Below are 57,671 nucleotides of genomic sequence, written 5' to 3' on the forward strand. Positions count from 1 at the left end.
CGCTCATGGGTGACGCTGTCTCCCATGCGGTGCTGCCCGGCGTCGTCCTCGCCTACGTCCTCGGTGCGCCGTTCGCCCTCGGGGCCGTGGTCTTCGGGTTCCTCGCCGTCGGCCTCATCGGTGCCGTGCGCGACACCAGTCGGATCAAGGAAGACGCAGCGATCGGCATCGTCTTCACGTCCCTGTTCGCGCTGGGTCTGGTCCTCATCTCCGTCACGCCTTCGCACACAGACCTCAATCACATCATCTTCGGCAACCTCCTCGGCGTCTCTTGGTCCGAGCTGCTCCAGGTGGCGATCCTCGGCGCCACCACTCTGACGGTGCTCGTGGCCAAGAACAGGGATTTCACGCTCTTCGCCTTCGATCCCACTCACGCTCATGCTCTGGGGCTCAATCCGAAGCTACTCGGTGCGACTCTGCTCGGCCTGCTCGCGCTCACCTCCGTCGTCGCGCTGCAGGCCGTCGGGGTGGTGCTCGTCGTCGCCATGCTCATCATCCCCGGCGCCACCGCATACCTTCTCACGGACCGCTTCCAGCGGATGCTGTTCATCGCGCCGGCGATCTCGATCGCCTGTGCGGTGGCCGGGCTCTATTCGAGCTACTACCTCGACACCGCCTCGGGCGGGATGGTCGTGCTCTCCCAAGGTGCGATCTTCGCGCTGGTCTACCTCTTCAGCCCCCGCCACGGGCTCATCGGACGCCGATTGTCTGCGCGGAGGAGACGTCGAGACCTCATCGGTGCAGACGCGGGCGCATGATGCGAGGGTGTCTTCGGCGCCACAAGGGCCCCCGATGTTCCGATCAGTCGACACCGAATGCCAGGAGCACGATGAGCACCACATTGAGGGCGATGATGAGCCCCGACGCGAAGACGGCGACGATCGTGATGATCCGTGAGTTCGCGTACTGGCCCATCACCGCCCGATTCATCGTGAGCCTGACCAGGGGAATCATCGCAAACGGGATGCCGAGGCTGAGGACGACTTGGCTGAGGACGAGCGACCAGGTCGGGTCTGCTCCGATTCCCAGGATGACGAGTGCCGGAATCATGGTCACCGCCCTCTGCCACACGATCGGGACGTTGATCCGCAGCAGTCCCTGCATGATCGAGGCCCCCGCATAGGACCCGACAGCGCTCGAGGCCAGGCCGGAGGCGAGCAGTCCGATGCCGAAGAACAGGCCCACAACCTCGCCGAGGTTGGCCGACACGACCGCGTGTGCACCCTCGATCGTGTCGGTCCCGTCCTGACCGCGCAGCGAGGCAGCGGCCAGCAGAAGCATGGCGATATTGACCGAGCCTGCGATGACGAGGGAGAGCACGACGTCCCACCGGCTGGCTCTGAGCAGCTGGGGAATCGATGCACGCGGTGCCGCGCCGTGCCGGTCGACGGACAGCGCCGAATGCAGGTAGATCGCGTGGGGCATCACGGTCGCACCCAACATGCTGGCGGCGAGGACCACCGAGTTCGTACCCTCAAGTCTGGGCACGATTCCACCTGCCGCTTGTCCCCAATTCACATCGCCGACGAACAGCCCTGCTAAAAAGCCAATGGCGATGATTGCGAGCAGGGTCATGATCACCGTTTCGAAGGGGCGCTGACCACGGGTGGACTGGATCGAGAGCAGAAACAGGGACACGACGCCGACGATGATTCCGCCCAGAAGCAGCGGCAGGTCGAAGAGGATCTTCAGGGCGATGGCACCACCGATCACCTCGGCGATGTCGGTGGCGATGGCCACGATCTCCGCCTGCCCCCAATATGCCAGTCGTGACCGGCGACTGAGCCTGTTCCCGAGGAGGCTGGGCAGCGACTGCCCGGAGACAAGACCAAGCTTCGACGACAGGTACTGCACGAGAACGGCGATGAGGTTGGCCGCTACGAGGACCCACACGAGCAGATATCCGTATTGGGCGCCCGCGCTGAGGTTCGCAGCGACGTTGCCGGGATCGACGTATGCGATCGCTGCGACGAAGGCCGGCCCCAAGAGGAAGAAGATGGAGACCTTCTTCGGTCGCGCCGCGGTGACTCCGGGGCTGCCGGTTATCGATGGATCGACGTTCATAAAGTTAAGGTACATTGACTTTCCCTCCCGGGCAACACCTCCGCATGGGACTGCGCTTCTGCACGGGACTGCGCTTCTGCATTCGACTGCCCCTGGTAACTGAACACAGAAAGGCCTACGATTCGACTATGCCAACTGAACATGTTCACTCACGTGCAGGTCGCCGGCTGAGGACCGAGGAGAAGATCATCTCTGCCGCCGCCGATCTGTTCCTCGAATTCGGCTACAAGACCACGACGGTCAGGGGCATCGCCAAACGCGCCGAGGTGTCCGTGGGCAGGGTGATGGCCGCCGGCGACAAGGACGTCCTCCTCGTTCGCTGCTACGACCGATGGATCGGCCAGCTCCAGTCCGGGACCTACACTCTCCCGGCTCGGGCACGTGCCCTCACGGAGGCGACGCAATCGGCGCGAACCGGCGCCAGGCCAGCGGCCACCTCGGCGGTGCAGAACCATCTGGTGGGGATCTTCCTGCCGTTCCTCGAATTCTTCGCCGCACACGAGGACCTGTCCCGGGACTACGCGGCCGCGCTGATGCGCGTGGTCGGCAAGCCTCAGGTGTTCGAGACCCTGGCTGCGGACCTGCAGGACAAACTGTCTTCAAGCCTGGTCTCAATCGGGATCAGCGAGGCATATGCCCAGGCCAGTGCCGTCGCCCTCTACGACTCCTACCTCGGCATCCTGTTCCGGTGGGCGGCCAGCGACATGAGTCTCAACGAAGCGACCGAGGCCCTCTCGGACAGCATCGCTTTCCACACCCAGCTGAGGCGGCCCATATGACGCCGCCTCCCAAAACACGGAGGTCAATATGACCTTGCTCCCCGACCCCTGGTGGCCGGTGGCGGTGATGGCCCTCATCGTCCTCGTCGACGGCTTCCTGACAATCTGGCCGCCGAAGGTCATCGCCGCCTGCCTTGACGGAGTCGGACTCCCGCGCGACTGGTGGTGGGTGCTTGCGGTGGTGAAGTTCCTCGCGGCAGCCGGGCTGGTCGCCGGCTTCTGGATTCCGGGCGTCGGCCTGGCTGCGGTCGCCGGCCTCATCGCCTACTTCCTCACCGCTGCCGCCGCCCATCTGCGTGCCGGCTACGTCTGCCGCGACTTCTGGGTCAACTGCCTGGGGCTGCTCGTACTCAACGTCCTCATCCTCGTCTTCTGCTTCCTCATCTGAGCCGCCGCTAGGACACCGCAGAATCGCCTCGGCGCCCGCGGCTGAGAACTTGTCTTCACCTGTGGAAGCGTGTGGCCCCTTGCGGTAGATTTCATTGTGGAGTTGCGTTCGATAACCGGCGATTTCTCGCACGCAACTCCACAATGACCGGCGCTTCGGCCCAACAATTGGCGCTTCGGCCGAACGACAGGCGCCGGAGCCGAGAGGTCGGCAGCGAGACGGAAGGATTGGCAGCGTGGCCGAATCTGCAGAGGATCGATACGCCCGGTGGTCGTGGATCCACGAGACCGCAGTGATGACCGGGTGGGATTTCGCCGCACTCGGCTCCCGCCTGACAGCCGACGAACCGCCCTGGGACTTTGAACTGACCTGTGCCAAGGCGATGGCGAGGTCAGCTGCCTGCCTCGACATGGGAACCGGGGGCGGCGAGCGCCTTCGTGATCTCGTCAGGCGCGTCAGTGCAGTCGGTGGCTTCCTCGGTCGCGAATCCGTTCTCCATGCCAGCGAGGGGTGGAAGCCGAATCTGGATGTGGCCACCTCGGCGCTGGCGGAATACGGCATCGAGGTCCGCGAGTACGACAGCGAGACCGGCGAGCCCATGCCGTGGCCCGATGATTGCTTCGATCTCGTGATGAACCGGCATGAGAGCTACGATCCAGCCGAGCTCGCTCGAGTCGTGAAGCCCGACGGAGGCTTCCTCACTCAGCAGGTCGACGGCACGGAAGCCTCCGAGTTCAGGCTCTGGTTCGGAGGCCGGCCGGAGACTCCCCAGAACCGGCTCGGACCGCGACTCAATGAGCTCGAGGAACATGGGTTCACCATCACCGATGCCGACGAGTGGACCGGCACGATGGAGTTCACCGACGTCGAGGCGGTCGTCGAATACCTCGCCTATTCCCCCTGGGATGTCCCGGGGTTCACCGTGGCCGACAACCTCGTCGCCCTCGACCGACTGGCGGCCCGCCGCTCTCCGATCGAGGTCACGCAGAGGCGCTTCCTCATCGTCGCCGAACGCTGACGCATCTGCCTCGGCAGATGGTCAGGTTTTCCCGACCTCGGTCACAGGTAAGCCGCATGGGCGGGCAGTGGTCGGCGTGGATAGTGTCGAAGACATGACCTCGCCGGACTTCATGTACCCTCAGCCCACCGATGACGAGTTGGCTGCTCAGCAGCCCTATACCGCGGCGCTGGGACTGGGAAGTCACGCGCACGACGCCGGTCACTCACCTGCTTCACCAGACTCCTCAGCTTCACTGAGATCACCGCGCGCACTGGGCACGGAGCTCGCCCACGACGAGGTCACGCCCACAGGAGCGAATCGCCCACGCCTCGGCAAGATCGCCCTTGTTCTCACCATCATCGCCGCTGGCCTGTCCCTGATCGCATCGATCATCCTCGGGGTCACCATCGGCCCGATGGAGAATGACAGCGGCTACTTCTTCGCCGACACTCCCAGCTGGTATCAGAACCTCGCGATCGCATTCTCCGGACTTCAGGTCCTGTGTGCCGCGCTCGGCGTCACCGGTCTCATCATGGGCATCGTCTCAGCCGTCACTGGCACCGCCAGGACTCAGGGAATCGTCGCCATTGCCATCGCCGTCCTGGCCCCGTTCATTTCATTCGGGATCTTCATGGTCCTCGCCTTCACCTTCGCCTGAGGCTATCGCGCGACGTCGTCGCGCAGCTTGTTCTCCATTCCGTCCGATATTCAGACTGACTCTTGACACGATCCGTGTCTCCAGGGACGATTAAACAAATCGATTTGGCCTCCAATGATGCTGGGCTTGATCATGATGCGTTTCCGAGGAGAGTCCCATGACCGCCGCACCCGAAGCAGCCGAAACCGTCCATCCCGTCGATCAGCTCCGACCGATGCACAGGCTCATCCCGTTCGCCATCCAGCACGTCCTGGTCATGGTGGCGACACCGATCTCCTCGGTCTTCCTCATCGCCGGCGCATTGGACCTCGACGAGGCTGCCACCTCGGCGATCTTAGCGGCAGTCTTCATCTTCTCCGGCCTCGGGTCGATACTCCAATCCGTCGGCGTGTGGAAGATCGGCGTCAAACTGCCCTTCGTCATGCTTCCCGGCGGCGCAGCCACGGTCCTGTTCATCACGATCGGTCAGGGCACCGACATCGAGACTGCCGTGGGTGCAGTCATCGGAGTCGCGATGGCCGCATTCGTCTCAGTTCTGCTCAACCTCCTCTTCCACCACACGGGCAAGCGCAACAGGCACCCGAAGTCTCGGACGGCAATCGACGATCCCAGCCATCTGGCTCAGCGCCCCGGTGACTACCGGATCTGATGTGGCGGTATGGCTCTGCTGATCTGATCAGGCTGGCCCGCTGAGACGATCAGGCGGGCCGGGAGGTCGATCAGGCAGGCCCGGAGGTCGATTCTCTGACAACGAGCGTCGGCGCGGACGCACTTGAGGCTTCCGACTCGGAACCACCATCGAGAATAGCTACGAGGCGTTCAACGGCCGCGCCCGAGATCTCGTCGAGTCCCAGGTCGACAGCGGTCAGCGGCGGTGTGCTCGTGCGGGCGCGCAGACCGTCGTACCTCGTGGCGATGAGCAGATCGTCTCCGACCGTCCGCCCCGCCTCGACTCCTGCTCGCACGGCGCCGGTGGCGAACGCGTCGATGGGAACGATCAGTCCGTCGACCTCCGGATGCTCAGCCAGCAGCCGGGTCGACGCGCGGTACCCGCCGTCCTCACCATCGCTTTCGTCCGCCTCGGCGATCAGAGGGGTGAAGCCGGTACGAGCGGCAGCAGTCTCATAGACCTCCCGTGCGGCAGCCTGCGATCTGCGCCGATCCGTACCCACGACGAGCGCCGGATGCTGCGCTCCGCGCTCGATGAGGTGCGTGACGAGGAGCTCGGCGGTCTCTTCATGGTGCAGGTCCACGGTGCGCCGACTCGCCGGCCCGTCGATTGCCACGAACGGAATCCCACGCCCGGTCAGTGCCGCGGCAATCGGGTCATCGGCGGCCGGCTCAAGGAGGATCGCACCGTCGATGTCGAGCCGGTCCACGGGATTGGCGTTGCCATCCGGCGGAGCCAGGACGAACACATAGCCTTCGAGCAGCGCTGTGCGTGCGCACCCCATCGCAAGCTCAGTGAAGAAGCCCAGCTGCGACGGCCCGGCAGACACGGCCGAGGGCATCGACGACAGCAGCGCAAGCGCTTGGGAGCGGCCGGACCGCAGACCTTGGGCACGGACGCTGGGCCGATAGTTCAGGCTGGCGGCGACCTCTTTGACCTTGTCCCGTGTCGCCGAGTTGACCTTGCCCAGACCGTTGAGTGCGTGGGACACGGTCGTACGCGAGACGCCGGCTTCGCGCGCCACATCGGCGATCGTGGCCCGGACCGGACGCGAAGAATCTCCCATGACCTCAGACTACTGGACGAGAGCTCATGACTGGATGATGACGATGGCGCCGGAGATGATCGCGAAGCCGAGGACGATGTAACGCAGCACCGGACCGTCGAGGCGGTGGTGGACGTATCTGCTGAGGAAGGATCCGATGGCTAAGAAGGGCAGCATGGCGGCGGTGAACAGCATCGTCGGCCCACTGACCTGACCGCTGACGGCCAGGACGATCAGGGAGATGACTTCCCCGACGAGGAAGCACACGGCCACCGTCGAGCGCAGTTCCGGGCCGGGACTGTGCTGGTAGGCCAGTGCGTAGGGGGGCCCGCCGATGCCAGTGGAGGTCTCGGTGACGCCGGTGATGAGTCCGACGATGGCCAGAACGGACTTGTTCGGAGTGAATTTCGGGGCGAGCAGTGCGATGACGGCGGCCACGAGCGTTGACCAGCCGATGAGCAGAGCGAGTTGGTGGAGGTTGACGATGACGAGGATCCACAGCCCGAAGAACGTGCCGGCGAAGCGGCCCACGCTGATCCATTTCACCCCGTGCCAGTGGATGTCGGATCGTTCCCTGGCCGCAACGTAGAAGTTCAGCGGGATCATCAGCACGAGCAGCATCACGGGGATGAGGCTCGGGTCGATGAAGCTGACGACGGGCGCCGTGATCATTGCGAAGCCCATGCCGGTCGAGCCCTGCACGAAGGCTGAGAGCAGCACGGTGATCGCGATGACGCTGAAGGCGAGGATCGAGAGGCCGAGGACCGTCACCGGCGGTGCTCGCTCATCCACGTGGCGCGATGTTCGCTCGCCGATGGATCGATGCGGGTGATCGGAGAATCGGCGACGACTCGATGGGAGACCTCGCGGGCACGCTCAAGGAAGGCACGTCCGTCCCAGTCGACGGGCCACCCCTTCTCGAGCCGGAGCCTGCCGTCGACGATCACGGCCTCGATCTGGTCGCGGTTGGCGATGCGCACGAGCTCCCAGGGCACATCCCAGGACGGTACGAATTCGGGAACCTCGAGGTCGATCACGAGTAGGTCCGCAAGTGCTCCGGGTGCGATCTCTCCGACCTGTCCGGTCAGGCCAACTGCGTCGGCTCCCCCGCGCAGCCCTTGTTCGAGCCAGGTCCAGCCGCCGCCGCTCGAGGAGTCTCCGACGGTGGTTCCGCCGGTCAGTCTCTGTGCTGTTTCGGCCGCATCGAGGAGACGGAAGGCGTCCGAGCGCGTACCGTCGGTGCCCAGTCCCACGCGCATCCCCAGTTCATGCATGAGCAGAGCGGGTGCGACCGCGTTGCCCTTCCAGGAACTCGCCACCGGATTGTAGGCCACGGCTCCTCCGCTCTCGGCCAGGAGTCGGATCTCGCGTGGAGTCAGGAGGGTGGCGTGCGCAGCCAGAAGTTCGGGACCCAGGGCGCCGAGGCGGGCCAGTCGTTCCAGCGGACGTTCCCCGTCGGCGATGAGGGATCGTTCGACTGCGGCGAGATGTTCGTTGAGGTGGGTCTGGAAGGGGACTCCTGCTTCGCGTGCCAGCTGCGTGACCGCGATCAGGGCTTCATCCGAGGCGACCTCGGGGATCGAGACCGCCAGCGAGGGGTGGACCAGAGGATCGGCGTCCCACCTGTTCAGGTGCCGTTCGGCGGCGGCGACCACCTCGGCGACCTCAGCGGTTCTCGTACCTCCGCCGAGGTCGTTGCAGATCACACCGAGTACGCAGCGCAGGCCGAGCTCGGCGGTGACATCGGAGATGGCAGAGACATCGACGCTTGCCCGGGTGCCGGCATCGGCGACCGTGGTGAAGCCGCCGCGCAGTGATTCCCACGCGGCCAGACGGGTGGCGACGTCGATGGCCTCGGCGTCCATGTTCGCCTCCATCGGCACCCAGACGCGCTGGAAGATCTCGGAGGGTTCACCGAAGACGAATGACTTTCCGAAGGACTGCGTGAGGTGATGATGCGCGTCGATGAAGCCCGGCATGAGCAGGCGCCCCGGCAGGTCGATGCGGGAGACATCGGCGGGGGCTTCAGCGGCTACCGATTCGAGAGATCCGACTGCGGCGATGCGACCGTGGGCAACGAGGACGCCATAGTTGGACTGCGGACCTTCGGGAAGGAGGACCTGTTCGGGAATGAGCAGCGTCGGGGCCTGATGCAGATTGCGCAGCTGGGTCATGTCATCCTTCGTCGTCACAGGGGCCTCTTCGACCCTGCACTTTCCTCTGGTCAACGATATCGCGCGGAGGTCTCCACCCGAGAAAGCCAAATCGATTTGGTCAGCTTCAGTCTACGGGTCGGCGCTGGGGTGCGTCAACGGCCCGAAAGTCTGTGGCCAGCGCGGCGTGCTGCCCTGGGGCGCGGCACTGGCCGAGACAGTAAAATAGGTTCATGCCCTCTTTGCCCCTCACCCCCACCTCGGCGGAAAACGGGCAATTGGACTGCCACTATTTCAACGACGGACTGTGCCGTTCCTGCACCTTCATCGAAACGCCCCACCGCGATCAGGCGGCGGACAAAGAGGCCTGGTGCCGCCAGGTGCTGGCCGCCCATTCCCCCGAAGTCTGGCTTCCGGCCGCTGTCGGCCCCGACCGCGATTTCCGCAATCGGGCGAAGCTCGCCGTGGGCGGTTCGGCCGGCGCAGTCACCTTGGGCATCCTGGATCAGGACTTCCACGGCGTCGACCTGCGCGAGTGCGGAATCCAAGCCCCGCAGATCCGCGCGATCATCCCGATCATCGGCCAGTTCCTCAACGATTCGCGCCTCGACCCCTATGACGTTCACGCTCGCCGAGGTGAGCTGAAGTTCGTCCACATCACCGCGGCCCCCTCTGGGGATCTGATGATCAGATTCGTCGTCCGCTCCCAGCACGGCCTCGACGTGCTGCGATCGCGGCGCGACCAGCTCATTGCGCTGATCCCGACGGCGACGGTCATCTCCGTCAACCTGCTGCCGGAGCACAAGGCCGTACTCGAAGGCAGTCAGGAAGTGATGCTGCTCGGTGGTTCTCTGCGCATGAACCTCGACCGGGTCGACCTGCACCTGCGTCCGCAGTCCTTCTTCCAGACCAACACTGACGTGGCGATCTGTCTCTACAACCAGGTAGCCGACTGGGTCGAGGAGATTGCGCCGACCTCACTGTGGGATCTGTACTGCGGCGTGGGTGGGTTCGCGTTGTACTGCGCGGGGGCGAGCGTTCAGCAGACTTCGCGCACGGTCACCGGTGTCGAACTGAGTGAGCAGGCCATCGAATCCGCGAAGATCAGCGCTGCCGAACTCGGCTTCGGCTCCCAGCCAGGTGCCACGGTCGAGTTCATCGCCGATGATGCCACTGAGTTCGCTGAGGCGAACCTGGCGACCGGCGAACGACCAGACTCCGTGATCGTCAACCCACCTCGGCGAGGGATCGGAGCCAGGCTGTCGGCCGCCTTGGAAACCTCCGGGGTCGAGCACATCGTCTACTCGAGCTGCAATCCGCTTACCCTTGCCAAGGATCTCGACCGGATGCCGAGCTACGCCGTCGTCCGGGCCCGGGTCTTCGACATGTTCCCGCATACGAAGCATCTCGAGGTCGCCGTGGTGCTGCGACGTCAGTGAACCGACGTCCGCGCACAGAGCACCTGCATTTGGCGTCAACGACTTCGCACAATCGGCCGGCGGCCAGCAACGGTTGGTAAGTTCTGGTCGATCCCGGTGCTTGGATCGACCAGGACTTACCAACCGTTACTCTGCGTCGAGGAGGAATTGCACACCGATGCAGCTGAGGAGGCGTGCGCGAATCGTCACGACAGCAGGCTCTGGCGGAATTGTTCGACGACGGTTGGGAGTGGACCGCGCTTGCGGTGGACGACAACTAAGGTGCGTTCGATGGCTGGGCTGATCGGCACGCTCTCGATGCCCTCGAACTTCACCAATGGAACGACCATCTCGGGCACGACGGAGACACCCAACCCGGCCGAAACCAGGCCGCCGACAGCCGGGATGCTGCGTGCTGTCTGCACGATGTCGACAGCCACATCGTGCTTGGCGAAGGCGTGGGTGACCAAGGGCCCGATGCTGGTCACGGCGTCGAAGCCGATGAACTTCTCGCGAGCGAAGTCAGTCCACACGAGTTCATCCCGCTGAGCGAGGCGGTGCCCAACGGGCATGATCGCCACCAACCGGTCTGAAGCAACTCCTTCGACCTCAAGCTCGGCCGGGATGCTTGAGTCGAGTGCCAGAATTCCCAGATCAACGGTTCCATTGAGGATCTTCTCGGCCACGTTCTCCTGCGGTTCGTCATGGATCTTCAGACCCACCTGCGGCAGGTCGCGGCGGAAGTCAGAGATCACGGAGGGAAGCAGCGTCGCCGTCACCGAGGGCAGGCATGCCACCCGCACCACCCCGTCATCACCATTCATGTGCCGTGAGATCCGGTCGAGCGCCTCATCGTAGGTGGCGACGGCCATCGAGGCATGAGCGGAGACCTCCTCGCCGAGGTGGGTCGGCACGACCGAGCGCGTACTGCGGTCGAAGAGTCTGCCGCCGATGCGCCGTTCGGCCTCGGCCAGCGCCCTGCTGACTGCGGGCTGAGAAATCTGCATGTCCTCGGCGGCAAGGGTGAAGCTCCGCAGTCGGTGCAGCGCCTCGATCGTGCGCAGGTGGTACATCGCCAGATTGATAACCATAGGTCATCAGTGTAGAGCGAATCGGTATTGGACGCGCCTCTCAATGACCCTGGATCATAGAAGATGATCTCTGAGAAAGGAATCAAAGGTGCTTTCACTCATTGGATACGTATCAATGCTGGTGATTCTCGCTCTGCTGCTCTGGCAGAAGGTCTCACCCATCGTTGCCCTTGCCGGAGTCCCGATCGTCGCGGCTCTCATCGCAGGCAACTCGCCGTCCCAGGTCAGCGAATTCGCGTTGGCCGGCATCACCAGCGTCGCCAGTGTCGTCGTGATGTTCGTATTCGCGATCGTCTTCTTCGGAATACTGCGCCACGTCGGCTTCTTCGATCCCGTCATCGATCGGATCATCCGCCTCGGCGGTTCTTCGCCGAAGACCGTGGCCGTGGCCACGACCCTCCTGGCCAGCGTGGCTCACCTCGACGGCGCCGGTGCGACGACGTTCCTCATCACCATTCCGGCCATGCTGCCGATCTACCAACGTCTGGGCATGAGCCGCCTGACACTGACAGCATGTGTGGGTCTCGGCGCCGGTGCCATGAACATGCTCCCCTGGGGTGGACCGACCGCGCGTGCCGCAGCCACCGTCGGCGTCGAGGCGAACGAGGTGTGGACACCGCTGATCCCCGCTCAGATCGTCGGAGTCATCGCCGCACTCGGAGTCGCCTGGTTCCTCGGCAGCCGCGAAGCCAAGCGCATCGCCAAGGGAAAGCCCTCCGAATTCGCCGAGGCTGTCCACGCCCATGATGCCAACCAGAACACACGTTCTTCCGGTGCTGACCACAATGGGGCAAGGACCACCTCGGTGATGGTGGACGCCGATGCCCACGGCACAGCCGTTGATGGCGCTGACAGCACTGCTGCCACCGATGACTCCCCCGAAAAGGACCACCGCAACATTCCGCTGTGGGTCAACGGTCTCATCCTGCTTGCGACCCTCGTCGTGCTGATGTCGGGCATCGTCTCGCCGGCCATCGCGTTCCTCGTGGCCACGATCCTCGCGCTCATCATCAACTTCCGCGGTCTGGAGAATCAGTCCCGGCAGTTCGACATCAGTGCGAAGTCGGCCATGCTTATGGCCAGCACACTCTTGGCCGCCGGCGTCCTCCTCGGCGTCCTCGATGAAAGCGGAATGATCGAGTCGATGGCCGATTCCGCGGTCCAGGTCCTGCCGGCCGGGATCATGCCGATCCTGCCCATCGTCGTCGCGGTGCTGGGCGTGCCCATGAGCCTGTTCTTCGGCCCCGACGCCTACTACTTCGGCGTCCTGCCCGTCCTGTCTGCGGTGGGATCGAACTACGGCATCGACCCGGTCGTCCTCGCCCAGGCTTCGGTCATCGGGCAGGAGACTCTCGGGTTCCCCATCAGCCCGCTGACCGGTGCGTTCTACCTGTTGGTCGGGTTGGCGAACGTACCGATCGGCAAGCACATCCTCGGCCTCATCGGCTGGGCCTGGCTGGTCAGTATCATCGTCCTCATCGCTGCAATCGTGATCGGAGTGATTCCCCTGTGGGTAGCTTGAACCTGTCGAGCCCGTCCGGTCTCTCGTCGCCGCCCAAACTTGCACATCATGTACGCGTGGGTGCCGGGGCGGGTTTCGCCGGTGACCGGCTCGATCCCGCGATCGCCTTGGCCGAGCATGGCAAGCTCGATTTCCTCGTCTTCGAACTCCTCGGAGAGAGGACGGTGGCCGCGGCCCAGCGGCGTGAGTGGGAGACTGCAGATACCGGTTTCGACCCCACCCTGGTCGAACGCATCCGGTCAGTCGCCGGTCACTGCGCCGCCAACGGCACCCGTATCGTGACCAATGGCGGTGCCGCGAATCCGCGGGCTGCTGCCCATGCCGTCGCCGAGGCGGTTCGAGAGTTGGACATCGACCTGCCCGTTGCCTACGTCACCGGGGACGACGTCCTGTCCATCGTCAACGACGAGGATCCGCTGACATGGGAGACCGGGCACCCGGCATCCACCGCCGACGGTGAACTGATTTCGGCCAATGCCTATCTGGGGGCCGAGCCTATTCGGCGAGCCCTGGACTCCGGTGCACGCATCGTCATCACCGGACGCGTCGCAGACCCCTCGCTCTACGTCGGTGCTCTGGCGCACTGCTTCGATTGGGACCACAGCGATGCTGATCTCATCGGCCGTGCCACGGTCATCGGGCATCTGCTCGAATGCGCTGGTCAGGTGACCGGCGGCTATTTCGCTGACCCAGTGACGAAGCCCGTTGCCGGCCTCGCCCGTCTCGGGTTCCCCTTCGCCGATGTCGACGCAGATGCGCGGGCCGTACTGAGTAAACTCGAGGGCTCGGGAGGCGAGGTCACAACACGTACCTGCACCGAACAGCTCCTCTACGAAGTCGCTGACCCCAGTGCCTACATCACGCCCGATGTCATCGCGGACTTCTCCCACGTGACCTTCGAGGAGACAGGCGTCGATCGTGTCCGTGTGAGCGGAGGGACGGGAACGCCCCGGCCCAGCAACCTCAAGGTCACTCTCGGCTACGACTCCGGGTGGCAGGGCGAAGGACAGCTCAGCTACTCCGGCCTCCGGTCGAAGGAACGTGCCGAACTGGCGGCGGCCATCGTTCTCGAACGCCTCGATGAGCTCTACGATGTCGATCCCGGGTCGGTGTTCGTCGAATACATCGGGATGGCCGCAGCTTTCCGCGGTCTGGCACAGGTCGATGATCCCGCCGAGGTACGTCTGCGCATCGTCGGAAGCGCAGCGACCCGGCAGGAGGCTTCGATCATCGGTGATGAGGTCGAGGCGCTCTACACCAATGGCCCGGCCGGCGGTGGGGGTGCCCGGAAGTCCGTACACAGCGTCGTCGCGGTGAAGTCATGCAGTGTGGATCGGAGCACCATCGAAGAAGCGGTCAGCGTCGAGTTCGTTGACGGCTCAGCGGATGAACCCGCGAACAACGACCCCGCAGATCAGAGCTCCGCCGCCAGGCGAAAAGGAGGCCTCACATGACCAAGATCGACGAACTCGCGTCGGTGCGCACCGGCGATAAGGGCGATACCCTCATCCTCGCAGTGATCGCCCACGACCAGGCGGCCTATGACCTGCTTGACCAGGAGCTCAGCGTCGAACGCGTGGCCGCCCACTTCGGCCTCAACACACAGGCCGTCACGCGCAGTGTGCTGCCGACTCTGCACTCCTTCAGCTTCGAACTCTCCGGACTGCTCGGCGGCGGAGTCACCGGTTCTCCCAACCTGGACGGACACGGAAAGACCATGAGCTACCACCTGCTCACGCTCGAAATCTGACTCCCTGGAGTCCTAGCGAGATACCTCACACTCTTCGCCAGGGTGCCGAAACGAGGCGGACATTCCACACTAAAGCGAATACACTCGTCACCTACAAGGCTCCACGAACATCCCAGTTCGCGGAGCCTGTTTCTTGCCATTGCGCACTACCCCCACCGCCCCCTGATGAAGACTCCTGCCCGCCGCCGAGGCTGGCTCGAGCTTGGAGACCACGATGACAATGCTGGACAACCACGTACCTGAACCGGAGCCTGACCCCGGGCCTGAAGCCGACTCGGAGCCTGACCCCGCGGCGAGCACCACTGCACCCGAAAAGATTGCCGCGGACGCGGCAGCCGCGCAGGCAGAATCACAGGATGGCGACTCCGCTCGGCGAAGCCCCATCGGCAGCGTCTTCTACTGGTCGGTGGCCTTCGTCATCGCCTTCGTGCTCTGGGCTGCGATCTCACCGGAGAGCCTGGGCGACATCATGACCACTGCGATGACCGCAGTCTCATCGGGCTTCGGCTGGATCTATCTCGTCGTACCGTTCGCCGCGATCGTCATGCTCGTGTGGTTTGCGGCCAGCAGATTCGGCCGTCTTCGTCTCGGGTCCGCGGATTCGAGGCCGGAATACAGCACCTTCGCCTGGCTGGCGATGGTCTTGGCAGCGGTCATGGGCATCGGCCTTGTCAGCTACGGTGTGGCCGAGCCGATGTCACACTTCATGGTCCCGCCACATGGCTTGGCAGAGCCGGAGACCATGGACGCCGCGGTCCGCGCCATGCAGTTCTCCTATCTCGACTGGGGCTTCCAGGCTTGGGCCATCTTCGGAGTCTTCGGCCTGGCCATCGGCTATTCCACACATCGGAAAGGTCGCCCGGCTCTCGTCTCGACGATGCTGCGCCCAGTGCTCGGACGGTTCGTCGACGGGTGGGTCGGCAAGTTCATCGACATCCTCACCATCATCGCCACTCTCTTCGGGACGACAACCTCGCTGGGCCTCGGCGCCTCTCAGATCGGTGAGGGCCTCAAAGTCGTGTTCGGCGTCGACGCCACCCTGACTCTGCAGGTCGTCGTCATCGGCGTGCTGACGCTGCTCTTCACCGGCTCGGCTCTCTCCGGCGTCGGCCGCGGCATCAAATACGTCTCCCAGATCACCCTGTCTATGGCGACCGTCCTCGGACTGTTCGTCTTCATCACCGGGCCCAGCGGCTTCGTCGCCAATCTGTTCGTGCGCTCGGTCGGTTCCTTCGCCGGCGACTTCCTGCAGTTGAGCTTCATGACGCCTTCGAGCGCTGCAGACAGCGAATGGATGCTGGGCTGGACCTACTTCATGATGGCCTGGTGGCTGTCGTGGAGCGCCTTCGTCGGAATCTTCCTGGCCAAGATCTCCAAGGGCCGCACGATCCGCCAGTTCGTCGCCGGCGTGCTGCTCGTTCCGAGCGCCGTGTTCTTCCTCTGGTTCACCATCATGGGCGGGTCTGCGATCAAGCTCGACATGGGCGGAGCGAAGATCGGCGAGGCGACTACGGCCAATCTCGACACCGCATTCTTCAGTCTGCTCGAAGAACTGCCGCTCACGCTTCTGGCCTCGATCTTCACCGTCATCATGGTGATCCTGTTCTTCGTCTCCTCTGCTGACTCGAACACCTTCGTGCTCAGTTCGCTGTCCTCGCGAGGCTCGTTCGAGCCGCACCGACCGGTCATCGCCACCTGGGGATTCCTCACCGGCGCGTGCGCGATCGTGCTGCTCCTCCTCGGCGGACTCCAGGCTCTGCAGCAGGCGGCGATGCTCTCTGCGGTGCCATTCACCGTCATCGTCATCGTTCTCGGCATCGCTCTGATCAAGGAGCTGCGCAGCGACCATCAGATCGTTGAGGAAGTCGCCCGCGAAAAGCGCGTCCTCGGGCTCTGAGACTCACTCTGACCCAGGCTTCACCGAGCGGACCACCAAGCTTCGACGGGAGACACTATAATCTGCTCCCTCGACGCCAAGTGGTCCGCTCGATTGTTCTGGCTGAGGACGGTCACCGACGTTCAGAGGTTATCTCGGCGGTCACCGGTCGGCCGCAGAACTCATAAAGCGCTGACGTCATTTTTATGAGAAACACTTCTAAGTCATAAGAATTAGAGCGGATCAGCATAAGCTCTGACTGGTTTGTCGCGCGCCTCCGCGCTGACCTCGTTCGCAATGACGTAAAGCCGGCTGAGGACCGATCTGTCCTAACCGCTCACCATTGAGCTCGGGTAGAGTCTGGGACATGTCGAGTCCCGAATCAGACAAGTCAGGGCTGTCGGTCACACCGTCAGCCCCTTGAACCACTAGTTTCGACACCCACAATCTGCGTGGGTGTATGTCTGGCGCAAGCGGGGCGCTGACCGCGGTGGCAAGAAGATCCATTTTTTGATCTCTCACCTCGGAGTACTCGATGCCTTTTGCTCTCTACATGCTTGCCCTGGCGGTCTTCGTCATGGGCACTTCAGAATTCATGCTCGCGGGACTCCTCCCCGCGATCGCAACCGAACTTGAAATATCGGTCGGCACGGCGGGGCTGCTGACCTCCGCATTCGCGGTCGGCATGGTCATAGGCGCGCCAGTGATGGCGGCATTCGGTCGCCGTTGGCCACCGCGGCACACATTGGTCGTCTGCCTAATCGTGTTCGCAGGAAGCCACGTCATCGGAGCGATGACATCCGCCTTCTCCCTCCTCCTCATCACCCGGATACTCAGCGCTCTTGCAAACGCCGGGTTCCTCGCCGTAGCTCTGAGCACGGCCACTATCCTCGTGCCGGAGAACCAGAAGGGGCGTGCATTGTCGATCCTGCTTGCCGGCACTACGATCGCAACCGTCGCAGGTGTCCCTGGTGGGGCGCTACTCGGCACAGCATTGGGCTGGCGAGCCACGTTCTGGGCGATCGCCTTGCTCTGTCTTCCCGCGATCTTCGGAATCATACGAGGCATCGCGAATACTGCAGCTCAGACTGCATCCACCGCATCCTCGCCAAGTCTCCTTACGGAACTCGGCCAGTTGGCGACGCCGCGGCTCGTCCTGACCATGGCACTTGGCGCGCTGATCAACGGAGGGACCTTTGCGGTATTCACCTTCCTCGCGCCGGTCGTGACTGAGACCGCGAGGCTGGACGAATTCTGGGTGCCACTCGCCCTGGTGATGTTCGGCAGCGGTTCGTTCTTCGGCGTCACGATCGCTGGACGACTATCAGATCAACGACCAGGCACAGTGCTCGCGGTCGGTGGACCACTGCTGCTGGCAGGCTGGATCTTACTGGCCGCGACAGCGTCGAACCCTGTTGCTCTCATCGTTCTCGTCTTAGTTCAGGGCTTCCTGTCGTTCGGCGTGGGCAGCACATTGATCACTCGTGTGCTGTATGCAGCGTCGGGTGCGCCGACCATGGGCGGTTCGTATGCAACCGCAGCATTGAACATCGGAGCTGCCGCTGGGCCGGTGCTTGGTGCATTCGGACTGTCCACCGGCCTGGGTCTGCTTGCGCCGGCATATGTCGCCTCGGCGCTTACTGCAGTATCTCTCATCATCATGCTCCTCTTACGGTGCACGCTCATGAAGACCGGTCCGGAGGCCAACCGGTGATTCATCCGAATGCGCTTGTCACACTTCGTCCCCGTCTCCGATCATCCCTGCCTGACTCCACGCTTCATCGAGCGGACCACTTAGCTTCGACGGGAGACGCTACAACCTGCTCCCTCGACGACAAGTGGTCCGCTTTGTTGTTCTGGCTGAGGACGCTCACCTCAGCTTAGAGGTCACCTCGGCGGCAGCGGCGAGGACCTTGTCCACGAGCGGCTCGGTGTCGGCGTCCTCGTCCAGCGCGTCACCGGAGGCTCCTGAGCCCAGCGCATCACCGCCAAGAGAGAGCCCAATGGCTGCGATCGGACGGGAGAGGACATCGTAAACGGGAGCGGCGATCGTCGAAATCCCGGGGGTGACCTCGCCGTGTTCGATCGCCCACCCGGCTCGCCGATCCTGTGCCAGGATCGCGTTGAGCGCCTTGACCGTGGTGGGTCCCTGGCCGGTGCGGGTGACGAATCCGGACTCGGATTGGAACATCGCCAGTACCTCTGACTTGGGCAGGTGCGCGAGTATCGCCCGCCCGGTCGCCGTCAGGTAGCTGGGCATGCGCACACCGGTCGCAGTGATCACCGCGACCGATTTCAGCGACTGCTCCTTGAGAACGTACACGGTCTCCCAACCGCGGATGACGGCAAGCTGAGCTGTAGCAGCGGTATCGTCGGCCAGCTGCCGAACGATGGGCTGTGCCAGGCGCTGCAGAGGATTTGTGCGCAGGTAGGAGCTGCCCAGCTCGTGCACTCCAGCCCCCAGGACATATCCCGTTTCAGTGCGAACGACGAGTCCCAGCTCCTCGAGCACGGTGAGCAGTTCGTAGGCACTCGAGCGTGGGATCTCCAGCGCCCGCACCAGTGCACCGGCGGAGATCGGACGATTCGATGAGGCAAGATGCCGAAGAATCGCGATCGAGCGCCGCAGTGTCGGAACCTCAGCCACGGTTCAGTCCTCCATTCCAAGGGCGAAGAACGCAGCCCGGTAGAGGTCCGAGATTTCGCCGAGTTCGGTGTGCACACCGTCGCGGACCCGGACTTGGGCACCGCTGACAGTCATAGTCACATCCGCCGAGGTGGCCGAGAGAATGATCTGCTCTCCCACCGAACCGAAGGTGCGCATGCTGTCGGTTCTCACTGCAATGAAGTCGCACGCCTTGCCCACGGCCAGTTCTCCGACCGGCAGATCGAGGCTGCGTGCCCCGCCCGTCGTCAGCGAGGTGATGAGCTCGGCCGGTGAGAAACGGCCTCGCTGGCCTGAGCGCAGTCGTTCCCCGGCTTCCATGCCCTGGGTCTCGCGCAGGGCGTCGAGGACGACGTGCTGATCAGAGCCGATCGAGATCGTGGCACCGGCATCGGCGAGTTCGCGGGCCGGGCCGATGCCGTCGGCCAGGTCGGCTTCCGTGCATGGGCACATGACGATGTTGGCCTCGGCCCCTCCCAGGGTCGCGATGTCCTCATCGCTGAGGTGGGTGGCATGGACAGCCGAAAGATTCGACGCGACGACACCGGAGCGGTCGAGGACCTGCGTGGGTGTCGTGCCGTAGGCGGCTTGGCAGGCTTCGTTCTCTGCCGGCTGTTCGGACAGGTGCACGTGAACGGGTCCCTCAAGTTCGGCGAATCTGGGCAGATTGGCTGCCGGGACCGCGCGGATCGAGTGGATGGCCGATCCCACGCGTACGAAGCTCTCACCAGGGGCATTGACCGGGAACTCGGTGGCGAAAGACTCGGATAGAGCCGCGTGGCGGTCCATGTATCCGTCGATGGTGCCGTCACCGAAGCGAGCTTGCTCTTCCGAGAGCTCGGTGTCGATGCCGCCGGTGAGGTAGCAGGTGTCGAGGAGTCGGATCCGCAATCCCGCCGAGGCAGCTGCTCGTGCCAGCGCCCGTTCCATCGCATGAGTGCTCTCATACGGCGTCCCGTCGGGTGCGTGGTGGACGTAGTGGAATTCACCCACCGAGGTGTAGCCGCCGGCGAGCATCTCCGCGAAGACCGCACGAGCCACGGTTTCGTAGTTCTCCGGACTCAGCTTCGCGGCCACGGAGTACATGACCTTACGCCAGGTCCAGAAGGTGCCGCCGTCACCGTGGGTGCGGCCGCGCAGGATGCGGTGGAAGGCATGGGAGTGGGCGTTGACCCCACCGGGCAGAGTGAAGCCGGGAACCACCTCGGCGATGGTGGGTGGGGTGTCGATTCCGGTCTCGACTGAGGTCAGGGTGCCTGTCTCATCGGCAGTAAGCAGGACGCCGGTGGCGACCTCTCCGTCGACCCAGGCGGTTTCGCACCAGAAACGCGTGCTCATGATGCGACCCCCACGATTCCAAGCTCCCCTTCGAGGACCTTGACCAGGGCGGAGACACCTGCCCGCTGGTCATCGACCTCGCAGGCTTCCTCAGGAGCATGCGAGACGCCGGTCGGGTTGCGCACGTAGAGCATCGCCGAGGGCACGTGCGGGGCGAGGATGCCCGCATCGTGTCCGGCACCCGAAGGCAGCAGCGGTGCGTTCGGCAGCAGAGAGATCAGCCGATCGTTGAGCTCTTTCGTGAAGTAGGTCGTCGGTGAATAGGACTCCTGCGAGATGCTCACCTGAACCCCGGTGTCACCGGCGTGGTCCTGCGCGCGCTTCGAGATCGACTCGAGCACCTGCTTGACGACAGCGTCATCGGCGTGACGGATGTCGAGCCAGAAGCTCATGCCCGAGGCGATGACGTTCGTCCCGCCCGGGTGGATGAGGGTACGGCCGACCGTGGCCACGGCTTGGTCGTGGCCGGCAGCGAGGACCGGGATATCTCCGATGACGCGACTGCCCGCGACGACTGGGTCCGCGCGGTGGCTCATCGGGGTGGTGCCGGCGTGATTGCCCTGGCCGGAGAACGCGAAGTGCCAGCGGCCGTGGCCGATGATCGAGGAGCCGATCGCCACTGCCTGGTCGGTGTTGATGAGACCGATGCCCTGCTCGACATGGAGCTCGATGAAGGATCCGACCTTCTCCAGCCGAGCTTCGTCGGTGCCGATGCGGTTCGGGTCGAGCCCGTATCCGCGGGCAACGTCGGCGAAGGTGTCACCATTGGCGTCGGTGAGACCCAGTGCCCGGTCGGCCTCGATAGCGCCGGTGATGAGGCGCGATCCGAGGCAGGCGACTCCGAAGCGTGAACCCTCCTCCTCGGGGAAGACTGCGAGCGCGAGCGGCCGCTGGGCACGCTCGAGTGCTCCTGATGCCTTGAGTTCGTCGAAGGCCGCCAGCGCCGAGGCGACGCCGAGGGGGCCGTCGAAGGCACCGCCGCCGGGGACGGAGTCGAGGTGAGAGCCGGTGACGACGGCATCGTCACCGGGCGCGGTCGCCCACGCCCAGGTGATGCCGTTGTCATCGATCTCGGTGTCGAGGCCACGGCGGGCCGCCTCGGCGAGGAACCAGTCACGGAGTTCGCGTTCGGTGTTCGAGAACCCTGCCCGCTGGTAGCCGGGACCACGAGTGTCACGGCCGGTGTCCTCGATCTGGGCCAGGAGGGAGACCACGTCGCTCATCTCAGTTCGCCTCGCCCGAACTGTTGACGCCGGAAGCATCCCGATGCGTCGTCGCCGCATCGGTGCCGGAGGCTTCGGCGGCGGCATCGAGGTTGCCCAGGGCGGTGAACTCGGGGTCGTTGACCGCCGGTGATCCGCCTTCGGGCAGCCAGGTTCCGGCGGCTGAGGTGACGGTGTGCTGCAGCGGTGAGACCGACTCGGCAGCGGCCACCAGGGAGCCGTCCTTGACCTTGGCGATCGTCTCGGCCAGCTCCGGGGACAGGAAGCGGTCCGGGCCGGGACCGGGAACGGTTTCGCGGATCGCGGAGATCACGGCGCCGGTGACCGGTGCCGGTGCGGCTTCACGCATATCGCAGGCCCGCGAGGCGGCGTAGAACTCGATGCCGACGACGCTTGCGAGGTTGTCGACGACCTTGCGCAGCTTGCGGGCGGCCGACCAGCCCATCGATACGTGATCTTCCTGCATGGCCGAGGACGGGATCGAGTCCACCGAGGCGGGGCTGGCGTTGCGCTTGGCCTCGGAGACCATCGCGGCCTGGGTGTAGTGGGCGATCATCAGACCCGAGTCGACGCCGGCGTCGTCGGCGAGGAACGGGGTCAGATCCTGGTTGCGGGTCACGTCCATCATCCGGTCGGTGCGGCGTTCGGACATCGAGGCGACATCGGCGGCGACGATGGCGAGGAAGTCCAGGGCGTGGGCCAGGGGCGCGCCGTGGAAGTTGCCGTTGGAGGAGACCATGCCGTTGGTGAGCACGACGGGATTGTCGATGGCCGCACGCAGTTCACGCTCGGCGACCTGCGTGGCAAAGGCGACGGCATCACGGGCGGCGCCGTTGACCTGCGGGGCGCAGCGCATCGAGTAGGCGTCCTGGACCAGGTGGGTCGAGTCGCGGTGGCTGGCGGTGATGCCCGAGTCCTTCAACGAGGTCAGCATGTTCGCGGCGGCCGCGGACTGGCCGTCGTGGGGGCGCAGGGCGTAGTGGAGTTCGGGGGCGAAGACGGCGTCTGTGCCGAAGAGTCCCTCGATGCTCATGGCCGCGGAGACGTCGACGGCGGTGAGCAGGTTCTCCAGGTCGGTCAGGGCCATGATGAGCATGCCGAGCATGCCGTCGGTGCCGTTGACCAGCGCCAGGCCTTCCTTCTCTGCCAGGGTGACCGGAGCGATTCCAGCCGCGGCCAGCACTTCGTCGGCGGGGCCGGCAACTCCGTCTGGTCCGGCGGCCACGCCTTCACCCATGACGACGAGGGCACAGGCCGAGAGCGGCGCGAGGTCACCGGAGCAGCCCAGCGATCCGTATTCGTGGACGACCGGTGTGATGCCGGCGTTGAGGAGGTCGACGTAGGTCTGGAGCACCTCGGCGCGCACCCCTGCTCGGCCGGTGGCCAGGGTGCGGGCACGCAGGAGCATGAGTGCGCGCACGACCTCGCGTTCGACGGGTTCGCCGACGCCTGCCGCGTGGGAGCGGATGAGTGATTTCTGCAGCTGGGTGCGCAGTTCGGCGGGGATGTGGCGCTGGGCCAGTGCCCCGAAGCCGGTGGAGACTCCGTAGACGGGCTTCTCAGCCTGGGCGAGCGCGTCGATGGCTTCGCGGTATTTGTTCACGCGGGCCAGGGTGGTCTCGCTCAGGGCCACCTTCGCATCGTGGCGGGCGACGTCGACCACCTGGGCGAATGTGAGGGTATCGGGATCGAGATCGATGAAGACTGACATCTGGGACCTTTCGGTTGAGTGAGTTATACGTTCATGTGGTGTCATCAGACGGTGAAGACGCGGGAGTGCCGGAACCGGCCCTCAGAAGTTCAGACCCGGGGTCTGTTGTCGGCGACGAGTTCGCCGCCGCGGTAGACGCGTTCGACGAGTTGGACGCCGGGCCGGTAGGCCAGGTGCCGGTAGCTGGGTGCGTCGAGGATGGCGAGGTCGGCCTGAGCTCCGGCGCCGAGGTGGCCGACATCGGTGCGCTGCAGGGCGTTGGCGCCGCCGGCGGTGACGGCCCAGACTGCCTGTTCGACGGTGAAGTGCATATCGCGAACCCCGATGGCGATCGTGAAGGGGATGCTGTTGGAGAATCCCGACCCCGGGTTGCAGTCCGTGGCGATCGCCAGGCTGACTCCCGCCTCTACGTAGCGGCGGGCGTCTGGGTAGGGCTGGCGGGTGGAGAATTCGATGCTCGGCAGCAGCGTGACGACGGTGCCCGCCTCGGCGAGGACTGCGAGGTCCTCATCGGAGGCGAATGTCGCATGGTCGACGGACACGCAGCCGAGTTCGGCGCCGAGTCGGAGCGCTCCCCCGTCGGTGAGCTGGTTGGCGTGCAGGCGCGGTTTCATGCCCGCGGCCTTGCCTGCTTCGATGATGCGACGCGTCTGGTCTTCGGTGAAGGCGCCCTTTTCGCAGAACACGTCGATCCACTTGGCCTGGCCGGTCGCGGCCGGGATGATCTCATCGATGACGAGGTCGACGTAGGCTTCCGGGTTCTCCTTGAACTCCGGCGGCACCACGTGGGCGGCGATGAGCGTGGATTCCTCGGTGTGGCGGTTGATGATCTCCAGCGCGCGCAGTTCGTCCTTGACGGTCAGACCGTAGCCGGACTTGACCTCGAAGGTCGTCGTGCCCTGCCGGGTGGCCTGACTCATGAGGTGGACGAGGTTGGCCTCGAGCTCCTCGTCGCTGGCGGCCCGAGTGGCCGCAACGGTCGTGGCGATGCCACCGGCCGAGTACTTCTCCCCCGCCATGCGCGCGGCGAACTCCGCCGATCGGTCGCCGGCGAAGATGAGGTGGTTGTGGCTGTCGACGAAGCCCGGGATGACGGCCTTGCCGCCCAGGTCGATGGTCTCGACTTCGACGCCGGCGATCGCCGAGGTGACTTCACCGTTGGCGATGTCATCATCTTTGAGGACGGTGCCGGTCGAGGTCTCAGATCGAGCCTCGCCAAGGTGGTCCCGGAGTTCGGTGTCCGCCTGAGCGGACGGTCCTGACCAGACGACGCGACCATCGTCGATGAGGAGAGCCGCGTCTTCGATGACGCCGAGCTCGCCCACATGGTCGAGGTCGTTGACGACCAATTCGCTGATCCCGGTGAAGAGCTGCACGACAAGGTCCTTAGCGGTTGAGAATGATTCCTCCTCAGTATGGACCGCTCGAGTGCGACTCTGAACCGGGATCAGTGAAATTCGTCCGATATTTCGGACACAAGGTGAGCAGGCGCTCACTGTCGCCGCTGTTCACTCAGCCGATCCACAAGGCAAGCCAGCACGATAGGGTCATTGACGCCGTCGTGGGAATCGTGGAACGTGGAACTCTGAAGGTCGCCGACTGCATCAGCGTGACCAGACGAGGAGCCTGAGAATGAAGACTGCTGCTGTGGTCGGCAGTGGGCCGAACGGCCTGGCGGCAGCCATCTCCTTGGCCGCCGCAGGCGTCTCGGTCACGGTGTACGAGGCCGAGGACAGGGTGGGAGGCGGGGCTCGCAGCTCAGATCTCACTCTTCCGGGACTGATCCATGACGAGTGTTCGAGCCATCATGCATTCGGGCTGGCATCTCAGTTCGCCCGGAAATTCGACCTGGCCCAGCACGGACTGGAATGGGCCTACACGGATGTTGAGTTCTCACATCCACTCGATGACGGTCGTGGAGCCCACGCTGTTCGCTCCGTGGTCGAGACCTCACGGACGCTGGGTTCAGATGCCGAACAGTACCGGCGGTTCTTCTCCCCCGTGGCCTCACGGATGCCGACGATTGCCGATGAGTTCCTGCAATCTCTCGTCCATGTGCCCCGGCACCCCATCCACCTCGCCACTCTCGGGATGCGCGCGGCGCTGCCGGCTGCGGCAGTCGCCAAATACTTTCGCACCGACGAGGCCCGTGCCCTGTGGTCTGGGGTCGCGGCTCACACTTTCGGCCCTTTCGACGTTCCGCTCTCGGCCGCGATCGGAACGTCCTTGGCCTCCGCTGCGCACTACTACGGCTGGCCGGTGGCGGTCGGCGGCTCCGGTCGGATCACCTCGGCGATGGAGTCCCTCCTCCTGACCTTGGGCGGACGGGTGGAGACCGGACACCGGATCGACGATGCGCGGGAGCTCGCGGCCGTCGATGTGCTCATGCTCAACACCGGCCCCGCCGAGGCTGCTCGCATCGCGGGCGCCTCCCTGCCCAGGCGGGCGGTGCGAGGTCTGAAGCGGTGGAAGAACGGGCCGGCGGCGTTCAAGCTCGCGTTAGCCGTGGACGGTGGGATCCCGTGGTCCTACGACCCCTCCCGCCGAGCCGGAACGGTTCACCTCTCCGGAACATATGAGGAGACGGCGTTCGCGGAAAGTGAGACCGCACGAGGCCGGATGCCGGAGAGGCCATTCGTCCTCCTCGCTCAGCAGCACCTCGCTGATCCAACTCGCGGACGCGGTTCCGTCGTGCCCATCGACTGCTATGCGCATGTGCCTGCGGGTTTCACCGGCGATGCCACCGAGGCGATCCTCGCGCAGATCGAACGTTTCGCGCCCGGAACCCGTGATCGCATCCTCGCGCTGACTCCGCGCGGAACCGCCGCCATCGAGGCTCTCAACTCGAACTTCGTCGGCGGTGACATCCTCACCGGCCGGAAGGATCCTCTGCAGCTGGTCTTCGGTCCGGTGCCGGGGCTCAACCCGTATCGACTGAGTCCGCCCGGCAACGATCATCCCGGAATCTACCTGTGTTCTGCGGCGGTTCCTCCCGGGCCCGGCGCTCACGGAATGTGCGGCTATCTGGCCGCACGGCAATCACTGAAGGAGATTCACCAGAAAGGCTGACTTGGTTTCAGCCCAATCGGCAAAACAGTCCAGTTTCAAAGCTGGGCTGTTTTCCGTGAATCGAGCTAGTCCGCTCCCAGCCTCCTGCGAGGCCCTGTCGCGCAGCGGGCCCGTGCTTGAGTGTCTGAAGGTCGGTGCCATAGCGGGCGTCGATACGACATCTGACCATGATTAGCAGCGCCCACATCACTGATGGTCGCTTGTCGTGAAAGTTTAGCATTTTCTGAACTTTCTGATGATTCGCTATTGACCTTCCTCCCCCAAGCGGTGTTGGCTATAGATATCGCCGCGAAGTGAACAATTTGCGGAGCGCAGCGTCGATTGCACAGTGGTGCTGCACGCATTTCAATGAGGAGATTCGATGAGAACACTGCGCTTTTCCACTATCGCCGCATTAGTGATCACTCTGACGCTGTCGGCGTGTTCGAGTGGCGGTTCCGATGAAGGCGACCGTTCGATCAGCGTCGGTGTCACCGATCCGACAACACTGGTCCCAGCACGACAGTCTGTGGCCTTCGATTTCAGTGCCGCATTATGGTCGCCTCTGACCTTCGTCGAATCGGACGGAAAGATCGACTACATTCAAGCGAAGTCGATCGAGAGCGACGATTCAGTCACATGGACAATCACGCTTCGCGATGGGTGGACGTTCCACGACGGGACGCCAGTGACCGCGCAGAGCTATATCGACTCTTGGAACGCAGCGGCATATGGACCGAACGCCTTTGAGAATGCCGGGCAGCTGGCGAACATCGTTGGTTTCGATGACCTCAATCCCGAAAAGGGAGAACCGTCGACGAAGAAGATGTCCGGACTCCACTTCGTCGACGATCTGACTTTCACTGTCGAGCTCAAGGACGCCGATAGTCAGTTCCCCTTACAGGTGAGCCAGGCGCAAACAGCAATGTTCCCGATGCCGGAGAGCGCTATGAAGGACTTTGACGCCTACACCAAGCATCCTGTCGGCAACGGTCCGTTTGAAATGGACGGTGACTACGCCGAGAACCAGCCCTTCACAGTCACGGCCAATGACGATTACGCCGGCGATGCCCCGACGGTCGATTCCATCACCTTCAAGCCCTACACAGATCTCGCCACAGCGTACACAGATGTTCGTGCCGGCAACCTCGATATCGCCTCGGTCCCACCGAACCGACTTCCCCAGTCAGAAGCCGACTTCGGCGACAGCCTTTACACCTTTGATGCGCCGGGAATCTCCTATCTCGGCCTCCCGCTCTGGGACGCGCGTTACAAGGATGTGAAAGTGCGACAGGCCATTTCCATGGCCATCGATCGCGATTCGATCAATGACGTCATCTATGGTGGACAGTTCGTTCCTGCGGACGCCTTCACACCCGCGGTCGAGCCAGGAACTCCAGATGGACTGTGTGGTGACTACTGCAAGTACGATCCGGAGACAGCGAAGAAGCTCCTCGACGAGGCAGGCGGCTTCGATGGTGCAATGGAGATCTATTACCCGGGCGGCGGAGGTTACGACGATCTCTACAACGCAATCGCGAACAATCTCCGCCAGAATTTGGGAGTCGACGCCACCGCTCGTCCGAGTGCCGATTGGGCAGAGTTTCTCGACAACCGGACCGCTGAGAAGGTCGATGGCCCGTTCTTCTCACGGTGGGGAGCGCTGTATCCGAGCCAGCAGGCGACGCTGCGCTCTCTCTTCATCAAGGACGGCGGATGTGCCAACTGTGTTCCCTGGTACACCGAGGATATCGCCTCGGCGATTCGCAAGGCAGACAAGGACGACGACGGCACCGGGGAAGCATATGCGGATGTCCAGGATCTTCTGCTCAAGGATTTCCCTGCGCCGCCCTTGTTCTTCGAGACCTACTCCTATGTCACCTCGGACAAGATCGCCGATCTCCCCACGTCTCCGGTCGGCAATCCCCAACTGACGAAGGTCAAGCTCGCCGATTGAGCCTGTGCCCCGAGTGGCCTGCAAGGACACACGCCCGATTTCCACCGCCAGAAGACGAAAGACCAGGACGCATGCATACTCAGAAAACGTCGAAATCTCGGCTCTCGAGCATCCTCGGACGAGCCGAGAAGTTCGACCCGGTCACGACGTTTCCGACGGTCGACGAACTGTTGTCGGATTTCGATGACCGGGCCGAACGCGAACCGGAGGTCCACAAGCGGCGCATCGGAACTTCCCGGCTCGGAGAGGCCATACACGAGTTCATCATCGGGGACGGCCCACGCCACGTCATCGTCGTCGGCGGTGTCCATCCGAACGAGCCGATCGGGTTTCACACCGTCGCCCGATTGGCGGATTCCCTTGTCGACGATCCTTCAACGGCAATGGGACTCACGTGGCATATCGTTCCCTGCATCGATCCTGATGGCACGCGCCTCAATGAGGGCTGGTTCTCAGATCCGTCTCAACGAACCCACTATGCCCGACACTTCTACCGCCCCGCTCCGGATGAACAGATCGAATGGTCTTTCCCATTCACCTACAAACGCGCCCACTTCGACGCGGTCATCCCTGAGACGTTTGCGCTCATGAGATTGATCGATGAAACGTCGCCGATCCTCCTGGTCGGTCTCCACAACGCCGAGCTCGGCGGGGTCTACTACTATCTCAACCGGCAGCTTGCAGGCGCCGTCGATTCTCTGCATGCTATTCCCGCACACTTCGGGCTCCCCCTTGAAGCTGGCGAACCCGAGTCTGCCGACTCTCACGCCTACGGCGAGGCTGTCTACCACGCTCCGCTGAGCCTCGAACGGTACGACGACCTCGAAAAACAGGGCCTCGACCCGGTCACCATCATCAGTGGCGGCAGCACCGCTGACTACGTCACACGCCACGGCTCGCTCACCTTTGTGGCGGAGCTGCCGTATTGGACGCATCCCGAATCCCAAGACATCGCGCCCAGCGGGCGCTCCTACGCGGACGTGCTCGAAGAGAAGGCCGCAGGACTGCGTGGTCTCGGCGAAGAACTTCAACGGATCTTCGATGCGGCGGCACCGGACCTTCATCAGGACACTCCCTTCCTTCGTGCATCCAGCGCTTTCGTGCCGCTGATGAGCGAGGCCGGAGATGCTGAAGCTCGCCGGGCCGCTGCGCCGGAGAGCCATCGGGAAGCGACCGTCGCCGAAGTCTTCACCAATGACGACCTCGTGCGGTGCTTTCGCCTGCGCTACGGCGGAATGCTGTTGCGTGCCCTCAACGCGGAGGTATGCGCCGGAACGGCACACCCGCGCCTCCGTCGACTCTGCAATGACTTCGAGAGAACTTACGAATCGTGGCTCGCCGAGGCCGATTCCGTGGGTGATCTGACGACGTTGCCCATCGAACAGTTGGTCGGAGTGCAATTCGCTTCGACACTTGAAATCGCCGCACTCCTAGTCGACGAGAACGACCAATGATCCGCTACACGTCCAGGCGGATTCTTGAACTCGCCATCGTCTTCATCGGAGTCACGTTCCTCATCTATCTCATGGTCTTTTCGCTCCCGGGCGATCCCATTGCTGCTCTCGGCGGCAATCGCCCGTTGCCGGACAACGTCGTCGCCCAATTGCGAGACCAGTACAATCTCAACGATCCCATCTGGCTGCAGTACCTGCGCTACATCGGTGGTCTCTTCACCGGGGACCTCGGCACGACATTCGACGGAGCGTCGGTGTCATCACGGATGGCGGCCCGATGGCCGGTGACAATCACCCTCGCCCTGACCGCCTGGGGGATCGAGATCATCATCGGTGTCGGACTCGGGCTCATCGCCGGCCTGCGCTCTGGAGGCGCCATCGATCGCACGATCCTCACGGCAACGATCATAGCGACCTCCATTCCAGTCTTCGTGCTCGGGGTTGCGGCCCAGCTGCTCTTCGGACTCCAACTCGGATGGTTCCCGGTAGCCGGAGTCTCAGACGGATGGCCGACCGCCTACCTGTTGCCCGCCGTCGTCATCGCGGTATTCGGACTCGCAGCGGTGTCTCGGCTCATGCGCGGAAGCGTCGTCGACACGATGCGCTCCGATTTCGTCCGCACGCTTGTCGCCAAAGGCATGCCGAACAGCTCGATCGTCGGCGTTCACGTGCTGCGCAACTCCGTCGCCCCGGTTCTCACGTTTCTGGCGATCGATCTCGGGTTCCTCCTCGGCGGCACCGTCGTCATCGAGGGCATCTTCAATCTTCCCGGAATCGGCCAACTCCTCTTCGACGGCATCCGCACACACGAGGGGCCGACTGTGGTCGGTGTCGGTACGGCGCTCATCGTCATCTTCCTCGTCATCAGCGTTGTCGTCGACCTCATCAACTCCGCTCTCGATCCGAGGATCAGACATGACTGAACAATTCGTCGATCAGAGAGAGCAGACCGGAGCAGGCGCGAATCGTGGCGTCTGGGCCAGCCTTCGCTCACGACCTTTGTTCTGGATCTGCGCCGTGGCAATGGGCCTGCTCGCAGTCATCGCCATCATGCCCGGAACACTGGCCGGACTCTTCAGCACCTCGGACCCTCGAGCGTGTGAACTCGCGCTCAGCGCCAAGCCCCCGAGCACGGCTCATCCGTTCGGAACCGATATCCAGGGCTGCGACATTCTCGCGAACGTCTTCTTCGGCACTCGGACTTCTCTGCTCATCGGCTTCGTCACGACCGGACTGTGCGCCATCGTCGCTCTGGCTCTCGGTACGAGTGCCGGGTACTACGGCGGCATTGCCGACCGCATCATCTCGCGACTTACCGATGTCTTCCTCGGCTTCCCGTTCCTGCTCGGCGCCATCGTGGTGCTGAACAGTGTGGGAACTCGATCTGCCATCATCGTCGCGCTGGTACTCGCGCTCTTCACTTGGCCGACTCTCGCACGCCTCGTCCGCAGCTCCGTACGGAGCGTCCGCGAAAGCGAGTTCGTGCAGGCGGCAAGTGCGATCGGCATGACGGATGGGCGGATTCTACGAGAACACGTCATTCCCAACTCTCTCGGACCGGTGCTGGCGATCGTGACCACCATGGTCGGAAATGTCATCGTGGCCGAGTCCACGCTGACATTCCTCGGGGTCGGTCTGCGAACGCCGTCAATTTCGTGGGGTCTACAGTTGGCGACCGCGCAATCGTATTTTCAAACGGCGCCGCACCTACTGTTGTATCCAGGACTCTTCCTCACACTGACAGTACTCAGCCTCATCACTCTGGGCGACATCCTCCGCGACGCCCTCGACCCGAAAGGACGGAAATGACCGCCGACCATGCAGATGCGATCCGCTCCCTTGCCCCATATCTCGAATCCTGGCTCGCGTTTCGGGGGGAGTACACCGGAGCTCCGGGCCTCCAGGCCGCTGTGCGGGTCGGCGGCGAACTGGTCCTCAACACCGCGTGGGGTGACGCCGACGCTGTGAGCGGAGTGCCGATGACCACGGGGCATCTGTTTCGCATTGCCTCCCATTCGAAGACCATGACGGCGACTTCGGTCATGCAGTTGGCCGAGTCGGGAAGCCTGCGACTCGACGACACCGCAGCCGCTCACATCCCCGAACTCAAAGGGACTGACGTTGGGAGTGTCACCATCCGCGAACTTCTCGGTCATCAAGGGGGCGTGATCCGTGACGGTTCCGAGTCCGACTTCTGGCAGAGAGGCTATGATTTCCCCGACCGCACGGCGCTGCTCGACTGCCTGCGGACCGAAGGCGCAGTCTTGTCCGCCAATGAACATTTCAAATACTCAAATATCGGATACTCGCTGCTCGGCGCCATCATCGAATCGGCATCGGGCCGACCGTACAACGACTATGTCACGGCCGAGATCGTCGACCGACTCCATCTTGAGGACTTCGGTCCGGAATATGCGGCAAACCGTGCCGAGGACTTTGCTGCCGGCCATACTGCGCGACTCACTGCTGCGGAACCTCGTCAGCGGATCGGACACATCGACACTCGCGCAATGTCGGCCGCCACCGGGTGGTACTCGACGGCTGCTGATCTCACTCGGTACGGAGCCGCTCACACCTTCGGCGATGTGTCTCTGATCAGCGACAAGAGCAAACGGATCACTCAGCGCGAGGAGTCACGAGTGAAGGTGCGCGGAGAAGTCGTCGGCCGCTACGGCCTCGGCTTCGATCTTCGCAGCCTCGGCGATCGCGAAGTCATTGGTCACAGCGGCGGCTACCCCGGTCACATCACGAGGACATGGATCGACCCATACGAGGGAATCGTTATCTGCGTTCTCACCAATGCGATCGATGGTCACGCAGATCCGTTCGCAGCCGGACTCTTCTCACTCATAGACCTTGCTCTCGATGACACGGGCCCGAAGTCCGACCGCGATCTCACAGAGTATTCCGGTCGGTTCGCCTGCTTGTGGGGAGTCCTCGACATCGTCCCATTCGGCGGCAGACTCCTCGCGATCGACCCACGGCAAGCGGACCCGGCGAAAGCTCACCAGACCCTATCGATCGTCGACGACTCGATCCGCACAGAACGGATTCCAGGTTTCGGCCCAACAGGTGAGACCATTCGCTACGACCGAGATAGCACCGGTGCAATCGCTGCCGTCCACGTCGGTGGAATGACTCATTGGCCCATCGATAAGTACAGGGATGCGCTCAACACGGGCAATCCCCAGCCGATCCTTGAAAAGATGTCTCTATGACTGAATCTCACTCTTCGGCACCTCTTGAGCTCTCGCAGGAGTCACGCGCCTTCATCGACGATTTCGCAACTGCATTTTCGGCAATGAACGCTGGCCGCATGGTCGGCCGAGTGCTCGGCCTGATGCTCATCGTCGATGAACCGTACCTATCATCGGAGCAGATCGTGCAGGCTCTGGGCGCCAGTGCAGGCTCTGTTTCCACCGCCACACGTGAGCTGCAGACCGTCGGCTTCATCAAACGGCACACCGTTTCCGGGGACCGCCGACACTACTTCCGAGTCGAGGACGATGCATGGGGTGCCTTCCTCGCAGGCGAACGAGTTTACCTCCGACGCATGTCGGCAGCGTTCAAGACCGGGCTCAGCGAGCTCCCCGAAGAAGCCGAATCGCCCCGAAAGCGACTGCGGAACGCGGCTCGCTACATGGATTGGCTCGAGGGATACCATCGCCAAATCCTCAACGACTGGGAGGCTTACCGTGACAGAGAAGGCAATGACTGAAACCGATTCGACGATCGTGCTCTCCGTCCGGGACCTCTCCGTCGGTTTCCGCGTCGGAGGTCAACTGATCGAGGCAGTCCGCCGAGTGGACTTCGACGTGGCCGCAGGCGAAGCACTCGCGATCGTGGGCGAATCGGGGTCAGGAAAGAGCGTCACTTCACTGGCTGCTCTCGGCCTGCTTCCGCCCAACGCGGAGGTATCCGGCGAGATCCACATCGGGGATGTCGACGTGATCGAGGCGGGATCTTCGGGTCTTGCTGCGGTACGGGGAACACGAGCCGCCATGATATTCCAAGACCCGTTCGGCGCACTCGATCCGGTCTTCACCGTTGGCTACCAACTCACCGAAATGCTTCGACATCACAAACGTGAAATGTCGAAACAGGAACGGTCACAGCGGGCTCTCGAACTCTTGAGACTGGTGGAGATGCCCGAGCCGGAAGTCAAGCTCGCTTCGTATCCCCACCAATTGTCAGGGGGTCAGGCCCAACGCGTGATGATAGCGATCGCACTCGCCTGCGACCCCGAGGTGCTCATCGCAGACGAACCGACGACTGCGCTCGATGTGACAGTTCAGCGAGACATCCTCGATGTGCTACATCGCCTCCGGGAGAGACTCGGAACAGCAATCGTGATGATCACCCATGACATGGGTGTCGTGGCCGATTTCGCCGACCGGGTCGTCGTCATGCGCGACGGTCGAGTCGAAGAGACAGCCCCGTCAAGACAGCTCTTCGACTCGCCGAATGCCGAATACACGCAGGCACTGCTCGCCGCAGTCCCGCGATTAGGAGCTGGCCAGCGAGAACACCATTTCGAAGACAAGCAGAGCGTGCTTGAGGTCGAAAACCTCAGTGTTGAGTATCGAGGACGTCGAGGACACAGCATCCGATCAGTTGACGACGTTTCCTTTCGCATTCGTGAGGGCGAGATGCTCGGTCTCGTCGGCGAATCGGGCTCAGGCAAATCATCTATCGGAAAGAGCATCATCGGCCTCGCGCCCGTCTCACGGGGCCGCATCAGCATCAGCGGGCGAGATATCAGCGCCCTGTCCCGCCGAGAGATCCGTGGCCTCAAATCCCACATCGGATTCGTCTTCCAGAACCCGTCTGGAGCATTGGACCCGCGCCGCACGATCGGCCAGGCCGTTGCCGCACCGATGCGTGTACATGAGGAACTGACAAATGCTCAGCTTTCCAAGCGAGTATCGACACTACTCGAGTCCGTCGAATTGCCGGCTCACTGGTCGGCGCGATATCCCCACGAGTTGTCGGGAGGACAGAACCAACGAGTCTCCATCGCCCGTGCTTTGGCGCTCAATCCATCGTTGCTTATCGCCGACGAACCCACCTCGGCCCTTGACGTGTCGGTTCAGGCGACCGTACTCGATCTGCTGCGACGACTGCAGCGCGAATTGCACTTCGCATGCCTCTTCATCAGCCACGATCTCGCAGTCGTGGATTCGCTGTGTGACCAGGTCATCGTCATGAAAGAAGGGATCAGCATCGAACACGGCGAACGAAGCCAGATCCTTTCCGCGCCGCAACACCCCTACACCCATCGCCTGCTAGGTGCCGTGCCTTTTCCCGACCCAGGCGAACAACGACGGCGTCGCGAAGACCGATTGGCCGGCTGAGACGACAGGAGCACGCATGCTGCAGACCAAACATTTCATCACGACGGACGAATCCGAAGTCAAGAGGCTCATCCGCAACAACCCGTGGGGCACATTCGTGGCCGACACCACGCAGGGCATCGTTGCCTCGCATTACCCGATCCTGCTCGACGAAGAATGCGATGGCATCAGCATCTTGAGCCATGTGGGCAAACCCGACGATCGGAACCTCGAGCTCGGAGAACGCGAGATGATGCTGATAGTACAGGGCCCGCATGGCTACATTTCGCCCGGCTGGTACGACCCCGATGACATCATTCCGACGTGGAATCACGTGACAGCCCACTTGTATGGAGTCCCCGAGATATTGCCGCCAGCCGAAAACTATGAGGTCCTCACCCGGTTGGTCGACACTTTCGAAGCTCCGATGCCGAATCCTCGATCCATTTCCACGCAGGAGGAATTCACTCGGGGTGTCGCGCAGGGCACAGTCGGCCTGAGGATGCAGATCACGCGCTTCGAGGCACGCCTCAAGCTGAGCCAGAACAAGTCGACAAAGATCCGCTCTCACATCGTCAATGGCCTGCGCGCGAGCGGCCCGTATTCTCGGCCGGTACTCGCCGAGGAGATGGAAAGGGTGCCTGCGCTGTCGGAGGAGGGCCAATGACCAACATCATCGTGGCCGATGCACGCATAATGTGGCGGTCACCTGAACCGCGCGACATCCTGATCCGCGACGGCCATATCGCTGCGATCGCCCCCGCGGGGGCATCGTTCGGAAGTGACACTGCAGCGAACACTGAACGCATCTCTGTTGAGGGTCGCACAGTCGCTGCCGGGCTATGGGACCACCACATCCACATGAATCAGTGGGCCCTCGCGAGGAGACGCGTAGATGTGTCCGCCGCAGAGTCCGCCGCCCATGCCGCATCCATCGTGAGCGACCACCTCTCTGAATCACCCGAACCACACGGTTCGGTGCTCGTTGGATACGGTTTCCGCGACGGGCTGTGGGCCGACGAACCATCCGCTGAGCTCCTTCGAGTCGGCGATACTGCAGTAGTCCTGATCAGCGGCGATCTGCATGCGGCGTGGTTCAACACCGCGGCAGCGCAGCTTCTCGGAATGCCCACCGACTCGAGCTGCATTTTGCGCGAGTCTGCCGCGATCGAACTGTCGGCACGGGTCGGCGAGGTGTCGACAGAGCTTCTCGACACTTGGGTTGCCGAGGCCGCTCGCGCGGCTGCGAGAAGAGGCGTGGTCGGGGTCGTCGACCTCGACGTCGACGATGCGCCGGCGCAATGGCTTCGCCGCAGTGCTCAGCACGTGACTCCGGTCAGGGTCCGCGCCGGAATCTATCCCGCGCACCTCGATCGGGCGAAGGCCAATGGCTATCGGTCCGGCCACGTCCTGGACGGTGCAACAGCACGAGTCTCGGTCGGACCGCTCAAAATCATCACCGACGGCTCGCTCAACACCCGAACAGCTCTCTGCTACGACCGGTATCCGGATCAATCAGGGCCGGATGCACATGGCATTTCTCGGTATTCGACGGCTGAACTCATTTCACTCCTGCGAGAGGGACAGAGTATTGGGTTGGTGCCGACCGTCCACGCAATTGGAGATCATGCGAACACCATGGCCCTCGATGCTTTTGACGCCGTCGGCGTTCGTGGCATGATCGAGCACGCCCAGATGGTCGCTCGCACCGACCTTCCGCGATTCGCGGCACTCGGCGTGACTGCGAGCGTACAACCGGAGCACGCCGTTGACGACCGCGATGTCGCTGACCGACATTGGCCGGGCCGTACCGACCTCGCATTCGCCTTCCGCTCCCTCCTCGACGCCGGAGCCGACGTCGTCCTGGGTTCGGATGCACCCGTCGCGCCACTCGACCCGTGGGTGACGATGGCTGCTGCCGTCCACCGGACGCGCGGTGATAGAGAGCCATGGCACCCCGAGCAGAGAATCTGCCTCGACGAAGCGTACCGAGCGAGTGCGAGAACGTCTGTATCGGTGGGAGACGTCGCGGATATCGTGGTTACGGACCTCGATCCGCGTGACTGCGACGCCGAGCAACTCAGGAATATGCCGGTGTCGGGGACTCTGCTCGCCGGGAGAGCGACGCACTGGACGATCTGAATTTCCCCCTGGGACGTTGACCGGACCTCGCGTTCGGTCTTCCGCAGGGATGGCACCTCGCCTTCAACTCGATCGCCGGAAAACAGCCCAGCTTTGAAACTGGGCTGTTTTCCGTGAATCGAGCCTTTCCGCGCTGAGCCTCCACAGAGACTCTGCTGAGCAGCGGAGTCCTGGCGCTGGGACTCCTCAGCGCTTTACTGCGCGGCGGACTCCTCGTCGCGCTTGTCGAGCTCGGGGATCATGGGCACGCGCATGCCGCGCTCTACGGCAACCTCGGCGGCACGGTCGTAGCCGGCGTCGACGTGGCGGATGACGCCCATGCCCGGGTCGTTCGTCAGCAGACGGGCGAGCTTCTTGGCAGCCAGCTCGGTGCCGTCGGCCACGGAGACCTGACCGGCGTGGATGGAGCGGCCGATGCCGACGCCGCCGCCGTGGTGGATGGACACCCAGGTGGCACCCGATGAGGTGTTGACCATGGCGTTGAGCAGCGGCCAGTCGGCCACGGCGTCGGTGCCGTCGAGCATCGATTCGGTCTCACGGTAGGGGCTGGCGACCGAGCCGGAGTCGAGGTGGTCGCGGCCGATGACGATCGGGGCCGAGATCTTGCCCTCGGCGACGAGCTGGTTGAACAGCAGTCCGGCCTGCTGGCGCTCCTTGTAGCCGAGCCAGCAGATGCGAGCCGGAAGACCTTCGAACTCGACGTACTCGTTGGCGGCGTCGAGCCAGGTGTGGAGGTGCTCGTTCTCGGGGAAGAGTTCTTTGAGTGCCTTGTCCGTGACCTCGATGTCCTTGGGATCACCGGACAGGGCGACCCAGCGGAACGGTCCGAGACCCTCGCAGAAGAGCGGGCGGATGTAGGCGGGGACGAAGCCGGGGAACTCGAAGGCGCGCTCGTAGCCGGCCTTGCGGGCTTCATCGCGGATCGAGTTGCCGTAGTCGAAGACCTCGGCGCCGCGGTCCTGGAATTCGACCATGGCACGCACGTGCTTGGCCATCGACTCCTCTGCGCGGATGGTGAACTTCTCCGCATCCTGTTCGGCCTCGTCGTGCCAGTCGTCGACGCTGACGCCGATGGGCAGGTAGGACAGCGGGTCATGCGCCGAGGTCTGGTCGGTGACGATGTCGACCTCGGCGGCCTCAGGACGGTCGAGGATCATCGGCAGGATCTCAGCGGCGTTGCCGACGAGCCCCACGGACAGTGACTGCTTGTTCTTCTTGGCCTCAATGACCCTGGCCAGTGCGGTGTCGAGATCGGTCTCGACCTCGTCGAGGTAGCGCTTGGACTTGCGACGGTCGAGGCGGGTCTTGTCGACATCGATGATGAGGCAGGCGCCGCCGTTGAGCGTCACGGACAGCGGCTGAGCTCCGCCCATGCCGCCGCAGCCGCCGGTGATCGTCAGGGTTCCGGCCAAGGTGCCGTTGTAGCGCTTGTCGGCGATGGCGCCGAAGGTCTCATAGGTGCCCTGCAGGATGCCCTGGGTGGCGATGTAGATCCAGGAGCCGGCGGTCATCTGGCCGTACATCATGAGGCCCTCGGCCTCGAGCTCGCGGAAGTGCTCCCAATTGGCCCAGTCGCCGACGAGGTTGGAGTTGGCGATGAGCACACGAGGCGCCCATTCGTGGGTGCGCATGACACCGACTGGCTTGCCCGACTGGACGAGGAGAGTCTCATCGTCTTCGAGGTCATCAAGGGTGCGCACGATCGCGTCGTAGGCCTCCCAGGAGCGAGCCGCGCGACCGGTGCCGCCGTAGACGACGAGGTCTTCGGGACGCTCGGCGACCTCGGGGTCGAGGTTGTTCATGAGCATGCGCTTAGGAGCTTCGGTCTGCCAGGACTTGGCGGTGATCTGCGTGCCACGGTCGGCGCGGATCACGCGTGAGGGATCGTGCTGGGTGAACGACGGCTTCGTCGCTGCGGTGCTCGAGTTGGAGGTGCCCGAGTTTTCGGAGGCGCTGGTCATGTGACTCTCCTTCTTCATTCTGTCTGACGGAGCGGAATGATTCTCATGTTCGGATCATGGCGAGCGGGAACCTGTCCCCCTCATTGTCATCGCTGACTACACATTCCATTCTGTCCCCTGCGCGGAAAAGCGATAGTGGCCTGGATCAAGTTCTGTCCGACATTTCGGACAGCAGTGTCGGCGTGCCAGACGAAACTCACGCGGGCCTCATTGAGCCCGCTCCCCAGAGCCTCGAGGCGAGCGCTCTCAGTCCAACAAATCAGTCGGCTTGCCTGAGCCCCTCGACCGTCATCCCGAGGATCGCAAGCCGCGCATCTTCGACTCCCACCATGACGAAACCGCCAGCGACCAGCTCACCGCGCGATGCTGTGAGTCCGGACCGGCTCGATCGCAGGATGAGAGCGCAGTGCCTCGGCGCCCTGCAGCTGTCGAATCAACAGGACCGTCGCCGATGCAATGCTCGGAGAGAACAGTTGCATCGGCTGAGTCTGACCACCATAGTCGAGCGTCAGTGTCATCGCTTCAATCTCGGGAAAGTAGGCGACGACTGCGTTGAAGTAGAAGGAGAGGGTCCGGCCGCCGACCGGAATGATGAAGCGCCGATCCGTAACGAGGACATCAACGTACTGAATCTCGCGCCACTGGGCAGCTGCCATCTGCTGCGCCCGAGTTCTCGCGTTGGATCTGCCGATGGCGGAGCCGATGAGCGCCCCGGTGACGAAGAGGGGACTGCCCATGGCAAAGACCCCACCTGTCTGATAAGTGACATCCATACCGTAGTAACGTGCGTACTTCGCACGGAACTGGTCGAAGATGCGTTCACCCTGCTCGAGGTTGAGGTTGAAACTTTGGAGACGCTCCGGTTCGTCGCCGCACTGAAACCTCTCATACCATTGAGCCGCCTGGGTGCGAGCCGCCGAGCGGGCCGATGCATCGCAACGCGGGCCGCCCTCCTGCACGATCTGAACTTCCATCCTCCGCGCGGCCTTCTCATTGCGTTTCTGCACTTTTCGCGCGTAGGCACTGCTCGTTTGATACGTCTTCTGCGCGCCGATGATCGTGAAGATGATGAACACGATAGGAGCCACCACGGCAAGAATCACGGAGATGACGCCGATCCACGTCGCCGGCGAAGAGGTCGGTCCCGGTTCTGACTCGCTGAGCATCCATATAGCGACGAGACCGAAGATCCACACAGAGAGCGGAATGAGCAGCAGAGGAACCAACCAGGACAGGTGACGCTGCCAACCTCCGACAGGATTCATTGTGTTCTCCTTCACCGTTCCGTCCCACGTTTCACCTTAAGTGTCTTTGAAGAACGCTATCGGAACTCATCCGATTCTTCATGCGAATCGTCATTCCGACTTGTCGGACACTTTCGCTTGCCGCCTCGTTGTCCTGCCCGGGTCTCCACACGAGGATTGTCCTCATGGACGCAACGACGCAGCTGCTCACCGGGGTCAGGGTCGCGGACTTCTCGCGCGTGCTCGCCGGACCTTACGCCACGGCTATGCTCGCCGATCAGGGCGCAGAGGTCTTCAAGATCGAGATGCCAGGGCACGGGGACGACTCCCGCCACCTTGGTCCCTTCACGGAGACCGGCTCGACCTATTTCACCTCGCTCAACAGAGGAAAACGCTCCATCGAGGTCGACCTCAAGGACCCGGCTTCACACGAAGACCTACTCGACTTCATCCGCACCTGCGACGTCGTCGTCGAGAATTTCCGACCGGGCGTCGCGGCCAAGCTGGGACTGTCCTACGAGAACATCAAGGCGGTCAAGCCCGACATCGTCTATGCCTCGATCTCCGGATTCGGCCAGTCCGGAATCCAGGCGAAGCGGCCTGCCTACGACACCGTCATCCAAGCGCTCAGTGGTCTGATGTCGACCACCGGGTTCTCCGACGGCCCGCCTACCCGCGTGGGCGAATCCATCGCCGATGTCTCCGCGGGAGTCTTTGCCGCCTTCGGCGTCTCCAGCGCACTGTTCCACAAGCAGACGACGGGCGAAGGCGCCCACATCGACATCCCCATGCTCGACGTCATGCTCGCCACGCAGCCGACCAACACAGCTATCCACGCCGCCGGGTCGACACCGAGCCGGGTCGGCAACCGCCACCCGGTCTCGGCACCTTTCGACACCTATGCCGCCTCCGACGGTCTCGTCGTCATCGCCGTGGCCAACGACAAGCTCTTCGGCGTCCTCGCGGCCACCCTCGGCAAGCCGGGACTTGTCACCGACCCGAGATTCGCCACAGACGGGCTCCGGTCGGACAACGACAAGGCGCTGCGAGCAGAGATCGAGGAGTACACCAGTACTCATACGGTGGCCGAACTGTGTGCGATCTTCGACGACGCCGGCGTCCCCAACTCCCCCGTCCTCAACTTCGCCGAGGCGCTTGACGGACCGATCACCGCCGACCGCGACCTCACTGCCACCGATGCCCGCACCGGGCATACGCACCTGGGCCACCCGCTCCTCATCGACGGGGCCAGGCCAGCGTCCGCACTCCCGGCGCCCCACCTCGGCGAGCACAATGACGAACTCAGGATGGGTCGCACGGAACCGGGCGACCCGAGCCTCTGACCAGGGCCGCCATAGTCCGAGTTCACGGTCACAGCCCCATCCATTCCAGCAAGGAGTTTCACCATGGCATTCGACATCAGCACCGACGAGCAGGAACTCGTCGACGCCGTGACCCAGATCAGCAAGGACGTCCTCGCACCGCGGGCGGCGGCCGCGGACACGAACGAACGCGTCTCGGACGAGACCCTGAAGACCCTCGCCGAGGTGGGCGTCCTCGGCCTCAACCTGCCCGAGGAGTTCGGCGGGCCGGGAGTCGGCTCGGTGGCGATGAGCCAGATGGTCGCCGCGGTGACCGAGGCCTGCGCCTCGACGGCCTCGATCATCACCGCTCAGTTCCTCGCCACCGATTCGATCCTCCTGGGCGGGACCGATGCACAGCGCCGATCATGGCTGCCCCGCGCCGCTGCCGGCGAGGTCATCGGATCATTCGGACTGACCGAACCAGGTGCGGGATCCAACCCTGCGGAGATGTCGACGAAGGCTGTGAAGGTCGAAGGCGGCTGGCATCTCAAGGGAACGAAGTGCTTCGTCACGAATGCCGGCTTCGCTGACTTCATCGTCGTCTACGCGAAAACAGACATGGACGCCGGACACCACGGAATCAGCGCATTCATCGTCGACACCGCGACCGCTTCGGCGGGGCTCGATTTCAACCCTCCCGAGAAGACGATGGGTCTGCGCGGCAGCCCAGTCTACGAGTTCGTCATCGACACGATCGCGCCCGACGACGCCCTCCTCGGCGCCGAGGGCGAAGGCTTCACCACGGCCATGCGAGTCCTCGACCGCGGACGCATCGAGGTCGCTGCCATGAGCCTCGGCATCTCCAAGGCCGCGCTCGACGCAGCCGTCGCCTGGGCCGGGGAGCGCCGGATCAACGGCAAGCCCCTGGACCGCCTCCAGGGCATCGCCTTCAAGCTCGCCGATATGTACACAAGATACCGCTCGGCATGGCTGCTGACGATGGATGCCGCAGAGCAGAGGGACGCCGGGGTGGACTTCACCCGGTCCTCGGCGACGGCAAAGCTCGCCGCCTCCGAGGCTGCCGCATTCATCGCCGATGAGGCCCTCCAGATCCACGGCGGGTACGGCTTCACCAGGGACTTCCCGCTCGAACGCTACGTTCGTGATGCCCGGATCTACCGCATCTACGAAGGGTCCTCGGAGATACAGCGGACGATCATCGCGCGATCGCTCTCTCACTGAAGCGGTCGAACCAGAACCGAAACCTGCCCGGGAATACGATCAGTGCGGAACTCAGGGTCGATCGATTCGACCGTGAGCTCCGCTGCTCATTCCACCTACATTCCGAAATGTCGGACAGATTGTGTGACTCGGGTCTCGTTTCACTTGAAATTCAGGTGTTGACTGGTTCTGATTCACCATTCGAAGGAGAAACCAATGGCTAGTACGTCCAATTCGGGGATCGAAAAACGGTCCATCGAGATGGTGCCGGATGCAGAGCGCCACGGAACGCCGCGCTCCCAGTTCACGCTGTGGTTCGGCGCCAACACCCAGATCACCGCCATCGTCGACGGGGCACTCGCCGTCGTCTTCGGTGCCGATGCGCTGTGGGCCATCATCGGCCTTCTCATCGGCAACCTCATCGGTGGAATCGTCATGGCCCTCCACTCCGCGCAGGGCCCACAGCTGGGTCTGCCGCAGATGATCTCCTCCAGAGCTCAGTTCGGCATCATCGGGGCGATCATTCCGCTGGTGCTCGTCGTGCTCATGTACATCGGCTTCGCTTCGACCGGTGCGGTGCTCTCCGGCCAGGCCGTCAACCTGATCATCGGCGTCGATACGCCGGCAGTGGGCATCGTCATCTTCGGTGCGCTGACGGCGTCTGTCGCGCTGCTGGGCTACAAGTACATCCACGTGCTCGGCCGGATCTCCTCGGTCACGGGCCTGCTCGGGTTCCTCTTCATCACCTACTGCGTGTTCACCAAGGTCGACGTTCCCGGACTGATCTCAGGCTCGTCCTTCGCGTTTCCAGCATTCCTGTCAGCGATCGCACTGTCCGTCGGATGGCAGCTGACCTACGGCCCCTACGTCGCCGACTACTCGCGCTACCTGCCGCGGTCGACTCCTGCATCGAAGACCTTCTGGTTCACCTTCGGCGGCTCGGTCATCGGATCACAGTGGTCGATGACCCTGGGTGCCCTCATCGGCGCCGCCGCCATGACCGAGACCGGCAACTCCTTCGTCGAGAACCAGGTCAGCTTCGTCGGTGACATCGTCGGCGGAGGCGTCTACGCCCTGCTCATCTTCATCGTCATCCTGTTGGGCAAGCTCACCGTCAACACCCTCAACGCCTACGGTGCGTTCATGTGCACGCTGACGATCCTCACCTCCTTCGGGGAGAAGACGAACATCCGCCGCTGGACCCGCGCGGTCTTCGTCATCGGCATCGTCACCCTGACCGTTCTCGTGGCGCTGTTGGCCTCTGCGGACTTCCTGGCGAACTTCAAGAACTTCGTCCTCGCACTGCTCATGGTCTTCACCCCATGGAGCATCATCAACCTCACCGACTACTACCTGATCTCGAAGGACCGCTTCGACATCCCCGCCTTCTACGACCACAAGGGCCGCTACGGCAAGTGGAACTGGCGGGCGCTCGTGGCCTATGGAGTCGGCGTCGTCGTGCAGATCCCTTTCCTCGCTCAGTCCTTCTACACCGGGCCCTTGGTCGAGAAGCTGGGAGGCGCCGACATCTCCTGGCTCGTCGGCATCGCTGTGACCTTCTTCCTCTACTACTTCCTGCTCCGCAACCGCAGCGTTGCCCCAACGGAGACCATCTACCCCAACGTGGAGGCACTGGACGCGCAGCGCGCCTGAGTCTGTCGCCGAGGCTGCGGCGGCGGGAACTTCGCGAGTGGAGGACTAGGAAAGTGCACAGTTCAAGCCAGGCTGAGTGGGTTGCAAACCTACTCAGCCTGACTTGAACTGCCTGACGCACTCCAGCCCTCGCGTCGGACCTAGATCACTCCACATCGGCGAGGGGCAAGGTGTCAGTCCTGGCGGTGCGCTGCTGCCGTGCGGCACTCACCCGGGAGATGACGAGGTAGGTGATGATCATCGCGGCGATGCTGAAGATGACGATGTACGGGCTCTCCAGGAACCCTGCGATGACGAATGACACTGCGACGATGACTGCGTTGATGACCGCATAGGGAATCTGAGTCTTGACGTGGTCGACCAGGTCAGTGCCGGCTCCGGTCGAGGCGAGGATGGTCGAATCGGAGATCGGGGAACAGTGGTCTCCGAAGATTCCCCCGGAGAGCACGGCTCCGATGCACACGATGACAGCCGCGTCGAGTCCGAAGGCGACCGGGATCGCCAGGGGGATCATGATGGCGAAGGTGCCCCACGAGCTGCCGGTGGCGAAGGACATCACGGCCGCGCAGACGAAGATGAGAACGGGCACAAGAGCAGCCGGGACGACACCGGACATCATCTCGACGAGGAAGTTCGCGGTCCCCATCGCCTCGAGCAGCCCACCCAAGGTCCAGGCCAGAACGAGGATCAGCACCACGCCGATCATCTTCTCCATGCCCTTGACGTAGTTCCCGAGAATGACACCGATCGGGTTGATCTTGAAGATGAGCATGAGCGCGATGAGAACCACAGCTGCGAAAAGGTAGGCGGTGCTCAAGGCAGCACGGAATTCCTCGCCCGGGATCGGCTCGGCAGGGAAGCCGAGAGTCACGAGGATCGAGAAAAGGGTGACGAAGAGTACGAGCAGCGGCAGCCAGATGACGATCGGTCGGCTCTCCGAGGTCATTTCAGGGCCGCTTGCAGGATCATCCTTGGTGGAATCGGATCCTCGCAGGGGTTTCGAATTGGGCCAGTGGATTTCGCCAGTCTCCTGCACACGTCTTTCAGCTCGACGCATAGCGCCGAAGTCCGTGCGTGTCAGCGCCACGACGGGGATCGCGGTGACAGCGAGGATGGCGTAGAACTGAAATGGGATCGCGTGCACGAACACCGTGAACTCGGAGATCTGAAGACCTTCTCTGTCGAACTCTTCTCGGATGAGCCCCATGATGTAGATGCCCCACCCGATGAAGGGGATGAGCACTGCCACGGGAGATGATGTCGAGTCGAGAATCCACGCCAGCTTCTCGCGAGAGAGCTTGAGTTTGTCGAAGATCTTCTCGAAGATCGGTCCCACGATGAGAGGGGTGCCCAGATCGGAGAAGAAGATGATGAGTCCACCCAACCATGCGGAGATCTGCCCTTTGCCCGGGGTGTTGATGAGGCGTGAGGCCCTCGCAGCCAGTGCGGCCCCTCCACCCGAGCGCTCGACAAGCGCGACGAAGCCTCCGATGAAGAACAGGAGGATCATCACGCCGGCGTTGTAGCTGTCGGTGACCACCGGCGCGAGATGATCGGTGACGAGCCCCATGGTGGTCGTCACCGGGTTGGGTCCGATGACGATCATCAGACCAACGAAGATTCCGACGAACAGTGCGATGACGACATTCCTGAAGAGCACCGCGAGCAGGATCGCCAGCAACGGCGGAATCAGAGATACGAGTCCCATATGGTCCATAATCGGGGCGTCCTTCGTGTCATGGCTCGTCGATGTGCCGTGGTTCGCTTGATATCAGCGAATTCACAATATCGGTTCTCACGACACCCGTCCTTGCCAATCTCAATTGTGAGATACTCACGCCGCAATTCCGCCTGCAGGCAGAATCTCACTACGGTCTTTCTCTCAACCTGATTGACCGATAAAAAATGTTACTGGTAAGTTCTACTATCGAGTAAGGTTGTGACACCCGTCACCATACGGTGTGAACAACAGCGATGACCGAGCGGATGGCATTTCCGTCTGACCGGCCAGCGACGCCACAACTGTCCGCGCACTCTCAACGCCGAGACACACGACAGAACAGGATTGCACGCAGATGAGAACGTCCCGACATGCAACGCTTCCACACGTACGACGCATCGCAACGGCGAGCGCAGCCGCCGTTGTCGGCCTGGCGCTCACGATGGGCACCGTGACCACTCCAGCCCAAGCTCAGGACCTTGTCCCTCAATCAGACAAAGAAGCCAAGAAGATGGTCGAAGACAGGCAGGCCGAGGACTCAAGCTCCCTCAATCGGAGCAACGTCCCCGAAGGTGTGAGCGTTGAGCAGGCCAAGAAGGCCATCGAGAAATCAGACGAGATCACCACCGCTGACGTCGAGTACGCAGCAGCGCTCGAGGATCTTCCGGATTCGGGAGTCCCCGAGGACTTCTACAAGACCCCAGCGACGCTGCCGGATGAGAACGGCGGGGTGGTCAAACAGGTGGCCTCGAAGTTCTATCTTGATCCGGCCAAGCTGATTGAGCACAGCGCGAAGTCAGAGACGTTCATGTACAAGACCACTGACGAAGAGGGCACAGCGCGAGCCGCAACCGCCACGCTGCTGACCCCCGAAGGCGCGAAGGAAGACGCAGAGGATGCCGTCGTCATCGCCCCGGGCACACAGGGCATTGCCGACAAGTGCGCCCCCAGCCGACAGATGGGTATGGGCACCGAATACGAAGGAGTCTCCGTCACCTCGGCGCTGGCGGCCAAGCGCCCCGTGGTCATCGTCGACTATGTGGGTCTGGGCACGGAGGGCGCGCACAGCTATCTCAATCGAGTCGAAGAGGGCCGCTCAGTGCTCGACGCTGCCAGGGCCGCGCGAGAGGTCAAAGGAAGCTCGATCAACGCCGACACGAAGCTTCAGCTGCGAGGCTATTCGCAGGGCGGACAGGCCACCGCGGCGGCCCTAGAGCTCAAGAAGGACTGGGCACCCGAACTCAATGTCGCCTCCGCCTCGGCGGGTGCCGTGCCCACGGACCTGTACGAAACCGTGTCCGGACTCTCGAGTGTCTACACGGCCTTCGCCCTGTACGGGGTCGATTCGTTTGCGCGGCAGGCGGATGTCGACATGACCAAGTACCTCAATCAGAAGGGCCTCGACGCCGTCGACCGTGCCTCGAACCAGTGCACCATCGAGGCCCTCGTCTCGAATGCGTTCCTCGACACCGACACTCTGACCAAGGACGGAACCTCGTTCCAGAAGCTCATCGAGGACAATTTCCTCGAGGTGGCGGACAAGCAGAAACTCGGACAGGCGGAGATCCCCGACATTCCGCTGCTGGTCAATCACAGCCACCTCGATGACGTCGTGCCCTTCGCCCTCGGAAAAGAACTGGCCTCAACCTGGTGCGATGCCGGGCACAAAGTCCTGTTCCGGGACAACCTCGGACCGACTCATATCGGCGGATACATCGCCACTGTTCCCCGAATCGAAATCTTCACGAACCGCACGTTCGCCGGGAAGGCTCCGGTCGACAGCTGCTGGAGGCTGTGAGGAGTACTGACCCCAGAGCAGCTCAAGGCCATGAGAGAACTACGGTCATGAGCGACTCACGCTGAGGCACAACCTTTGTCGACGTGGGCGATCCGCGCTGAAAGTCTCGTACTTTCCAGCGCGGGTCGCCCACTTCGTCGTGCCATCGCCCCGTTTCCTGCACAGGGAGATCACCATCGGCACCACCTCGAACCGACGAGCCCGCACGGCCCGCTCCCACCATCCGCGCATTTCACGCATCTGTGTTGCGCAGATCACGCACAACTGGCAGAATGACTTCATCGATGGACCTGGTCTCTGCGCGCTCCGCGTCGAGACGTGCAGCACCGCACTACGTCATATTGCTTGCGCTGCACATTCGCGAAAGCAGTATGCCAGCGATCTCGACACTGAAACCCAGACCGGACATCGTGCAAGGAAGCCGACAATGACGACGAATCACACCACAGACGGAGACTCCGCCTACGGAGCCTCCGCTGACGGCGGCTCAGCAGCAGCCACACCAGATGCCTCCGCAGCCGTCCCGCCCAACGTCGACCCGTATCATCTCGATCCGGCAGACGTGCTCGAGCCGCCCACCACATTCGCGGGAAAGCTCAAGTACCTTGGCCCCGGTCTGGTCATCTCGGCAGCGGTCATCGGCTCCGGCGAGCTCATCACCACGACGGCTTTGGGCGCCAAGGCTGGCTTCGTCCTCCTCTGGCTCGTCATCATCTCGACCGCGGTCAAGGTCTGGGTTCAACTCGAGATCGCACAGTGGACGATCCTCTCGGGCAAGCCCGCACTTGAGGGCTATGGGCACGTCGGCCCCCGCCTCATCGGTCGAGCCGGGTGGATCAATCTGCTCTGGATTCTCATGGACTTCGCGAAGGTGCTCCAGCGCGGAGGCATCATCGGCGGCGCCGTCGCCGCCCTGTCGATCATGCTACCGGTCTTCGGCGAACCTCTCTCCACACCCTCTCTCGTCTTCTGGACGGTCGTCTCCCTCGCCGTCGTCATCTCCCTGCTGGTGACGAACAAGTACAGCATCGTCGAGAAGTTCTCCGTCGCGGCCGTCATCATCTTCACCGTCTCCACGGTCGGGCTCGCACTCTCACTGCCATTCACCGACTTCGCCTACACCTCGGCGGACGTCATGACTGGACTGACCTTCGCGATCCCCGCGGGCACGCTCGGCTTTGCGGTCGCAATGTTCGGCATCACCGGAGTCGGGGCCGACGAGATGACCACCTACACCTACTGGTGCCTCGAGAAGGGCTACGCCCGCTACACCGGCCCCAACGACGGCTCCGCGGAGCGTGCGCGTCGTGCGCATGGCTGGATCTCCGTTATGCGCACCGACGTTCTTGTCTCCTGGATCGTCTCGACGATGTGCACCATGTCCTTCTACGTCATCGGTGCCGCGATCCTCCACCCCCAGAACCTCGCCCCCGAGGGCAATGAGATGATCACGACGCTGTCGTCGATGTACTCCTCGGTGATGGGCGAAACCGGCCATTGGATCTTCCTGATCGGCGCCTTCGCCGTTCTGTTCTCCACCTTCATCGCCTCCTCGGCCAGCGTTCCCCGGCTCTGGGCGAACACCGTCTCCATCCTCGGCGCGTTCGACTGGACGAATCTGCGCACCCGCACTCGCATCATCCGCGTCCTCACTGTCGTCTTCCCCGTCATCTGGGCAATGAGCTATCTCATCATCCAGTCCCCGGTGGTCATGGTGCAGATCGGCGGCGTCGCCAGCGGCGTCTTCCTCGTCGCGGTCGTCATCGCCGTCTGGTACCTTCGCACCCGTGAAGTCCCTGCCGAGTTCAAGTCCAACAATTTCTTCACCGTGATGCTCGTCTTCGCCTCACTGGCCATCGGGCTGCTGGGGATCTATTCAATATTCGAGACCTTCGGAATCGAGATCGGAGCCTGATGCGCCTGAGAGTCCTCACCCCTTCATTCGGAAAGTTCTCGGTCGCGCCCCACGACCGCTCCGATTCCCTGGGCCTCGAGCTTGAGCACCGGACCGAGAATCACCCCAAGTCCGGTCGAGAGCTCATCACAGCACTGGCCGGTGCCGAGGCGGTTCTCGTGGGTCTCGACCGGATGGACGCCGAGGTATTCGCCAGCTGCCCCGATCTCAAGGTGATCGCCAAACACGGGGCCGGGGTCGACAACATCGACCTCGAGGCAGCGGCGACGGCAGGGGTGACGGTCGTGAATACCCCAGGTGCCAATGCCGATGCCGTCGCCGATCTGACCATGGGATTCCTGCTCATGGGCGCCCGACGCATACGTGAGGCCGAAGAGTCTCTGCGCAGAGGTCAGTGGGATGTCTTCTTCGGCACCGAGCTCAGCGGCAAGCAGCTGGGAATCCTGGGCTTCGGCCGCATCGGTCGTGCCGTCGCCAATCGGGCGACCGGCTTCGGCCTGCAGATCTCGGCCTACGATCCCTTTGTTTCCGACGAAGCCATCGCCGAGGCCGGGGCACAACCTCAGAGCCTCGCCGAGGTGGTGGCGGGCTCAGATTTCCTCACCCTCCACCTGCCCGGTGGAGAAGAGCCGCTGCTTTCGGCGCAGCACATCGAATCGATGCCGCGAGGTGCTGGGTTGGTCAATGCTGCCCGCGGCGGATTGATCGATGAGGCGGCGCTGGTCTCGGCACTGCACGATGGTCGGCTCTCCTTCGCGGCCCTCGACGCATTCGCCGCCGAGCCTCCTCCAGTGGACGATCCGCTGCTGCAGGCACCGAATCTCATCGCCACCCCACATATCGGCGCCTACTCGGATATCGCCAACGCCAATATGGGCACCTGGGCCGTCGAAGACGTCGTCCGCGTGCTGCAGGGCCAGGAGCCGCGCTTCCCAGTGCGCTGACTGCCGGGCATGGCGGAGGGGCTGCACCGATTCGGTGCAGCCCCTCCGCCATGTCCGCTTCTCAGGCCAGTCCGCGCCCCAGATCAGCGGTGACGGTCTCTGAGATCTGCTTCTTCGCCGCATCGGAGAGCGCATTGAATGGAGCCCGCGCCGGGCCCAGACCGAATTCGCGGACGTTGGCTGCGTGCTTGACCACGGTGTTGGGGTTGCCAAGCGCCAGGCAGTTGCGGATCGGACGAATACTGTCCTGCGCGGCGCGCGCACCCGCCGAGTTCCCGGAGACGAAGAGGTCGTAGATCGACGCCATGGTCTTCGGATAGACGTTCGCAATACCGCTGATGCCACCGGAGCCGCCGGCGAGGAGTGTCCACAGAATGAGTGAGTCATTGCCGGAGATGACGTCGAAACTGTCCCGGTCTGTGCGCTCCAGGTACTGCAGGATCGTGTCGAAGTTTCCGCTCGAGTCTTTCACACCGGTGATGTTGTCCACCTCGGCGAGCTTTTCGAGTGTTGCGGGAGCCACGGCATTGCCGGTTCGCGCGGGAATGTTGTAGACGATGACCGGGACATCGACCGACTCCGCCACAGCTTGGAAATGATTGCTGATCTCCGTTTGTGATGCCGCAGCGAAGTACGGGGTGATGATGGAGAGCGCATCGGCTCCAGCAGCCGCGGCATCCTGAGCGATGGTGATGGTCTCCCGAGTCGTCGCGGCACCTGCGCCGATGACGACGGGGACTTGGCCGGCCACCTCATCGACGACCAGTCGAGTCGCTTCGGCGCGCTCCGCCGCGGACTGAGCGTAGAACTCTCCGTTTGTGCCCAGGGCGAAGATGCCGTGGATACCGGCATCGAGCTGACGGCGCACATGGGCGCGCAGAGCCGATTCGACGAGCTTTTCGTCGTCATCGAACGGAGTGGCTACTGCGGCGAGAACGCCTGTGATCGAGGACATGGGTCTTCCCTTCGTAAGGATGTGGGTGGAGTTCAGCGGTTGTATTTGGGCTGCGATCCGCGGACCGAGACTGTTGCCTCGTCGATCGCAGTGAGAACGTCTTCTGGCAAGGGCCCTTTGGCCGCTGCGGCGATGTTCGCTTCCAGCTGCGAGACACGGCTGGCACCCAGCAGAAGAGAGTCGATTCCCTTGGCGCCTGCCACCCACCTCAGAGCCAGCTCTGGTTGAGGGATGCCGGCTTCATCGGCGACGGCGGCGAAGGCTTCGACCATCGTCAGCACCGAATCGGAGAGATACCGCTGTGAGTACATCTGCGCGAGGACCGACCCGGTGAAGCGGTCAGGGGGGCCGTCGCTGGACGGACGCCGGGCCAGAAGCCCACCGGCGAGCGGGTTGTAGGCCATCGTCGCGATGCCGTGTGCAGCACCGCATTCGAGCCATTCGTCTTCAATCTGGCGGGCGAGCACACTGTAGACGTTCTGTGCGATCGCGGGTCGTGGGGCACCGGCGACTCCTGCAGCAGCGATGACGTCCACGGTCTGCCATGCGGCGAAGTTCGAGATGCCCAGGGCTTTGATCTTGCCCTCAGAGTGCAGCTGCGCCACGGCTCCCATAGTTTCCCCGAGACTTGCAGCCCGGTCTGGCTGGTGCAGGTAGAAGAGGTCGATGGAGTCGACGTCGAGGCGCCGCAAGGAGCCCTCGACACTGGCCCTCAGCCCTGCCGCCGACAGCGGCGAATTGTCTCCTGCATCGGCGTGGGGCATGCCCGCCTTGGTTGCCAGCACAATTGAGTCTCGATGCTTCTTCACAAGTGGTGAGATGAGGCCTTCGGTGGCCGACTTCGCGTAACCGTTGGCGGTGTCGATTCCGGTGATGCCCGCGGCCAGGGCCGCTTCGATCACTTCGTGCGCGGTCACTTCCGGGACGGTGTCTCCGAAGGTCATGGTGCCTAGAACCAGCGGTGACAATCGGACGGGGACACCGTCCAAGGAGAGGCTCTTGTCTGCTGTCATACGGTGCTCCTCGTCGAGTGAATGGTGCGATCCATGTCAATGAATCATCTCACCTCTGCGTGCAACGTGCAAAGATTTGCGCATTTCGCGCAATCGTGGCAACCTGGAACTCCAGCCAGATCGGACGCAAAGGAGTGCCATGCCTGCAAGCGACCCCGGCATGCTCATTCTTGCCGACGACCTCAGTGGAGCAGCGGAAGCGGCAGCAACCCTCGGGACTCCTGTCCGCATCCTCCTCACCGACTTGAGTGGACGGCCGACCTCACCCGAGTGCGCGGAGGCGGCTCCGCAGGATGTCGCGCTCGACCTCGACTGCCGCTATCTCACACCGGTCGAAGCAGCCTCACGCACACGCTGTGCACTCGAGACACTGCGAACCGAGAATCAGACCACCATCATCAAAGTCGATTCACTGCTGCGTGGAAACGTCAGAGCACATCTGTCTGCGGCTCTGGAGAGCACGAACGGACCGGTGATCTTCGCTCCGGCACTCCCCCAGCACAACCGCACCGTCACCGGCGGCGTCCCCTACATCGACGGTATACGGCTTGCCGACACACGCGCATGGAACATCGAAGACCATTCGGGCCCGGTCAGTCTCAATGACCTCTGCCCCGAAGCACCGACGCCCCTCGAACTCGACCAGCTTCGCACGAGCAGCCCGCACGGACTGGCAGCACGATTCCGGTCAAAGCGCCTCATCACCGCCGACGCCGAAACCATGGACGACATCGGGCAGATCATCGCCCTCGCCGCATCCACCGGTGCCACTGTCGTCGGATCAGCAGCATTGGCCCGCGCCATCGCCGACGGTCGAGCCCTAAGACGCCCTGCGCCGCTCGTCGAACCGCCCGCGGCCCTGAGCGCTCCGGTGCTCTTCATTCTCGGCACGGCAGCAGATCGCATCGATGATCAGCTGGCCCACCTGCAGGCACACGCCCAAGTCGGCGTCCTCGACATCCCTGCCACTGAAGTCTCGGCCTGGCACGAAAACCCCGATGACCTGCACGTCACCGCCGCTGAGATCCGGAAACGACTGACCGGCGACAACCTCGTCATCCGGCTCACGGACACCGGAGACCCAGTCGATCCCCGCCCGCTTCCCGGCCTCCTGGCCGAACTCGTCGCACGCTCGCTCACAGACATCGGCCCCGTCCACCTGGCCGCCACAGGAGGTGAGACGGCACGAGCGGTGCTCGACCGCCTCGGTGTCGGGGAAGTCGTGACGATGCGCGAAATCCACCCGGGCGCGGTCCTATCTCAGGTGTGCACCACCTCGGCGAGGCCCGGTGAACATATTGAGCTCGGTCGCGTCGTCACGCGACCCGGCGGCCAGGGAGACGACGATTCCCTCACTCGCATCCACGAAGCGCTGACCCACGGGACAGCGCCCACCCCGATCACCGCGAACACCGTCGCAAACCACGAAGGAGAACGAATGACATCGCGTCCCACAGTCGCAGTGACCATGGGCGACGGAGCCGGAGTCGGTCCAGAGATCTGCATTGCCGCCTGCCTCGACCCCACAGTGCTCGAGGTTGCTCGGCCCGTCGTCATCGGCGATGCGGCCCGGCTCGAACAGGCCGCCGAGATCCTCGGCGTCAGTGCGTCGATCCGCGTCATCGACTCCCCGACTGCGGCCGAGGACTCCCCAGGCGTCATCGACGTCATCGACCTCGGCCTCCTACCTTCCGATCTGGAGTGGGGGCAGTTGTCCGACACTGCCGGCGATGCCGCATTCCGCTACATCGAACGGGCGTCGCAGCTGGCCATGTCCGGTGAGGTCCAGGCAATCTGCACGGCGCCGCTGAACAAGGAAGCGCTGCACTCCGCCGGCCATCAGTACCCCGGCCACACCGAGATGCTGGCCGCTCTGACCGGAACCGAGGAGGTCTCGATGATGCTCTCCTCACCCAAGCTGCGAGTCATCCACGTGACGACCCACATCGGTCTCATCGATGCTGTGGCCAAAATCGAGCCCGGCCTGGTTGAGCGCACGGTCCGTCGCGGGAACGACGCACTCATCAGAGCAGGAATCGAGCGGCCCCATATCGGTGTCTGCGCGATCAATCCGCATGCCGGGGAGAACGGACTCTTCGGCTACGGGGAAGAGGCGGAGAAGATCGCTCCCGCCATCACCGCACTCCAGGGTGACGGAATCGACGCTGTCGGCCCCCTCTCCGCCGACACTGCCTTCTTCCTCGCAGGACGCGGCGACTACGACCTCATCGTCGCGATGTACCACGACCAGGGACACGGGCCGATCAAGGTGCTCGGCATCGACGCCGGGGTCAACATCACTGTCGGACTTCCCGTGATCCGCACCTCCGTCGACCACGGAACGGCGTTCGACATCGCCGGCAGCGGCAAGGTCGACACTGAAAGCATGAGTGAAGCCATGCGACAGGCCGCAACGCTGGCGACCGTCTGAACCAGACCAACGCCACGATTCCAGCGCTTCACGATCGCTGGGGCCTTCCCAGACCACCGGCCAGGGATTCAGCCAGCCGTGGTCAACCGCGATACAGTGGCCGCACGGCTAAGAGCCGCCCATCGGCGGGCGGCAGGTTTCGACCACCGACAGCAGACATCGGAGAGTGATGAACGCAGGCGACAGGCGCGAGGAGATCATCCAGCGGGTTCGGGCGCAGGGCGAGATGAGTGTCGAGACTCTCTCGGAGATGCTCGGTGTCACCGCCTCGACGATCCGGCGTGACCTCGCGCGACTCACCGACTCGGGGGACCTCGCACGCACCTACGGTGGTGTCATCGCCGTCCCCGCGGAGGCGGAGAGCACACTGGATGAACGCTCCCACGAGGCTCCTGAAATCAAACGGGCGCTCGGTGCGTGGTGCGCGCAGCAGGTACCGGCAGGGTCACATGTCCTCCTCGACGCGGGCAGCACGACTGCACAGATCGCACGTGCACTGCGCGAGACGACTCCGCTTTCGGTCGTGTCCACAGGACTCACCTCTCTCCAGCAGATGACGGGCGCAGAGGGGATCGAGTTCACCCTCCTCGGCGGCCGGTACCGTTCGATCAGCCAGGGCTTCATCGGTCCGATCACCGAGGTCGGACTGGAGAAATTCACCTTCGACTTCGCTTTTCTCGGCGCCGATGCCGTCACCGCCGAAGACGGCGTATGCGAGGCCACAGCAGAGCAGGTTCGACTCAAAGAGCTCATGAGCCGACGTGCCACCCACGTCTACGTCGTCGCCCACTCGGCCAAGCTGGGCCAACGCCCCTTCCACGCTTGGGCGGACCTGGGCAATGGGTGGACACTCGTGACCGATGAGACAGCTGAAGCTGAGCAGATCACGGCATTTGAATCCCGCGGTATCCGCGTGGTCACCGTCGACGACATGGGCAAGGCTCACGACTAGAAGGACTCGTTCCCTGACACCCCGACGGAGTCAACCCCAGAGTTTGCAGTCGGTATGAACTTGGTCCTCGACTCCTGAGATCCAGTCCTCGGCGAAGACGACATGCCTGACTGCTCGACGTGAACCGTAGGCGTAGACGACGTGGATGAGTCCATCGGAGTCGACGATTCCGTGCGGATACTCCTGCCGGCGATTGCTGCGCAGATTGCCTGAGCCTGTGAATCCGTCGCCGGGCTCGATGACCCGGCGCACCGGCCAGGTGCGGCCTTCGTCGTTGGAGACGGCGATGACCATTCTCATCCGCTCATAGGGCCACACCACCTCGGCGGGCTCGTGAGTGACCTGGTGCTCGTTCGAGACCAGAGCCAACATTCCGGAAGGCAGAAGAAATGCGCTGAGACCGGCGTTGTTATTCGGCACATCGGTTGCCTCTGGAACGGTCCAGGTATCGCCTCCGTCTTCGGATCTGCTGATGTAGGCCCAGTCGGCGAAGCGCGAGCGGAACAGACACACAAGGCGCCCGGGCTCAAGCTCGACGACATTGGGATGGACCCTGCCGCTCGCGTCAGGAAATTCGATCTGGTGCCAGGCACCGCCCTCGTCCTCGGAGATCTGAAGCACCGGCTGGTCCGAACCGTTCTTCGAATCGTCGTCGAAGCACAGCCATTGGGGATGAACCCATCTGCCGTCGCTGAGGACTTGGATCGGCTGGCGGCAGAACGTTCCCTCCTGGTCGAACAGCGTCTGCGGCTGAGACCAGTTCTTGCCACCATCGGCGGAGCGAATCGCATTCACCACCGAGGTGTGCTGCAGGTTGAAGGTCTCCGGCACACCTGACTGCCGCGACAGCTGAGAGGTGTAGACAAGCCAGATCTGACCGTCGGGGGCCTCGAACAGACCGGGATTCTGGTCTGATCGGATCTCGTCGTGCGTGACAGCCGCAGAAGCAGACCAGGTGGCAGTGTTCGAGTCGAATCGGGAAACGAGCACGTCGATGTCCTTGTTGCCCTCATCGCTGCCGCCGAACCAGGCTGCGAGCAGGGTTCCGTCACGCAGCGCCAGAATCGACGGAGCGTGGTTGGAACGGCGATCGGTCGGGATGACTGCCGCGGCATTGCCCGAATCGTCGAAGTATCGGAGCCTGCCGTCGGCGGGCGGCTTGGATACGTGTTCAAGCCTCTCGTTCGCGAGCAGATTCATGCGTGACTCCTTTGCTGTGTGGTCCGGTCAGTGTCGCATCCGGTGCAGATCATCCGAAGGCGGTTTCAAACATCG

The 57,671-nt window shown here is 63.3% G+C and carries 47 protein-coding genes (2 of these 47 cut by a window edge); 30 read left to right on the plus strand and 17 right to left on the minus strand.

Going from position 1 to position 57,671, the window contains the following annotated elements; translation table 11 throughout:
• Nucleotides 1-758: the 3' portion of a metal ABC transporter permease gene (locus HX613_RS15945; protein WP_235346211.1), read on the plus strand. It extends 127 nt beyond the left edge of the window; the window shows 758 of its 885 coding nt (coding positions 128-885); its start codon lies beyond the left edge, outside the window; the stop codon is at nt 756-758.
• Nucleotides 759-801: 43 nt separating this feature from the next.
• Here HX613_RS15945 and HX613_RS15950 read toward each other — a convergent pair whose 3' ends face one another.
• Nucleotides 802-2,064: an Nramp family divalent metal transporter gene (locus HX613_RS15950; RefSeq protein ID WP_235346212.1), complete on the minus strand. Its 1,263-nt coding sequence runs from the start codon at nt 2,062-2,064 to the stop codon at nt 802-804.
• 128 nt (nt 2,065-2,192) lie between these two features.
• On the opposite strand from HX613_RS15950, the gene HX613_RS15955 reads away from it, so the two are divergent.
• The 5 genes from HX613_RS15955 to HX613_RS15975 all read left to right on the plus strand — a co-directional run bounded on the left by HX613_RS15955 (nt 2,193) and on the right by HX613_RS15975 (nt 5,538).
• A complete protein-coding gene (locus tag HX613_RS15955; RefSeq protein ID WP_235346213.1) occupies nt 2,193-2,843 on the plus strand; it encodes a TetR/AcrR family transcriptional regulator in 651 nt (216 codons plus the stop codon).
• 28 nt (nt 2,844-2,871) lie between these two features.
• Nucleotides 2,872-3,231: a DoxX family protein gene (locus HX613_RS15960; RefSeq protein ID WP_235346214.1), complete on the plus strand. Its 360-nt coding sequence runs from the start codon at nt 2,872-2,874 to the stop codon at nt 3,229-3,231.
• A 235-nt stretch (nt 3,232-3,466) separates the two neighbouring features.
• Entirely contained in the window at nt 3,467-4,249 is a 783-nt protein-coding gene (locus tag HX613_RS15965; protein ID WP_235346215.1) for a class I SAM-dependent methyltransferase, read from the plus strand.
• Nucleotides 4,250-4,343: 94 nt separating this feature from the next.
• Nucleotides 4,344-4,889 carry a hypothetical protein gene (locus tag HX613_RS15970; protein ID WP_235346216.1) on the plus strand — a complete coding sequence of 182 codons (546 nt, stop codon included), beginning with the start codon at nt 4,344-4,346 and terminating at the stop codon, nt 4,887-4,889.
• Nucleotides 4,890-5,046: 157 nt separating this feature from the next.
• Nucleotides 5,047-5,538, plus strand: coding sequence for a solute carrier family 23 protein (locus HX613_RS15975; RefSeq protein ID WP_235346217.1), 492 nt, complete (start codon nt 5,047-5,049; stop codon nt 5,536-5,538).
• A gap of 70 nt (nt 5,539-5,608) precedes the next feature.
• Here HX613_RS15975 and HX613_RS15980 read toward each other — a convergent pair whose 3' ends face one another.
• Genes HX613_RS15980 through HX613_RS15990 form a run of 3 tightly spaced genes read right to left on the minus strand, consistent with a single transcriptional unit; the run spans nt 5,609 to nt 8,796 of the window.
• On the minus strand, nt 5,609-6,625 hold the full coding sequence (locus HX613_RS15980; RefSeq protein ID WP_235346218.1) for a LacI family DNA-binding transcriptional regulator: 1,017 nt from the start codon (nt 6,623-6,625) through the stop codon (nt 5,609-5,611).
• Between the two features lie 24 nt (nt 6,626-6,649).
• Entirely contained in the window at nt 6,650-7,396 is a 747-nt protein-coding gene (locus HX613_RS15985) for a sulfite exporter TauE/SafE family protein (protein WP_235346219.1), read from the minus strand.
• Nucleotides 7,372-8,796 (minus strand): amidohydrolase family protein, encoded by a 1,425-nt coding sequence (locus HX613_RS15990; RefSeq protein ID WP_235346220.1) that lies wholly within the window; start codon nt 8,794-8,796, stop codon nt 7,372-7,374. The genes HX613_RS15985 and HX613_RS15990 overlap by 25 nt, the downstream gene beginning before the upstream one ends.
• Nucleotides 8,797-8,990: 194 nt before the next feature.
• Between HX613_RS15990 and HX613_RS15995 the strand changes: the two genes are divergently transcribed.
• Nucleotides 8,991-10,196, plus strand: coding sequence for a methyltransferase domain-containing protein (locus HX613_RS15995; RefSeq protein ID WP_235346221.1), 1,206 nt, complete (start codon nt 8,991-8,993; stop codon nt 10,194-10,196).
• A gap of 185 nt (nt 10,197-10,381) precedes the next feature.
• Here HX613_RS15995 and HX613_RS16000 read toward each other — a convergent pair whose 3' ends face one another.
• Nucleotides 10,382-11,266 carry a LysR family transcriptional regulator gene (locus HX613_RS16000; RefSeq protein ID WP_235346222.1) on the minus strand — a complete coding sequence of 295 codons (885 nt, stop codon included), beginning with the start codon at nt 11,264-11,266 and terminating at the stop codon, nt 10,382-10,384.
• Between the two features lie 88 nt (nt 11,267-11,354).
• Between HX613_RS16000 and HX613_RS16005 the strand changes: the two genes are divergently transcribed.
• The 5 genes from HX613_RS16005 to HX613_RS16025 all read left to right on the plus strand — a co-directional run bounded on the left by HX613_RS16005 (nt 11,355) and on the right by HX613_RS16025 (nt 18,128).
• Nucleotides 11,355-12,788: a CitMHS family transporter gene (locus HX613_RS16005; protein WP_235346223.1), complete on the plus strand. Its 1,434-nt coding sequence runs from the start codon at nt 11,355-11,357 to the stop codon at nt 12,786-12,788.
• A gap of 56 nt (nt 12,789-12,844) precedes the next feature.
• Nucleotides 12,845-14,242, plus strand: a complete 1,398-nt coding sequence (locus HX613_RS16010; RefSeq protein ID WP_235346224.1) for an acyclic terpene utilization AtuA family protein — start codon at nt 12,845-12,847, stop codon at nt 14,240-14,242.
• Nucleotides 14,239-14,538, plus strand: a complete 300-nt coding sequence (locus tag HX613_RS16015) for an AtuA-related protein (RefSeq protein ID WP_235346225.1) — start codon at nt 14,239-14,241, stop codon at nt 14,536-14,538. Before HX613_RS16010 ends, HX613_RS16015 begins: the two co-directional genes overlap by 4 nt.
• Nucleotides 14,539-14,752: 214 nt before the next feature.
• On the plus strand, nt 14,753-16,435 hold the full coding sequence (locus HX613_RS16020; RefSeq protein ID WP_235346226.1) for a BCCT family transporter: 1,683 nt from the start codon (nt 14,753-14,755) through the stop codon (nt 16,433-16,435).
• 514 nt (nt 16,436-16,949) lie between these two features.
• Complete coding sequence (locus HX613_RS16025; RefSeq protein ID WP_235346227.1) at nt 16,950-18,128, plus strand: Cmx/CmrA family chloramphenicol efflux MFS transporter; 1,179 nt, start codon at nt 16,950-16,952, stop codon at nt 18,126-18,128.
• A gap of 156 nt (nt 18,129-18,284) precedes the next feature.
• Here the strand turns inward: HX613_RS16025 and HX613_RS16030 are convergent, their stop codons facing one another.
• The 5 genes from HX613_RS16030 to hutI form a co-directional block, all read right to left on the minus strand.
• Complete coding sequence (locus tag HX613_RS16030) at nt 18,285-19,061, minus strand: IclR family transcriptional regulator (protein ID WP_235346228.1); 777 nt, start codon at nt 19,059-19,061, stop codon at nt 18,285-18,287.
• Between the two features lie 3 nt (nt 19,062-19,064).
• Complete coding sequence (locus HX613_RS16035) at nt 19,065-20,417, minus strand: formimidoylglutamate deiminase (RefSeq protein ID WP_235346229.1); 1,353 nt, start codon at nt 20,415-20,417, stop codon at nt 19,065-19,067.
• Entirely contained in the window at nt 20,414-21,640 is a 1,227-nt protein-coding gene (locus tag HX613_RS16040; protein WP_235346230.1) for an allantoate amidohydrolase, read from the minus strand. The genes HX613_RS16035 and HX613_RS16040 overlap by 4 nt, the downstream gene beginning before the upstream one ends.
• Before the next feature lies 1 nt (nt 21,641).
• Nucleotides 21,642-23,351: a histidine ammonia-lyase gene (hutH, locus tag HX613_RS16045; protein WP_235346231.1), complete on the minus strand. Its 1,710-nt coding sequence runs from the start codon at nt 23,349-23,351 to the stop codon at nt 21,642-21,644.
• Nucleotides 23,352-23,440: 89 nt separating this feature from the next.
• The gene (hutI, locus tag HX613_RS16050) at nt 23,441-24,727 is read right to left on the minus strand and encodes an imidazolonepropionase (RefSeq protein WP_235346232.1); all 1,287 of its coding nucleotides are present in this window, start codon (nt 24,725-24,727) and stop codon (nt 23,441-23,443) included.
• Nucleotides 24,728-24,983: 256 nt separating this feature from the next.
• Here hutI and HX613_RS16055 point away from each other — a divergent pair, with 256 nt between their 5' ends.
• The 10 genes from HX613_RS16055 to HX613_RS16100 all read left to right on the plus strand — a co-directional run bounded on the left by HX613_RS16055 (nt 24,984) and on the right by HX613_RS16100 (nt 37,285).
• Nucleotides 24,984-26,420, plus strand: a complete 1,437-nt coding sequence (locus HX613_RS16055; protein WP_235346233.1) for a phytoene desaturase family protein — start codon at nt 24,984-24,986, stop codon at nt 26,418-26,420.
• Nucleotides 26,421-26,781: 361 nt separating this feature from the next.
• Entirely contained in the window at nt 26,782-28,356 is a 1,575-nt protein-coding gene (locus HX613_RS16060; RefSeq protein WP_235346234.1) for a peptide ABC transporter substrate-binding protein, read from the plus strand.
• A gap of 71 nt (nt 28,357-28,427) precedes the next feature.
• Nucleotides 28,428-29,810, plus strand: coding sequence for a M14 family zinc carboxypeptidase (locus HX613_RS16065; protein WP_235346235.1), 1,383 nt, complete (start codon nt 28,428-28,430; stop codon nt 29,808-29,810).
• Nucleotides 29,807-30,733, plus strand: a complete 927-nt coding sequence (locus HX613_RS16070) for an ABC transporter permease (protein WP_235346236.1) — start codon at nt 29,807-29,809, stop codon at nt 30,731-30,733. Before HX613_RS16065 ends, HX613_RS16070 begins: the two co-directional genes overlap by 4 nt.
• Nucleotides 30,726-31,619, plus strand: a complete 894-nt coding sequence (locus HX613_RS16075) for an ABC transporter permease (RefSeq protein WP_235346237.1) — start codon at nt 30,726-30,728, stop codon at nt 31,617-31,619. The genes HX613_RS16070 and HX613_RS16075 overlap by 8 nt, the downstream gene beginning before the upstream one ends.
• On the plus strand, nt 31,616-33,028 hold the full coding sequence (locus HX613_RS16080; RefSeq protein ID WP_235346238.1) for a serine hydrolase domain-containing protein: 1,413 nt from the start codon (nt 31,616-31,618) through the stop codon (nt 33,026-33,028). The genes HX613_RS16075 and HX613_RS16080 overlap by 4 nt, the downstream gene beginning before the upstream one ends.
• Entirely contained in the window at nt 33,025-33,528 is a 504-nt protein-coding gene (locus HX613_RS16085) for a GbsR/MarR family transcriptional regulator (RefSeq protein ID WP_235346239.1), read from the plus strand. Before HX613_RS16080 ends, HX613_RS16085 begins: the two co-directional genes overlap by 4 nt.
• A complete protein-coding gene (locus HX613_RS16090) occupies nt 33,521-35,164 on the plus strand; it encodes a dipeptide ABC transporter ATP-binding protein (RefSeq protein WP_235346240.1) in 1,644 nt (547 codons plus the stop codon). The genes HX613_RS16085 and HX613_RS16090 overlap by 8 nt, the downstream gene beginning before the upstream one ends.
• A 16-nt stretch (nt 35,165-35,180) precedes the next feature.
• Nucleotides 35,181-35,810: an FMN-binding negative transcriptional regulator gene (locus tag HX613_RS16095; protein ID WP_235346241.1), complete on the plus strand. Its 630-nt coding sequence runs from the start codon at nt 35,181-35,183 to the stop codon at nt 35,808-35,810.
• The gene (locus tag HX613_RS16100) at nt 35,807-37,285 is read left to right on the plus strand and encodes an amidohydrolase (RefSeq protein ID WP_235346242.1); all 1,479 of its coding nucleotides are present in this window, start codon (nt 35,807-35,809) and stop codon (nt 37,283-37,285) included. The genes HX613_RS16095 and HX613_RS16100 overlap by 4 nt, the downstream gene beginning before the upstream one ends.
• 194 nt (nt 37,286-37,479) lie before the next feature.
• On the opposite strand, the gene hutU is transcribed toward HX613_RS16100, so the two are convergent.
• Together hutU and HX613_RS16110 are read right to left on the minus strand one after the other, a co-directional pair.
• The gene (gene hutU, locus HX613_RS16105) at nt 37,480-39,246 is read right to left on the minus strand and encodes a urocanate hydratase (RefSeq protein WP_235346243.1); all 1,767 of its coding nucleotides are present in this window, start codon (nt 39,244-39,246) and stop codon (nt 37,480-37,482) included.
• A gap of 353 nt (nt 39,247-39,599) precedes the next feature.
• A complete protein-coding gene (locus HX613_RS16110) occupies nt 39,600-40,511 on the minus strand; it encodes a hypothetical protein (protein WP_235346244.1) in 912 nt (303 codons plus the stop codon).
• A gap of 164 nt (nt 40,512-40,675) precedes the next feature.
• On the opposite strand from HX613_RS16110, the gene HX613_RS16115 reads away from it, so the two are divergent.
• The 3 genes from HX613_RS16115 to HX613_RS16125 all read left to right on the plus strand — a co-directional run bounded on the left by HX613_RS16115 (nt 40,676) and on the right by HX613_RS16125 (nt 44,668).
• On the plus strand, nt 40,676-41,833 hold the full coding sequence (locus HX613_RS16115; protein ID WP_235346245.1) for a CaiB/BaiF CoA transferase family protein: 1,158 nt from the start codon (nt 40,676-40,678) through the stop codon (nt 41,831-41,833).
• Nucleotides 41,834-41,896: 63 nt separating this feature from the next.
• Nucleotides 41,897-43,036, plus strand: a complete 1,140-nt coding sequence (locus HX613_RS16120) for an acyl-CoA dehydrogenase family protein (RefSeq protein WP_235346246.1) — start codon at nt 41,897-41,899, stop codon at nt 43,034-43,036.
• 195 nt (nt 43,037-43,231) lie between these two features.
• On the plus strand, nt 43,232-44,668 hold the full coding sequence (locus HX613_RS16125; RefSeq protein ID WP_235346247.1) for a purine-cytosine permease family protein: 1,437 nt from the start codon (nt 43,232-43,234) through the stop codon (nt 44,666-44,668).
• A gap of 145 nt (nt 44,669-44,813) precedes the next feature.
• Here HX613_RS16125 and HX613_RS16130 read toward each other — a convergent pair whose 3' ends face one another.
• Nucleotides 44,814-46,376: a Na+/H+ antiporter NhaC family protein gene (locus HX613_RS16130; RefSeq protein WP_235346248.1), complete on the minus strand. Its 1,563-nt coding sequence runs from the start codon at nt 46,374-46,376 to the stop codon at nt 44,814-44,816.
• Between the two features lie 367 nt (nt 46,377-46,743).
• Here HX613_RS16130 and HX613_RS16135 point away from each other — a divergent pair, with 367 nt between their 5' ends.
• The 3 genes from HX613_RS16135 to HX613_RS16145 all read left to right on the plus strand — a co-directional run bounded on the left by HX613_RS16135 (nt 46,744) and on the right by HX613_RS16145 (nt 51,045).
• Complete coding sequence (locus HX613_RS16135; protein ID WP_235346249.1) at nt 46,744-48,186, plus strand: lipase family protein; 1,443 nt, start codon at nt 46,744-46,746, stop codon at nt 48,184-48,186.
• Nucleotides 48,187-48,613: 427 nt separating this feature from the next.
• Nucleotides 48,614-50,101, plus strand: a complete 1,488-nt coding sequence (locus tag HX613_RS16140) for an Nramp family divalent metal transporter (RefSeq protein WP_235346250.1) — start codon at nt 48,614-48,616, stop codon at nt 50,099-50,101.
• Entirely contained in the window at nt 50,101-51,045 is a 945-nt protein-coding gene (locus HX613_RS16145; RefSeq protein WP_235346251.1) for a phosphoglycerate dehydrogenase, read from the plus strand. The genes HX613_RS16140 and HX613_RS16145 overlap by 1 nt, the downstream gene beginning before the upstream one ends.
• Before the next feature lie 61 nt (nt 51,046-51,106).
• Here HX613_RS16145 and HX613_RS16150 read toward each other — a convergent pair whose 3' ends face one another.
• Both HX613_RS16150 and HX613_RS16155 read right to left on the minus strand, forming a co-directional pair.
• The gene (locus HX613_RS16150) at nt 51,107-52,000 is read right to left on the minus strand and encodes a dihydrodipicolinate synthase family protein (protein ID WP_235346252.1); all 894 of its coding nucleotides are present in this window, start codon (nt 51,998-52,000) and stop codon (nt 51,107-51,109) included.
• A 32-nt stretch (nt 52,001-52,032) separates the two neighbouring features.
• Nucleotides 52,033-53,013, minus strand: coding sequence for an aldo/keto reductase (locus HX613_RS16155; protein WP_235346253.1), 981 nt, complete (start codon nt 53,011-53,013; stop codon nt 52,033-52,035).
• 139 nt (nt 53,014-53,152) lie between these two features.
• Here HX613_RS16155 and pdxA point away from each other — a divergent pair, with 139 nt between their 5' ends.
• Both pdxA and HX613_RS16165 read left to right on the plus strand, forming a co-directional pair.
• Nucleotides 53,153-55,444, plus strand: coding sequence for a 4-hydroxythreonine-4-phosphate dehydrogenase PdxA (pdxA, locus tag HX613_RS16160; RefSeq protein ID WP_235346254.1), 2,292 nt, complete (start codon nt 53,153-53,155; stop codon nt 55,442-55,444).
• 169 nt (nt 55,445-55,613) lie between these two features.
• A complete protein-coding gene (locus HX613_RS16165) occupies nt 55,614-56,396 on the plus strand; it encodes a DeoR/GlpR family DNA-binding transcription regulator (RefSeq protein WP_235346255.1) in 783 nt (260 codons plus the stop codon).
• Nucleotides 56,397-56,426: 30 nt separating this feature from the next.
• On the opposite strand, the gene HX613_RS16170 is transcribed toward HX613_RS16165, so the two are convergent.
• Entirely contained in the window at nt 56,427-57,596 is a 1,170-nt protein-coding gene (locus tag HX613_RS16170; protein WP_235346256.1) for a sialidase family protein, read from the minus strand.
• A gap of 49 nt (nt 57,597-57,645) precedes the next feature.
• A protein-coding gene (locus tag HX613_RS16175; RefSeq protein ID WP_235346257.1) for an Nramp family divalent metal transporter crosses the window boundary here: on the minus strand, nt 57,646-57,671 show its 3' end. The gene runs 1,348 nt beyond the window's last position; the window shows 26 of its 1,374 coding nt (coding positions 1,349-1,374); its start codon lies beyond the right edge, outside the window — the gene reads right to left on this strand; its stop codon occupies nt 57,646-57,648.

The organism is Brevibacterium sp. UCMA 11754, assembly GCF_021532275.1.
Lineage (GTDB): Bacteria > Actinomycetota > Actinomycetes > Actinomycetales > Brevibacteriaceae > Brevibacterium.

Bases quoted from the DNA above. Each gene is read 5' to 3' on its own strand.
- HX613_RS16135 (WP_235346249.1), top strand. From the start codon at position 46,744: ATGAGAACGTCCCGACATGCAACGCTTCCACACGTACGACGCATCGCA.
- HX613_RS16065 (WP_235346235.1), top strand. From the start codon at position 28,428: ATGCATACTCAGAAAACGTCGAAATCTCGGCTCTCGAGCATCCTCGGA.
- pdxA (WP_235346254.1), top strand. From the start codon at position 53,153: ATGCCTGCAAGCGACCCCGGCATGCTCATTCTTGCCGACGACCTCAGT.
- HX613_RS16110 (WP_235346244.1), bottom strand. From the start codon at position 40,511: ATGAATCCTGTCGGAGGTTGGCAGCGTCACCTGTCCTGGTTGGTTCCT.
- HX613_RS15960 (WP_235346214.1), top strand. From the start codon at position 2,872: ATGACCTTGCTCCCCGACCCCTGGTGGCCGGTGGCGGTGATGGCCCTC.
- HX613_RS16060 (WP_235346234.1), top strand. From the start codon at position 26,782: ATGAGAACACTGCGCTTTTCCACTATCGCCGCATTAGTGATCACTCTG.
- HX613_RS16145 (WP_235346251.1), top strand. From the start codon at position 50,101: ATGCGCCTGAGAGTCCTCACCCCTTCATTCGGAAAGTTCTCGGTCGCG.
- HX613_RS16095 (WP_235346241.1), top strand. From the start codon at position 35,181: ATGCTGCAGACCAAACATTTCATCACGACGGACGAATCCGAAGTCAAG.
- HX613_RS15955 (WP_235346213.1), top strand. From the start codon at position 2,193: ATGCCAACTGAACATGTTCACTCACGTGCAGGTCGCCGGCTGAGGACC.
- HX613_RS16015 (WP_235346225.1), top strand. From the start codon at position 14,239: ATGACCAAGATCGACGAACTCGCGTCGGTGCGCACCGGCGATAAGGGC.
- HX613_RS16040 (WP_235346230.1), bottom strand. From the start codon at position 21,640: ATGAGCGACGTGGTCTCCCTCCTGGCCCAGATCGAGGACACCGGCCGT.
- HX613_RS16080 (WP_235346238.1), top strand. From the start codon at position 31,616: ATGACCGCCGACCATGCAGATGCGATCCGCTCCCTTGCCCCATATCTC.
- HX613_RS16120 (WP_235346246.1), top strand. From the start codon at position 41,897: ATGGCATTCGACATCAGCACCGACGAGCAGGAACTCGTCGACGCCGTG.
- HX613_RS16100 (WP_235346242.1), top strand. From the start codon at position 35,807: ATGACCAACATCATCGTGGCCGATGCACGCATAATGTGGCGGTCACCT.
- HX613_RS15975 (WP_235346217.1), top strand. From the start codon at position 5,047: ATGACCGCCGCACCCGAAGCAGCCGAAACCGTCCATCCCGTCGATCAG.
- HX613_RS16140 (WP_235346250.1), top strand. From the start codon at position 48,614: ATGACGACGAATCACACCACAGACGGAGACTCCGCCTACGGAGCCTCC.
- HX613_RS15950 (WP_235346212.1), bottom strand. From the start codon at position 2,064: ATGAACGTCGATCCATCGATAACCGGCAGCCCCGGAGTCACCGCGGCG.
- HX613_RS15970 (WP_235346216.1), top strand. From the start codon at position 4,344: ATGACCTCGCCGGACTTCATGTACCCTCAGCCCACCGATGACGAGTTG.
- hutU (WP_235346243.1), bottom strand. From the start codon at position 39,246: ATGACCAGCGCCTCCGAAAACTCGGGCACCTCCAACTCGAGCACCGCA.
- HX613_RS16155 (WP_235346253.1), bottom strand. From the start codon at position 53,013: ATGACAGCAGACAAGAGCCTCTCCTTGGACGGTGTCCCCGTCCGATTG.
- HX613_RS16165 (WP_235346255.1), top strand. From the start codon at position 55,614: ATGAACGCAGGCGACAGGCGCGAGGAGATCATCCAGCGGGTTCGGGCG.
- HX613_RS16035 (WP_235346229.1), bottom strand. From the start codon at position 20,417: ATGAGCACGCGTTTCTGGTGCGAAACCGCCTGGGTCGACGGAGAGGTC.
- HX613_RS16130 (WP_235346248.1), bottom strand. From the start codon at position 46,376: ATGGGACTCGTATCTCTGATTCCGCCGTTGCTGGCGATCCTGCTCGCG.
- HX613_RS16125 (WP_235346247.1), top strand. From the start codon at position 43,232: ATGGCTAGTACGTCCAATTCGGGGATCGAAAAACGGTCCATCGAGATG.
- hutH (WP_235346231.1), bottom strand. From the start codon at position 23,351: ATGTCAGTCTTCATCGATCTCGATCCCGATACCCTCACATTCGCCCAG.
- HX613_RS16075 (WP_235346237.1), top strand. From the start codon at position 30,726: ATGACTGAACAATTCGTCGATCAGAGAGAGCAGACCGGAGCAGGCGCG.
- HX613_RS16055 (WP_235346233.1), top strand. From the start codon at position 24,984: ATGAAGACTGCTGCTGTGGTCGGCAGTGGGCCGAACGGCCTGGCGGCA.
- HX613_RS16000 (WP_235346222.1), bottom strand. From the start codon at position 11,266: ATGGTTATCAATCTGGCGATGTACCACCTGCGCACGATCGAGGCGCTG.
- HX613_RS16090 (WP_235346240.1), top strand. From the start codon at position 33,521: ATGACTGAAACCGATTCGACGATCGTGCTCTCCGTCCGGGACCTCTCC.
- HX613_RS16020 (WP_235346226.1), top strand. From the start codon at position 14,753: ATGACAATGCTGGACAACCACGTACCTGAACCGGAGCCTGACCCCGGG.
- HX613_RS16115 (WP_235346245.1), top strand. From the start codon at position 40,676: ATGGACGCAACGACGCAGCTGCTCACCGGGGTCAGGGTCGCGGACTTC.
- HX613_RS16085 (WP_235346239.1), top strand. From the start codon at position 33,025: ATGACTGAATCTCACTCTTCGGCACCTCTTGAGCTCTCGCAGGAGTCA.
- HX613_RS15995 (WP_235346221.1), top strand. From the start codon at position 8,991: ATGCCCTCTTTGCCCCTCACCCCCACCTCGGCGGAAAACGGGCAATTG.
- HX613_RS16070 (WP_235346236.1), top strand. From the start codon at position 29,807: ATGATCCGCTACACGTCCAGGCGGATTCTTGAACTCGCCATCGTCTTC.
- HX613_RS16170 (WP_235346256.1), bottom strand. From the start codon at position 57,596: ATGAATCTGCTCGCGAACGAGAGGCTTGAACACGTATCCAAGCCGCCC.
- HX613_RS15980 (WP_235346218.1), bottom strand. From the start codon at position 6,625: ATGGGAGATTCTTCGCGTCCGGTCCGGGCCACGATCGCCGATGTGGCG.
- HX613_RS16025 (WP_235346227.1), top strand. From the start codon at position 16,950: ATGCCTTTTGCTCTCTACATGCTTGCCCTGGCGGTCTTCGTCATGGGC.
- HX613_RS16150 (WP_235346252.1), bottom strand. From the start codon at position 52,000: ATGTCCTCGATCACAGGCGTTCTCGCCGCAGTAGCCACTCCGTTCGAT.